Below are 53,326 nucleotides of genomic sequence, written 5' to 3'. Positions count from 1 at the left end.
TTAAGAATCAATCCGAAGAAATCAACTTAACTGCTTCGCTCGACTTGCATGTGTTAAGCACGCCGCCAGCGTTCATCCTGAGCCAGGATCAAACTCTCTGATAAAATGTTTGTTCCAAGTTCAAAATCAACATACTAGCTAATTTATCCCTTTTACTGTTTTAAGGATCTTTCGATCGTTTTGAATTACTTATTCAGAACTTTCGAGGATGTGTTTCACTGTTTAATTATCAAGGATCTTTGCCGTTCCGACTCGGATCAGCTCATTTATTTTATCACAGAACTTTTCGTTTGTCAAGAACTTTTTTAATTTATTTTTTTGAAGCTCTTTCGAACTTCTTTGCTGTTCTCTCGATCAGCAACTCGTTTATTTTATCAAACTTGTTTGCTTTTGTCAAGAACTTTTTTCAGGTTTTTTTGAAGCAGTTTTTCCAACCCGCGGCAGCCACCCGGCTCCGAACTAGGTTTTTCTGTTTCAAAGAAACTCATTCGCATCAGCTCTCGCTGACAGCTTAGTTATAATAACACCGCCAAAAGCAAAAGTCAACACCTTTTTTCGAATTTTCTTATTTTTAGAAAAATATAGTTAATTCTGCATATTTTGTATTTTATCTGACTATTTACAATCTATCCGAAACCGTCCAAAAGAAAAGGCGCCTTCCGGCGCCCTTTCCCTTTCAACTCTTATTTCTCACGTTTACGATAAACAACTGCTCCAACCACTGCTGCTGCAGAAACGCCGAGCAGGATCACCCACAGCATCACCTGTGTGCGGTCTCCCGTGTCCGGACTCTTTGTTGCTTTCTTCAGATAGAATACGGTATCCGCCTGCCCCTTGCTTGAAACGATCGAAATCGTATGCTTGCCTTCTGCCAGACTCTTTGTATACTCGGCCTTCAGCGTAACCTGCGTATTCTCTTTTCCAGCCGTCACATAATTCTTCGCATCAACCTCTTTCTGGTCGATGAGAACCTTTTTGAGATCCTTTGCTTCAAAATCTGCGGTGAAGGAAAGCTCCTTGCCCTGCATACCTGACTGATTGACTCCTTTGGTAATCTTCGGAAGATTCTGCGCAGTCATCGGTTTCTGTTTCAGGCCGGCAATCGCTTTTTCCAGCGCTGCCGCATAACCATCCACCGTCTTCTGCTCCGTGATATTCTTTCCGCGTACAATCGCTGCTTTTGCATCATTGACTGCTTTTACGCTCTCGTCCGTGTATTTCTTCAGATCGTTTGGAATCTTCTTCACTGCGGCATCTACTTTGCTGTAGTCCGCATCTTTATACGTAAGGCCGGCAATCGCTGCCTCGATCTTTTTTGCGTAACCGTCTACGCTCTCCTGCTCTGTGACCGGCCGCTCGGTTACGACGCTGTTCTTTGCATCTTCCAGTGCTTTTACAGACGCATCGGTATACAGACTGAGGTCCGCCGGAATCTTTTTGATGGCTTCCTCTACTTTGGAATAATCTGCTTTCCGAACCTGCAGTCCTGCCAGTGCATTTTCAATTGCTGCTGCCCAGCCGTCTACTTCTGCCTGATCCAGAATGGTTTTTCCGCTTTCTACGCTGTTGATCGCTGTCTGAAGCGGCTGAATACTTTCTTCCGTATAAATACTCAGATCATTCGAAACTTTGGCAAGAGCCGCGTCTACGGCGCTGTAGTCCGCCGGTTTCAGGGTCAGTCCGTCAAGAGCTGCTTTCAGGTTTTCTACAAACTGATCGACTTCCTCCTGTCTGCTGTCATCCAGATCCCATACAATGGCTTCTTTTGCCGCATTCAGTGCTTTTACACTCTTTTCGGTATAAATGGATAAGTCTTTCGGAATCTTTCCCAGGAGTTCTTCCACTCCCTGATAATCTGCCGGAACCGGTTTGCGTACCAGTGCTGCAATTGCATTCTCCAGTGCTTCCGCATAAGCAGCAACTGCCTGCTGCTCTTCTATCGTTTTGGTGCGGTCGATGGATGCGATGACTGCATTCAGTGCTTCCACGCTCTCTTCCGTATAGATAGAAAGATCTCCCGGAACTTTGGCAAGTACTGCATCAACTTCTGTGTAATCTGCGCCAAGAAGCGTCAGTGCGTTTACTGCTGTCTGAATGGCTGCCGCATAACCATTTACGGTTTCCTGTTCAGCTGATGGCAGGTTCTCTTTTACCGCATCTTTTGCTTTCTGAACAGCTGCCGCGCTTTCTTCTGTATACCGGCCCATGTCCTCCGGGATCAGCGCCAGCGCTTCTGTTACTTTGGTGTAATCTGCGGCTTTTACAATCACAGTGAATTCCTGTGTGAAGTCAACGCCGGTTTTCTTTCCGTCTTTGATTGTCGCCAGAAGTTTTACGGTTCCGGCATTCGTTACTTTCAGGTTTGTGCCGTCTAAAACAGCACCTGTCATTCCGGCATCCGTGATTTCCCATGTGATCTGTTTCTGATCTGCATTTTCTGGAACTGCTTTGCCCGTCAGTGCGGTGGTTCCCGGGATTTCTTTCGGTATGCCCTGGATTTCTGTTACAGCTGCGTACTCATAGGTTCTTATCTGGATTTCAATGGCATCTTTTGTTTCCGTTTCTGCGATCTTTGTTACAATCCAGCTTCCGTTCCAGCTGTCTGCCTTTTTAAGCAGATAATCTGCCGGAGCCTTTTTGGCCTTTTCCGTAAGATCCTTCAGATTCCAGGAAGCCGCCGCTGCGATCACAGCCTCTTTTTCTGTTTTTATTCTTTCTTTGTCATCTTTCTGATCTTTCTTTTCATCCGGATTTGTTTTTTCTGAAAGTATTCGGATTTCTCTGTTCTCTGCATCATTTTTAATCTCCGTATCTTTACCGAGAACGTCGCCTGCTTTCAGCGAAAGCTCTCCGAACTTCCACGTTTGGGCTTCCTCTTTTGCGAATGCCATGGTTGGGAACATCGTCACGATCAGAAGCATGGACAGTACAAACGAAAGCATTTTTTTCGTTTTCTTCATAACACAAATCCTCCTTTCCTTTTGATTGTTTTGCAGCCGCCAGGGGCCGCAGTTTCTCTTGTTACTTTCATTATACGTGTGTCAGAAAAAGAGTCAACGGGCCGTAAAAATTCGTAAGAATTCTTGTGCATTTCCGCTAAAATACTTTCAACGTTTTTTCACAATACTTCCATGAATTTTTACGGCCCGTCAGATTTTCTTAAGATATTCCTTTATTTGTGATGAAGCACATATTTCACATACGCAATTCTGCGGCTGTCCGGTGCCCAGGAGTTGACGTTGATACTGCCCTGGCCGCCGAAAAGATCCAGCAGTTTTTTCTTATTCTGTCCGTCATAATCCATCATTCCAAGCGATACATACATGTTCGGCAGATGCTCATTCGGTTCCAGCTCACCTTTAGCGAAGGTCAGGTAAATGACGTGTTTTCCATCCGGCGAAACGTGGCCGAACCAGTTGTTGGCATCGGAATCGGTCATCTGGATGAGACCGCTGCCGTCACGGTTCATCCGCCATACCTGCATCAGACCGCTTCTGGTGCTGTTGAACCAGATGTGCTTTCCGTCCGGTGAATACTCCGGACCGTCGTTGTAGCCTTTGCCGTCCGTCAGGCAGGTTTCCTCGCCGCCGTCTGATGGAATCGTACAGATCTCAATGCGCATGGTCTCCTCCTCCGGCTTTTTGCGGAAGGCACAGTACGCAAGCTCTTTTCCGTCCGGCGACCAGCCGTGCAGATAGCTGAGACCCGGTCCGGTGAGGTCTTTTGGTTCACCGCCTGTCATCGGGAGCACGTAGATGTGGGATTCATACGTTCCATCTGTGAGTTCCGGCGGCATGCAGCTTACCGCCAGCAGCTGGTTGTCTGGTGACGGAATGTGGTCATTGTTGCACTGCACGCAGAAACCGGTATCAACCTGCTCCACATGGTCTTTGTCGATCTCATAGCGGTAGATTTTTCCATCCGCATTATAAAGCAGGGTGTTTCCATCGTTCAGCCAGTTCGGTGCCTCGATGATTCCCGGAAACTCATGCAGCACGGTTTCTTCTCCGGTCTCCACATCCATCGTGCAGAGAATGCTGTCGGTGTTGTCTCTGTCCCCTGTCCATCCGGAGAGCATTTTTCCGGCGCGGCAGGTATCCTCCAGTGTTGCCGCATCCATATCCACAATCTGCAGTGCACCGTTTGCGCGGGCGAACTGGAAGCAGGCTTTCAGATCAACCATGCCTTTTCCAAGCGGCGCTTCCTGGCCGGTGATTTTCATATCTTTATAATGAACGGCTTTGACTCGGTCCGCATGCGCCCAGAGGAACTCTTCCGGGTCGACGCCGCCGCAGTACATCCAGCCGGCATCTACTTCTGCTCCGACTTTTTCACCGCAGGCTTCCAGTAGATATTCGTACGCTGTTTTTCCATTCACGCGGATACAGATATCTTCTTTTTCGTTGTGGATCAGAAGACCTGCTCCGGCTTTTTCCAGTTCTTCTGCCAGTTCGCGGTATCTTGCAGCGGTTTCGTCCAGAACATCTTTTGTCAGGCGTGCCGGGCTCTTTACGACAAACCAGGAAATGTGGTATTTCTGCGCCAGTTCTGTAAGAATGGCAAGTTCTCTTTCATAGTGGTATTCATCCAGGAAAATGTGGACCGCATGAACCTCAATGTGGTATTTTGCAAGCAGCGGCATTGCCTGCTCCAGATCCTCCGGGATCCAGAAACCGTAGTCCCTGGCATCAACACGGAATCCGAGACACGGCTCGATCTGGCGGTAGCCTGCCTCATAGATTTTCTTTAAAAATCCTTCGGGATCCTGTTTCCATTCTTTGGATACCCCATACATCTGTACACCAAAATACATATTTGTTTCCTCCTTCTCCAGATCCGCTGTTTCCCCATTTTCAGCGGATTTTCTTTTCCTCCATTTTACCACATTTCTTCTATTATAGATATGATTTTTCCTGTCAGTTATAAGAAACACGCTTTGCGTAAAAAAGGCGCCCCGTATGTGTTTTTTCCACATACGGAACGCCTTTTTCCGCCATTTTTTTCAGGGCCTGGTTATTCTTATACAAACTGGTTCGTTTTCTCATCGTACTCATAGTCGATGAGCGCCAGTTTTTCCCGCAGATCGGATTCCTCTGTCTGCATGGCCGCGCAGAATTCTGCGAGCGACGGGTAAAAATCTCTTAACTGCGTATTGACATAGCTCAGCAGCATTACGGGATCTTTCGGCATCATTCGTCTACTACCTCCACACCTGGTTTGATCATTGCTTTCAGGCCGCCGTTTTCCACATCCAGAAGGATCGTATCGCCCTCGCTGACCTGACCGCCAAGGATCAGTTTTGCGGTGCTGGTTTCTACCTCTTTCTGTACGAAACGTTTCAATGGACGGGCGCCGTAAACAGGGTCGTAGCCGCCCTCGATGACAAACTGTTTTGCAGCCGGGCTCAGTTCGACGGTAAGCTCCTGGTCTGCCAGACGTTTGTTCAGTCCTTTCAGCAACAGATCTACGATATGACCAATGTTGTCTTTTGTCAATGGTTTGAACATAATTGTTTCATCCAGACGGTTCAGGAACTCCGGACGGAAGTGTGCACGCAGATCCTGCATGACCAGGTTTCTCGCCTCTTCGGAGATGCTGCCGTCATCCTGAATGCCGTCCAGCAGATACTGGGATCCGATATTGGAGGTCATGATCAGGATCGTATTTTTAAAGTCTACGGTACGGCCCTGGGAGTCGGTGATACGGCCGTCATCGAGTACCTGCAGCAGAACGTTGAAGACGTCCGGATGCGCTTTCTCGATCTCATCGAACAGAACAACAGAATATGGTTTTCTGCGCACTGCCTCAGTCAGCTGGCCGCCCTCCTCGTAGCCTACATATCCCGGAGGCGCTCCGATCAGACGGGAGACGGAGTATTTCTCCATGTATTCACTCATATCGATTCGAACCATGTTGTTCTCATCATCAAACAGCTTTTCTGCCAACGTTTTCGCAAGCTCTGTTTTACCGACACCGGTAGGTCCAAGGAACAGGAACGAACCGATCGGTTTTGTCGGATCCTTGATTCCGGCTTTGGAACGGATAATCGCATCCGAAACCTTGGTGACTGCTTCATTCTGGCCGATAACTCTCGTGTGAAGTTCATCTTCCAGACCGAGGATCTTAGTTCTCTCGCCTTCGGTCAGTTTTGCAACCGGGATTCCGGTCCAGCGGGAGACAATTCTGGCAATCTCTTCATCCGTTACACTCTCGTGTACCAGGGAGAGATCTTCATTTTTAACTTTTTTCTCTTCTGCTTCCAGCATCTGCTGTAATTTCGGGAGTTCACCGTACTGCAGTTCAGCGGCGCGGTTCAGATCGTAATCATTCTTTGCTTTCTGGATCTGGCGGTTCATGTCCTCGATCTGCTCACGCAGTTTGGACAGTTTCTCAACGGAACTCTTTTCATTTTCCCACTGTGCCTTTGCAGAATTGAAGGTATCCTTTAACTCAGCCAGCTCTTTCTGCAGTGTTTCCAAACGCTCGCGGCTCAGATTGTCGGTCTCTTTTTTCAGTGCGGCTTCCTCGATCTGCATCTGCAGAATCTTACGGCGCTGCTCATCCAGCTCGGCCGGCATGGAATCCAGTTCTGTCTTGATCAGAGCGCATGCCTCGTCGACCAGGTCGATTGCTTTATCCGGCAGGAAACGGTCGCTGATGTAACGGTTCGAAAGGGTTGCGGCTGCAACGAGGGCACCGTCGGTGATTTTTACGCCGTGGTAAACTTCGTAGCGCTCTTTTAAGCCACGCAGGATGGAAATCGTATCCTCTACGGTCGGCTCATCAACCTGAACCGGCTGGAAACGGCGCTCCAGGGCGGCATCTTTTTCGATGTACTGGCGGTACTCATCCAGCGTTGTGGCACCGATGCAGTGCAGTTCGCCTCGTGCCAGCATAGGTTTCAGCATGTTTCCGGCATCCATCGCGCCGTCGGTCTTTCCGGCGCCGACGATCAGGTGCAGCTCATCGATGAACAGAATGATTTTTCCGTCGCTCTTTCTGACTTCCTCCAGAACGGCTTTCAGACGCTCCTCGAATTCGCCACGGTATTTTGCTCCGGCTACCAGGGCTCCCATATCGAGGGAGAAAATGGTTTTATCTTTCAGGCTCTCCGGTACATCGCCGTTGGCGATTCGCTGGGCCAGGCCTTCTACGACTGCGGTTTTACCAACACCAGGCTCACCGATCAGAACCGGATTGTTTTTTGTCTTACGGGACAGGATACGGACAACGTTCCGAATTTCGGTATCACGGCCGATAACCGGGTCCATTTTCTGGTTTCTGGCTTTTTCTACGATATCCTGGCCATATTTTTCCAGAGTGTCGTATGTTGCCTCCGGGTTGTCGGTGGTAACCCTCTGGTTTCCGCGCACGGTGCTTAATGCCTGCAGGAAACGTTCTCTTGTGATGCCGTACTCCTGAAACAGTTTTTTCATGGACGGGCTTGAGTTTTTCAGCATTGCCAGGAAGAGGTGTTCTACGGAAACATACTCGTCTCCCATGGCTTTCGCCTCATCCTCAGCATTTATCAATGCTTTATTCAGATACTGACCGATATACGGCTGACCGCCGGATACTTTGACGCGGTCGTTCAGCGCCGTCTCGACACGGTTCAGAAAATGATCTTTGTTGATTTCCATCTTTTCGATCATTTTCAGAATCAGGCTGTCGTCCTGATGCAGGAGGTTATACAACAGATGCTCCTGCTCTATTTCCTGGTTGCCGAAATCGTATGCGGTCTTTTCCAGGTCCTGTACAGCCTGCAGCGATTTTTGTGTGAATTTACTAATATTCATAATCGGCTTCCTCCTTATCTATTTGGGTGCTAACATTCGCTCCGAACAAAAAGAGCGTTGATGTGAATTTTCTTTTCTTTCTTTGTTCTAGTCGTACTATAACACTAGTTATTAGCACTGTCAAGAGGTGAGTGCTAATTTTTTTATTTTTCCCGACGCTCCTTTTCTCCCTCCCCCCCTAAAAGATTTTTATTCATCGCCGTACACAGCAATAAAATGAATCAGTGCCTCTGTTTCGGAACTGGCATACTTTTTGGCAGATGCTTCCAGCGGCTGTGATTGATATGCTTCAAACGAATCGCCCTCGTCGCGTCCAGATATGTAGCGATTATCATTTAGTTTCCACTTCCTCATTTCTTCAAAATAAGCAGTATTCGCCATTTCCGAATTCCAGTCCATTCGCTCCAGCAGATAATACTCCATTCCATGATAACATTCTTCGCAAATTCCCGTAAAAAATTCTTCTGCTGTCTGAGATGTTAAATGCTCTGGAGCATACCATATTTCGTTCTCTTCATTATTATATAATGCAACGCAATTCGATGATCCTGTCTCTTTCACATACAGCGGAATTCCGGGAATTCCAAGTCGTTCTGTTTCAAGCCGTACCATCTTCTGCGCTGCAATTGTTCTTTCTTCCAGTGTTTTTTGCCTCCATTCGCTCTCCTTTAAGCTCAGCAGAAATTCTTTATTTTCCTGAAAAATGTTCTCCTGATTCTGGACGAGATTATAGTCCTTTTTTCGTTCGTAAAGTTCTGCCACTCCGGACGGAGACTCAAGCTTCCAATATATCATCATACAAGTCGGTACCATACTCACGCATACTGAAACAAACAGAAATGCGTTTAAGTCACTTCTTTTTAATCTCCAGAATTTTTTCGGAGAATATTTTCGTTTTTTTCTATGTAAATCTCTTAAAACCGTAACAAGAAATATCCCATCCAGCACTGCAAGAAACAACACAATTTTCAGTGAATATTGGGCAAATAAAAACAGCATCAGTATGCTCGGCGGAAATGTATAGAATAAAACTTCATTTGCAGTTCCATCTGCGCAGTAGCTTCGAATGGGTGAGGCCAGCCACAAAATCAGGCACAGCGCATAGGCAAAAAGCATTGTCCCCGACGAAATATGGACGGAACATTCTGTAATATATACCTCAACCTGTTTCACATACATCACATACAAGATACAGATCGGATATAAAATCGAGCTTTTGCTCAACCAGTATGCCGCTGATTTTCTTTCCCGTCTTCTTTTCTGTTCCTCCATATCAGATCCCCCCTGATTTTTCTTTTGTTTTATTTGAAATACTTGTATGTTTATTTTAGCGTAATTTTTCGTTTTTGCCTATCCTTCGTTTTTCAGTTGAATCTTTCTGTAAAAACCAAAATTGCGAAACCCTGTTTTGGCAGGACTCCGCAATCTCTTTTTCCTATTTACTTTATGATACATGACGGGCAGCATATTTCATTTTCTGGTTTCCGGCGCATTTCTTAAAATACTGCCGGATCGCATCTTCGTTCATATCGTTTCCGATAAACACAGCCTGGCCGGCGTTTTTCTGTTCTGTGCCGGTGATGCTGTAGCGGTGATCGGCGACATCAAATTGGAGAAACTGGTCTCCGGCTGCGAACTGTCCTTTTGCACGGATGATATTTCCAAACGCTCCGCGAATGATCTGTTCCAGAAAACACCACAGGGTTTCCGGTGCCTCCATTCGGATATTTTCGAAGGAGAAGGTCTCCGGCATCTTTTCGCCGCTCTGCGTATCCTGTACTTCTTTCTCATACCGGCCGCCCAGCAGCAGGCTCTGGTAATCTTCCCGTGTCATCGTGGATGCATAATCCGTGATGATTTTTGCCTGCGGGTTAATTTCCTGCAGAAATTTCTGGATGCGCTGTTTTTCTTCCGCCTGGCATGCTTCTGTTTTGGAAACAATGATCGTATCCGCGCTTCGGATCTGATCCTGATACAGCTCGGGATATTCCGCCATATAGCGGCGGTAACTGTAAACATCCACAATAGTGACCGGCGAGAGAAGCTGAATTCTCTCGTACTCGATCTGACGCAGATTTTCTATAATCCGGGCGAGACTTCCGACGCCTGTCGGTTCTACGATCAGGTATTCCGGGTCTACCACATTGGCAATGGTCAGCACGGATGCTGCAAAATCCTTTTTCCCGATGCAGCAGATGCACTGCTCTGTCATTTCCCATACATTTTTCTGCGTTCCTTGCCGGTTCTGGCCAAGACGTGCGCCGTCGATTCCTGCGGCTCCATATTCATTTTCCAGTATGGCAAACCGCTGATCGACGTTCCTGGCCAGCCGTTTGATAAATGTTGTTTTTCCCGCGCCCAAAAAGCCGGATACGATCAATATTTTCATACGTTTCCTTTTTCAGTCAAATTTTCAAATCATCAGTCAGCCAATTTAACGACTGGTTTGATTAAATCCTTCGGTTTATCTCTCATGAGGAACAGTGCTTCTTCCAGATGATCCCATCCATCAAACACATGTGTGGACAGCGGGCTGACATCCAGCTTGCCTGCCGAAACAAGAGCTCCCAGTTTTTCCATGCGGAGTCTTCCGCCAGGCATCAGGCCTCCGTTAATCTGTTTGTGACCCATTCCAACGCCCCACTCTACACGCGGAATATCAATGTTGTCACCGGATCCAAGATAGTTTACATTTCCGATCTTTCCGCCCGGTTTCAGGCATTTTACTGCTTCTGCAAAGGTTTCTACACCACCGCCGGCGATGACTACTTTATCAACACCTTTTCCATCTGTCATATCAAGTACCTGCTGGAAAATCGGTCCGTTCTTGTAGCTGACAAAATCCGTTGCGCCGTATTTTTTTGCCGCTTCTACGCAGACCGGTCTCGTTCCGACAGCAATGATTCTCGATGCGCCGCGCATATTCGTTCCGGCTACCGACATCAGACCAACTGGTCCGATTCCGATGACAAGAACTGTATCACCAAACTGTACATCGGCAAGCTCTACGCCGTGGAATCCGGTCGGCACCATATCGGAAAGCATGCACGCGTCGACAACATTGATGTTTTTCGGAAGCAGCGCAAGGTTTCCATCGGCATCATTTACATGAAAGAATTCAGAAAAGACACCATCTTTGAAGTTGGAGAATTTCCAGCCTGCCAGCATTCCGCCGGAGTGCATGGAATAACCAGCCTGTGCTTCCAGAGAATTCCAGTCCGGAGTGATGGCCGGCACAAGAACCCGGTCTCCCGGTTTGAAATCTTTTACGAGCTCTCCGACTTCCACAACCTCTGCACAGCACTCATGGCCCAGAATCATGTTATGACGGTCACCGATGGCCCCTTCCCATAAAGTGTGGACATCTGATGTGCAGATGGCAACTGCCAGTGGACGGCAAATGGCATCCATCGGCCCGCATTTCGGGCGTTCTTTCTCGATCCATCCGGATTCACCGATTTTCAGCATTGCATAACCTTTCATATCTTTTGCTCTCCTTTCAGATTGTTAATGATTTATCGATTCCTATGATTCGAATATATCACTAATAGGTTACTAATTCAACAGAAAAGTCACGGAATATCGTAGAATATTCCGTGACTTTTTTATAGCTTTTGCACAATAGATTACTTATAGATACTTTTTATCAAATTCTGTACCGACCGCATTCCCATACCGAAACGGCTACAGCCGGCTTTCTGCATTTCCTGTATAGTTTCCAGACTGCGGATTCCACCGGCGGCCTTGATCTGAATGCGACCGGTGGCTTCACGGCTCATGATTCGAACCTGCTCCACGGTGGAAGGACAGCCGGGATACCATCCGGTGCTCGTCTTTACATAATCCGCACGGCCTTCCACACACAGATCCACTGCCTGGCAGATTTCCTGCTCCGTCAGCTGCGGTGCCTCGATGATCACCTTAAAAATCGCCGAAGGCACCTGCTCCCGGATGGCCAGAAGTTCTTCTTTTACATAAGAAAATTCGTGGCTTCTGAATGCCGTAAGATTCATCACCATGTCGATTTCCCGGCAGCCAGCCTCCCACAGTTCTTTTGCCTGCCGCTTCTTCTGTCCGGTCGTATCTCCGCCGCCCGGAAAGCTTACCACGCCTCCCGCATGGATTTCTCTGGTGTCCTGCAGCCGTTCTGCCACATGGGCGCTGAACGCCGGCAAGGTAAACACAGCAGCCAGACGATATTTCTTTGCCAGCTCCACCATCGCATCAATTTCATCCATTGTATGAAATGCCTGTACACAGCTGATATCAATCTGCCGCATCAGTTTCTTCTGTTCTTCTGTCTCATCGCTCATTTACTCCGTCCTTTTCCCGAAATCTCCACCTCGTACTTGCTTCCGATGATCCGCACGTGGTCAATGCTCACCGGCCGGTTCTGCCAGTAGGTGACTCTGTACACCACAAGAAGCGCATCCTTCGGCTCCGTTTTCAGAACCTGGGCTTCCATAAAGGTCGCGGATTTCGCTGAAATTCTGTCTCGTGTCTCATCAATCTGCAAGCCGAATTTCTCCTCCAGAAACTGATACAGCGCTACAAACTGATTCTCATACGCCTCGATGCCAGGGACTTTCGCATATTCGATATAATTTTCCATCAGCGTAACAGGCTCTTCATCCGCAAGCTGCAGCCGCTGAATCCTCGCCACGCTGGTTCCCTCCGGAATTTCCAGTTCATCGGCGAGCTGTTTGTCCGCCGAAATGATGTCGATCATCATATCTGACGTCGTTACCCGATATCCTTTTTTCATCAGGGATTCCGTGACCGATGTGACCTTGTTATAATTCTGAATTGCCTTATGATTCAGCACCCTCGTTCCAGAACCCTGGCGAACCTCAACCAGTCCCTCCTGCACCAGCATCTTTACTGCATTCCGTACCGTAGTACGGCTGACCTGATAGATTTTCTCCAGTTCACACTCCTTCGGCAGAAATCCCCCGACAGGATATGTTCCCTTATTGATCTCGTTTTTCAGTCTGCTGTAAACCTTCACATAAGCCGGTGCATTTTTCATCTTCTTCCCCTCCCGTGAAATATCAATATCCGCTTTTTGATCCTTTTTGCAGTATACCATATTTTGACGGCACAATCGAGTCCCAAAGAAGAGTTCCTGTTTTCTGCTTTGTCACCGACACATACTCTACCAGACGCACAGAAAAAAGGCAGACGCATGTCATTTCTTTATGACTCACATCTGCTCTGCATGAATCTTCTTTTTTCTGCTGTCTGCGAAATACTTCCATTCTCCAGAAGCAAATCTCTCTTTCTGCGGTGTAAATTTTTGTTACAAATTTTTTATTGTTCTTTTCTATTTTTTCGTATCAAACCGCGTCACCGCCATGTGCACCACGTACGGCACCAAGATGACCGGGATTGCCAGGTATGCCAGGATGCTGTACGCCTTCTGGATCAGCGTCAGCAGACCAAACTGTGCGATAAGGAAGTCCGCGATGCAGCAGACAAGCGCGGCAAGGATCTGGGTGCGGCTGATTTTGCCTGCGGTTTCTGTTCTGCTGCTTCGTTCAGCGAGACCGGCGTGGATTCGTTTGACCATGGCGGCAACCATGTTGACGGCTGTGGATACGGCACCGAGGATGATCAGTACGGAAATCAGCGGTGTCATGAATTTACTGTCGACGCCCTGCTGAACCATAAATAATGTCGGGACGCTCTGCTGGATCATTTCCGGGTTCTGGTATACGGTCATGATTCCGAGGACGACCATGATCATCAGAAGGGCATTTAATACGGCACCGACTGCCATGCTCTTTCCGGCATCCTGCGGTTTTTCGAAGGATTTGGCATGCTGGACGAAGACTGCGACATTGGCAAGCTGGAAGGTTCCGTAGAGGAATGCGGCGTACAGGCTTTGCCGAATGGGAGGTCTGCGGTTTTCATGGCGTTTACAGTATCGCCGATCTTTCCGGCTCCGGCGATGATGTTCGGGACGTAGACGATCAGCAGACCGGCAATAATGCAGATGGACAGCACTGACGCTACTTTCCGCACCAGATCCGTTCCGAATACCGAACGACGAAAATAATTTTCCAGTTTCATAACGATTCTCCCTTCTTCCTAACAAGCAAAAGGGCATACTGACCTTCTGTTGGTCAATACGCCCTTGTATCTCCGATGTGCTTTAGTATATCACAGTTTTAACGCGAATGCACTCAATTTTAAGCAAAACGCAAAAGATCCCGGGATTTTTCTCTCCCGGGATCTGAAAATTCTTACTATGTAATTCTTTTTTAAACCACACGTCTTACCGCAAGAATCGTGGTATACGCTGCGTTGCTGCTGATCTTGATACCGTCGCGCTCATTGCTTGCGTGTACGATTGCACCGCCGCCGATGTAGATGGCTACGTGGCCGCTGTAGCAGATAATATCGCCCGGCTGAGCCTCTGCATAAGATACACCGCGTCCTACACCACGCAGTTCACTGGAGGAATGCGGAAGGTCGTATCCGAAGTGTGCGTAAACGCTCATGATAAAACCAGAGCAGTCAGCTCCGTTGGTAAGGCTTGTGCCGCCCCATACGTACGGGTTGCCGATGAACTGGGTTGCATAGGATACGATGGCGCTTCCTGTTGCACTTCCGGTGCTGCTGGAGCTGCTGGAATCATCCGAGCTGCTGGTATCGCTGGACGAAGAATCATCGTAAGAGCTTCCTCCGTTAGACGGTGTTGTTGTCGTGGTGGAGCTTCCTGTGCTGGACGGTGTGTTGTCTGCCGTTGTTGTATTATTTGCAGCACTGCTTGCGGCTGCTTCTGCTGCTGCCTGTCTTGCTGCTTCTGCCTGGCGGGCTGCCTCGGCTGCTTCTGCTGCCTGACGGGCCTCTTCGGCTTTTCTTGCTGCCTCTTCGGCTGCAATCTCCTCCTGGATCTGCTGGATCTTTGCGTTCTGCTCTGCCAGTACTGCGTTGTACTGTGCAGCCATGTCGTTCAGGTCTGCGATCTGGTTTTCGTAGTCATCGGAAACGGCTTTTTTCTGCTCAAGCATTGCCTCAAGGGACTGCTGCTGTGCTTCCTGCTCTGCCTCACTAGCTTCGAGATCTGCTTTTTCATCTGCAAGCTGATTGCTGTAGTCTGTTACCTGCTGTACAAGATCCATGTACTCCTGCAGGCACTCTCTGTCGTATTTGTATAATTTCTGGGTGTACTCAGCCTGGTTGAGAATGCTGCTTAAATCTTTTCCCTCCAGAAGAAGTGCTGCCCAGCCGTTGTCTCCGCCGCTCTCATAGAGGAACTGGATTCGTTTTTTCATCAGCTCGTACTGCTCGTCCTCTTCAGCCTGGGACTGTGCCAGTTTTTCCTGTGTTGTTTCAATTTCTGTCTGTTTCTCTGCAATTTCATTTTTCAGATTTTCCACGGATGCCATGGTTACGACAAGCTGTGCGTCCAGGTCATCAATCTCGCCGGTAATCTGATTCTTTTTGGTTTCCAGATCGTCGATTTCTGCTTTTGCGTTGTCAAGCTGTGCGCTGGTCTCGGCCTGTGCTGCCTGCTGCTGCTGTAACTGCTCCTGTTTGGAGGCGCTTACTGTCATTACCTGAGCTGCACTTACGATCACTGCTAAACTTAAGGCAAGAAATTTTTTTCTCATTCTTTCACTCCCAAATTGATTCGTTGTATGTAGGATTTCTGTTTCCAGTTTTACCTGTTTCTTAGAAATTCAATTATTCTGTAACAATTTTGAAATATTTTTCCCAATTCTTTTACATAATATCACAATTCACAAATGGATGCAAGGAAAAATATCCCGACTTTTTGTAAACAATTCGTGAACAGTAACGATACATGTTATTTTACCTTCTGTACACTCACACAACTCAATTTGTATTGATCCGGCGAGGAAAGCGCATCGCCGTCAGGGATTGAAAAGTCCTCTGCGGAGAATTTCGCACAGAGTGCCCGGTACTGATCCTCTGTAAAGGACGGCACCGCATCCTGATTCCATTCCAGACTGATTTCCTGATCGGTCACGCCGCGCGTTACAATTTTCCCGCCTTCAAAATCCTTTTGTTTCATTTCTTTTAACGCATTGTAAACTGCAGTTCCATAATCCAGACGTACTTTCAGCACGGCATTGGCGTACTCCTCCACGCCGCCGTTTGCGATCAGTGCTCCGCCTGCCGCAGATGCTGCTACGCCAAGTACATTCTGATACGATGCACCGTCCGAGAAGAGAATCTGTCCGCCCTCACCGTACCAGCTTTTGATTTTTTCCAAATACGACGGTGATACGCTGCTGCTTTTCCGATACGTATAATCCAGCGTGATGCTGTTTTCTCCAAGTCCCAGATCCGCAGCGGCCGCCTCTGCACCGAGTGCATAACCTGTCCCGTACTTTGTTCCGTTCTCTTCGTTTTTCTGTCCGATATAGCCCAGGTGCGTGTAGCCGGCCTGTACTGCCGCATAGCCTGCCAGGTAGCCGGCCTCTGATGCATCAATTTCCAGGCTTTCTGTATTTCCGCGGAGACGGCTGCGGCCGCTCTCACTGACCGGTTCTGCCTCCAGCAGCAGAAAACGGACATCCTTCCAGTCGCGCTGTGCATCGTAAACGGCGCGGCTCATGCTCGTTCCGGCACAGACGATAACGGATGCTCCCTTCTGCGCCGCCTCTTTGATGGTGTTTTCATAGTCCTCTGTTGTCCGTCCTGCCGGAACACTTGCTTCATATTTCAGACCGCTCTCGTCTCCATACTGCGCAAGACCGTTCCATGCTGACTGATACACGGCATCGGAAGCTACCTCACTGCCGTCGGTTACCAGCACCAGATCCACTGGTTCCGTCTTTTCTTTTCCGCAGCCGCCCAGCAGCAGCAACGACACTACGCCAAGACAGAGCGCCCATTTCCAGCTCTTTCGCATGTTTACTCCCCTTGTATTTTTATTTTCCAGATTTTTTCTTTTGTATTTCTGATCTGCGTCTTTCACGCACCTTCTAGTATAGACAATTCCAGCGCAAAAAGAAAGAGAGAATACACGAACTACAAAGTTTTTTTGTATTCTCTCTTATTTTTTATAGAAGATATTTTACTGGAACAGATCGTTCAGGATTTCTGCCGGTTTCTTCCTGCGGTAGCCTTCACTGTCACTTAAGATACTGCTGCTCCAGGTGAAATGATTCACACCGGTCAGATAGGACCGGTCAAGAACTTTTACACCATACCGCTCATACGCAACCGGATAATACATTTTCATGTATTCATTTGCCAGCTCAATAGCTTCACTGTTAATGCTTCCTGTCGAAGAAACGGTTCCACCAAGCTGAATATACGGCGGTGTCGCATGAATGACAACCACGCTGCCGTCCGAGCACTGGCCAATGACAATCCAGACATGACCGCTCTTGCTGACCACATCACCCGGCGTAAATTTCTGGGATGTATCGCCTGTCACGCAGGTTCCCCAGCCTTTTCTTGCAAAGTAGGCCGGCATTCCAGTGGAGGTTGTCGTTGCATACTCTTTCGTCACCTGATGTGCGGTCCATCCGACATAGCCGGAACAGTCAAGACCTTTTCCGTACTCATACAGATGATCGGAATAGTTGTAGGTGGAATTCTGTGTATTGAAGAATTGTTTCCACTGCGCATTGACGCCGTAACTCTCTGCCTCTGCGTCTGTGTGGCCGCCTCCCCAGATATACAGGGTGTTTCCAAGCGGAAGCAGTGCATTTTTCAGAAAGTTCCGTACGGTGCGGACACCGATCTGCGCGGACGGTTCAAATCCGTCCGGACTCTGTACCAGCTTGCCGTCCTCATCGAACACATACGTTTTTCCGTCGATCACCTGTTTTCCGGTTATCATGCCGCCCCAGTTTCGGAAATAGTATGTATTTCCGCCAATCGACTGCCAGCCGATTGCCATTTTCGAGTCAGATCCAAGGTAATAGAGGTTATTATCATAGGTAATAAACGCATTCTTGTACATGCCGCCCCAGCTTCTCGGATAATAATAGTTATAATCCCAGTATACCCAGCCGCTTGTCGCCATAACGCCGTTTTTGTCTACATAATAATAGTTTCCGTCGTACTGAAACAGCTCGTCATCTCTTCTGGTTCCATTGGCATTGATCCAGTAATGCGTTCCGTCCAGAAGCAGCCAGCCCGTATGGCTTGTGCCGTCCTCATCGAAATAATACGTTTTTCCGCCGTTCTGCACCCAGCCGGTGGCAAATGTTCCATCTGAATTGGCATAGTATGTTTTACCGCCGATGGTAAATGTCTGATCATGGTACAGACCGCCCCAGCTCTGGAATGCGTATTTTGTTCCGCCGATGGTATGAATTCCGGTGTACATGCCGCCCCAGCTTCGGAAATAGTAGCGGTTTTTGTCGTAGGTGATCCATTCAGACGATGCCATCGTACCGTCTTCTTTCATCCAGTACCAGTTGTTGTCATATTTCACCCAGCCGGTCTGAAGCGACGTATCCTTGTTGATCCAGTAATACGTTCCGTTGGTCAGATACCAGCCCTCTTTTGTAATCTGCTCGCCGTCTTCCAGAAAATAGTATTTCTTTCCATTGATATCGCAGACACCTGTATAGAAGGTTCCGTCATCCTTTGCCCAGTATTTCTTTCCCTGCCAGGTAAAAGATTCGTTATGGTAAACGCCGCCCCAGCTGTGGAAATAATATCTTGCTCCGTCAACCTCTTTCATTCCGGTGTACATCACACCGTCACCATCAAAATAGTATCGGTTGTTGTCATACGTGATCCATTCAGATGCAGCACGTGTGCCGTCCGCTTTCAGCCAGTACCATTTGCCTTCCAGCTTCAGCCAGCCGGTCTGAACAGAACCATCCTGATTGATCCAGTAAGTCTGATCTCCCAGCTGAACCCAGCCGGTCTGGCTGGCATGATAGATCGATCCGTCATTCTGCGCTATGTAGGTTTTCCCTTTTACGGTAAAGAAGGTGTTTCGATATACACCACCCCAGCTCTGGAAATAATACTCGTTTCCTCCGATGCTCTGGAAACCGTTTTTATAAATGCCGCCCCAGCTCCGGAAGTAATACAGATTGTTGTTGATTTCTTTCCAGCCGGATGTCATCATGACACCATTATCATCAAACCAGTACCAGTTATCATCGTACAGCAGCCAGCCGGTCTGCAGGACGCCGTCTTCTCTTACCCAATAATATGATGTGCCTTTTTTCAGCCAGCCTTTTTGTGTGATCTGCGCTCCCGTAGTATCATCAAATGCGCAGAGATCACCATGTCCATTCATTGTTCTGACTATTCCACGGGCAACGATACCATTTTCCTGTACATAATACATTTTTCCGCTGATGCTGAGATACACATTTCTCTGAATGCCGCCCCAGCTCTGGAAATAATAAAGGTTTCCATCTACTTCCTGAAAACCATTTTTATAGATTGCTCCGTCTCCCTTGGCATAATAAAGATTATTATCGTATGTGAACCAGCTGTTTTCTGCCATGCGGCCGTTCCGGTCCGGATCCAGCCAGTACCAGTTTCCATTCCGGTAAAGCCATCCTGTTTTCAGCTGTCCGTTCTCATAAAAATACCAGCCGCTGTCGCCTGCCTTAACCCAGCCATTCTGACTGGCCCGCACAGCAGCACCGCTGTCCTGTGAAGCCTGTGTCTGCGTTTCACTCTGTATCCCGCTCTGCTGATCCTCTGTCTCCACAGACTGGTCCATCACCGTGCTGCTCCCCACAGCACTCGCGGAAACAGTCGTCGGATGTACGCTGAGCATCAGCACCATAAAAAGTGTACCGCCCAGAAGACTTCTCAATTTTTTCTTCGATGTCATTGGCAAGTAACTCCCTTACTATATTATATCTGCTTTTCTCTCCATGTTATCATTAGAAATTATATTATCTTTTGTAATATTTTGCAATAAAAACGTAAAAAAAGAGACATTCACGAAGGAATGTCTCTTTTTTTCTGTGTTTTATTTCACGCTTTATTCTGTCTTTTCAAGACAATATCCTGTGTTATTAGAACAATCCTGTAATCTTTCCAGTAGCGTCTACATCGATACGCTCTGCTGCCGGAACTTTCGGCAGACCTGGCATGGTCATGATGTCACCGGTCAGGGCTACGATGAAGCCTGCACCAGCGGAGATTTTCAGGTTACGTACGGTAACTTCGAATCCGGTCGGTGCGCCGAGTTTGGTCTGATCATCGGTCAGGCTGTACTGGGTTTTTGCCATACAGATCGGGCAGTTGCCAAATCCGAGAGCCTCTAACTGTTTTGCCTGTTTCTGTGCATTTGCGGTCAGGACAACTCTGCTTCCGCCGTAGATCTTCTGAACGATGGCGTTCAGTTTCTCTTCGATGGAGCCTTCCAGATCGTATGCATAGGTGAAATCGTTCGGCTGCTCGCAAAGACGGACAACTTCTTCTGCCAGGGCTACGCCGCCCTCGCCGCCTTTTGCCCATACCTCGGACAGAACAACGTTGACACCGAGCTCTTTGCATTTCTCCTCAACCAGCTTCAGCTCTGCTTCGGTATCGGTCGGGAATGCGTTGATAGCAACGACACATGGCAGTTTGTATACGTTTGTGATGTTGCTTACGTGTTTCAGAAGGTTCGGCATACCTTTCTCCAGAGCTTCCAGGTTCTCGCCGTTCAGTTCTGCTTTCGGAACGCCGCCGTTGTATTTCAGGGCACGAACAGTTGCTACGACTACAACTGCATTCGGTTTCAGGCCTGCCATACGGCATTTGATGTCGAGGAATTTCTCAGCACCAAGGTCAGCACCGAAGCCTGCCTCTGTGATAGTGTAATCTGCTAATTTCAGGCACATTTTGGTTGCTGTTACAGAGTTGCAGCCGTGTGCGATGTTTGCGAATGGTCCGCCGTGAACGATAGCCGGAGTTCCTTCCAGAGTCTGTACCAGGTTTGGTTTCAGGGCATCTTTTAAGAGTGCTGCCATAGCGCCTTCTGCGTGCAGGTCACCTGCGGTTACCGGTTTCTGCTCGGATACTTTTCCGTAGGTATATCCGATGATGATCTTGGAAAGTCTTTCTTTCAGATCTGTGATGTCGCTTGCCAGACACAGAACTGCCATAACCTCAGATGCTACGGTGATGTCATAGCCGTCTTCTCTCGGCATTCCGTTTGTTCTTCCGCCAAGGCCGTCTACAACGCTTCGAAGCTGACGGTCATTCATATCTACGCATCGTTTCCAGGTGATCTTTCTCGGATCGATATTCAGAGCGTTTCCCTGGAAAATGTGGTTGTCGATCATAGCTGCCAGCAGGTTGTTTGCTGCACCGATTGCATGGAAGTCACCGGTGAAGTGAAGGTTGATATCTTCCATTGGAACAACCTGTGCGTATCCGCCGCCTGCTGCTCCGCCTTTTACACCGAAGACCGGTCCAAGAGATGGCTCGCGAAGTGCAACCATTGCTTTTTTACCGATTCTGGAAAGTCCGTCTACCAGACCTACAGAAGTTGTTGTTTTTCCTTCTCCTGCCGGTGTCGGGTTGATGGCTGTAACGAGGATCAGTTTTCCATCCTCCGCATTGGTGTCTTTTAACAGGTTGTAATCAATTTTTGCTTTGTACTTTCCGTACTGCTCCAGATATTTGTCATCAATCCCTGCTTTTTCTGCGATCGCTGTGATCGGCTGCATGGTACATTCCTGTGCAATTTCAATGTCTGATTTGTAACCCATTGTTTTAAAATCCCCTTTCTTTTTTCCGCTTTGTCCGCCGATTGATAGCCATATTTTACCATGTTTTGTAAGATGATTCAATTGATAATTATTTATTTCACAATCTTTATACGTTTTGTACCAAAAAATGCAGAAAATTCCGCCAAAAGGCGGAGCGGCACAATTCTGCATTAAAAAAGAAGGATTCCCGGCTTTTTGCTGCCGAAAATCCTTCTCTTTTTTATTTTTTAAGAATACTGCGACTCATCCACCTCAAACGGTTCGTCGCACGGTCCTTCGAGGAGGCGGTAGCTGCCCTGTGTGGAGAAGTAATACCATTTTCCGTCGATCAGTTTCCATCCTTTTACGGCGTAGCCGTTTGCGTCAATGTAGTATCTCTGCTCGGTGTCGTTTGCATAGCGGTGCGGGTTCAGGGAAACCCATTCGCTTTTGGCCCATCGGTCTTCGTCTTCGATATAGAACTTCCAGCCCTCATCGGTTTTGGTCCAAATGGAGGTTACCTGCTCTTCCATTTTTTCGAAGAATTTGGATTTCTGGGAGAGATCATCATTGAGCTGGTCGAAAGTCAGCTTCTCTGCAAGCGTCTGTTCACCTGAAAACAGGTTCGTTCCAAGACCGAGGCGGTCACCCTCAATGGTAGCTCCGAGACTTGCGATGGTGGTCGGGAACATGTCCATGGTGGTGAAACTTCTGTTTTTCTCCTGCTGCGGCTGGATCGGAGAGTTGATGATCACGTTGTATACGGTTCTGGTGTAGTCCGGATCAATGTTCTCACAGAAATCGGAATCCATCGTCAGATGGTCGCCAGAAATTACGATCGTTGTGTTCTCGTAGAAATCCTGCTGCTGAATCCAGGAAACGAACTCGGTGACCTGCTTGCTGGAGCAGTGCAGAACCATTCCGTACTGGTTGTCACCGTCGTTTTCTTCATCGCAGAGCTCACACGGATAGCCATCCTCAAAATGGGTGTCTGCGGTCAGCATGGTGAAGTTGAACGGCTCTCCCTCTGCTGCGATTTCGGTCAGACGGTCTTTGGCAAAGGAAAAGAGTTTTTCATCCTCATAGCCCCACCATTCGTAATATCCTTCCGGGATCAGGTCTTTTTCCATAGCCCAGTTGTAATCGTCTACTTCGTAGTCGCCGTGCTCTTTAAAGTACTCTTCCCGGCCGCCGAACTGTCCGATTGAACCGATGAAGAAATACTGCTTGTAGCCTTCATCCGCCAGGACATCACCCAGGGTATTGATTTCCGGGAAGAAGCTGGCCTGATATGCCATCTCATTTCGCTGGATTCCGATGCTGAGAGGCAGACCGGAGGTCTGTGCGAAAATTCCGGCAATGGTCCAGGTTGCGTTTACGGTAGGCTGGCCGCCGCCGAGCAGCTCCGAATTGGAAAAACTGATGTTGTCTGCGGCAAGCTGGGTCAGCTCCGGGATATAGTTTTTATCGAATGCTCCGCCGGAAGCTTTGTCTGCGTAAGTGCTCTCCATGGATTCCAGATAGAGATAGATCAGATTTCGTTTCTGTTCCGGGAACGTGATATTCACGCGGTCCGGATCTACGTAGTTGTCTTCTACCACGGTATTGTACGTGCTCTGATTTTTCAGATAATCTTTTACGTCCAGTGCTGCCCACACGTCATTGATGGAATAGACGATGCTGGCGGCTCCTGCCGCGATACAGATCATCCCGAACGCCACATGGGCTTTGCGTTTTTCCCGAAGAAAAATGCTGACCAGAATCAGAAGGATGAGTGCTGCCGCTGCGATCAGCGCACTTGAGCAGATATAACTCATCAGAAGATCATGGCTGGTTCCGGCAATCGGGGCCTTTAACTGGTAAACAAGCTCTTCCATGCTCAGATTCGGCCATGTTTTCCGCATCCAGCGCTCGGACGTAAACAGCAGCACGCCAAGCGTTCCGATCACCACTGCAAACACAGCCAGCAGAATGCGCCCTGCTTTTTTCGTTTTTTTCTGTTTCTTGTGTTTCATCTTCCTACCTCCAAAAAGCATTACAGCTTACAAAATCTTAACTTTTCTTTACAATCGCCTTACGTATTATAGCAAAGACCGTTTTAAAAAGATAGAAAATTTTTATAAAATTTTTGCACAAAAAGTGCAGCCAAAAACATATTTTTTGCATGACACATAAAAACCCGCCCGGCACCGCAAATCTCTTCGCGGCCCAAGCGGGTTTTTCATCTCTATTCCGGGAAAGCCTTATCAGCTTGCCTTGTTCTTTCTCTGTTTGATGACCTTCAGTCGTGTGAACTCCTCGCGCTCCTTCTCCTCCAGTGCGTCCGCGATATCCTTGGACAGCTGGGTGTAATGCGGAATCGTGATGTTCTTCAGCGCGTTGGCACGCTTCTGTGTTTTCTTGATTGCCGCAGCAAGGCGGTACGCCGAGTTCTCTATCATGGAAAGGTTTAAGGTCAGGTCTTTTACTTTTTCAAAGGCCTGTCTTGCCTGATCCAGGGACTCCTTCGTGCTGTAGTAAGCATAAGTCGGGGCCTGTCCGGACGGATCAGCCTCTACCAGCGGAATTTCCACGCCCATGATACTCCTTGTCTTGATCCGGATAGATTCCTCCACCGGAACGGTATAGGACACGGTCTGTACGTTGGTGATACCGATCTCCATGTTCGCAATCTGCAGCGCCGCATATGCTTCGCGGAACGTCACATCAATCTGACGCTGAATATCCTTTGCCTCATCGATCAGGCCCATGAGCTCGCGGATCAGAATATTCCGCTTCTTGTCCATCAGCTCGTAACCCATGTGGGCAAGTTTCAGAGAGTTCTTTGCAAGAATCAGGTTTCCCTTGGTAGGAAAGGTATTCGGGTCCATTCCGATCTCACTCCTCTCGCTTACTCATTCATGGCATCGGCTTCTGCCTTTGCTTTTGCTACTGCATCAATGGTGGTCGGATGATAATACTGATCCAGAACCTTGGTGTTGACACGGTCGAGCTCTTCTCTCGGAAGCAGTCCAAGAAGCTCCCATGCCTTGTTCAGCGTATCTTCCATGGAACGGTTTTCATCCATTCCCTGGCCGATGAATTCATGCTCGAATTCATTACCGAATACCAGGTACTGTTTATCGATCGGAGAAAGCTCATCCTCACCGATAACGGATGCCAGGGAACGCGCATCTCCTACCTTTGCATAGCAGGAGAACAGCTGGTTCGCTACGTCCTGATGATCGGCTCTTGTGTAGCCCTCACCGATACCATCCTTCATCAGACGGGAAAGACTCGGCAGTACGCTGATTGGCGGGTAAATAGACTGGCCGTGAAGCTGACGGTCCAGTACGATCTGACCCTCGGTGATGTAACCGGTCAGGTCAGGGATCGGGTGCGTGATATCATCGTTTGGCATGGTCAGGATCGGAATCTGTGTTACGGATCCCTCTACGCCCTGTACGATTCCGGCGCGCTCATACAGCGTAGCCAGCTCACTGTACAGATATCCAGGATAACCTTTACGGGAAGGAATCTCTCCACGTGAGGAGGAAACCTCACGCATAGCCTCGCAGAAGGATGTGATATCGGTCAGGATAACCAGGATATGCATGCCTTTCTCGAATGCAAGGTACTCGGCAGCTGTCAGTGCTACCTTCGGAGTGATCAGACGCTCTACAACCGGGTCATTTGCCAGGTTCAGGAACATAACAACATGGTCAGATACACCGCTTTCCTCAAAGGTCCGGCGGAAGAACTCTGCTACGTCGTATTTAACACCCATAGCGGCAAATACGATTGCAAACTTCTCATCAGAATCTCCAAGGGATGCCTGCTGTACGATCTGTGCTGCCAGCTGGTCGTGCGGAAGTCCGTTTCCGGAGAAGATTGGCAGCTTCTGGCCACGAATCAGGGTAGTCAGACCGTCGATTGCAGAAATACCGGTATGGATATAGTTTCTTGGGTATTTACGGGTAACCGGGTTCAGCGGCAGGCCGTTGACGTTTCTTCTTACCTCTGCGTCAATTGGTCCCATGCGGTCGATCGGTTTTCCGATACCGTCGAAGGTACGTCCAAGGATTTCTTCGGAAAGTCCGATCTCCATCGGATGTCCGGTCAGACGGGTATGGGTATTGGTAAGAGACATGCTCGAAGTTCCCTCAAATACCTGAATAACGGCTTTGTCTTCGTATACAGCAACGATACGTCCCAGTTTTTTCTCATTGCCGTCTACGGTAAATTCTACGATTTCCTCGTAGGAAGCATTTTTTACACCTTCCAGAACAACCAGAGGGCCATTGACCTCACTAAGGCCTAAATATTCAATTGCCATGATGAATTCCCTCCTTAACCATTCTTCTCGAGTACCTTATCGTAGAAGGTGTCGATATCTTTTTTGTATGTGTCAAACAGATCCAGACGGTCATTCGGTACATCGTATTTAATAGAAACGACGCGGTCGAAGATCTTGTCCTCTTTCAGTACGGACATTGGCATGCCCATCGTCACGAGCGCTTTGGATTTCTTGTACAGATAAAGAATAACTTCCATCATCTTGTACTGTTTTTCCAAGGATACGCAGGTGTCATCCGGATGGAATGCGTTCTGCTGCAGGAAGCCCAGTCGAATAACTCTGGCGATTTCCAGGGTCAGCTTCTGGTCATCCGGAAGAACATCGCTACCGATCAGTTTTACAATTTCCATCAGGGAGCTCTCGGAGTTCAGGATTCCCATTAACTGGTTCCGCATATCTACAAAGTTTTTGTTTACGTGATCTTTGTACCACGGCGACAGATCCTGCAGGTATTCACTGTAGCTGGTCAGCCAGTGGATCGCCGGGAAATGACGGGCGTAAGCCAGAGATTTGTCCAGTCCCCAGAAGCAGCGGACGAAACGTTTGGTGTTCATGGTAACAGGCTCGGAGAAGTCACCACCCTGCGGAGATACAGCTCCGATGATGGATACGCTTCCCTCTGCTCCGCAAAGGGTCTGCATCATGCCGGCACGCTCATAGAAAGCGGACAGACGGGATGCCAGATATGCCGGGAAACCTTCCTCGGCAGGCATTTCCTCCAGACGGCCGGACAGCTCACGGAGTGCCTCTGCCCAACGGGATGTGGAGTCTGCCATGATTGCTACATCATAGCCCATATCGCGGTAATACTCAGCCAGTGTCAGTCCGGAATACAGAGATGCCTCACGGGCTGCAACAGGCATGTTGGATGTGTTGGCGATCAGGGTGGTACGGTCCATCAGCGGATTGCCGCTCTTCGGGTCGATCAGTTCCTGGAACTCCTCCAGAACCTGTGTCATCTCGTTTCCACGCTCTCCACATCCGATATAGATGATGATATCGGCATCAGACCATTTTGCGATCTGGTGCTGGGTCATGGTTTTTCCGGTACCGAATCCGCCAGGGATGGCTGCTGTGCCGCCTTTTGCGATCGGGAACATCGTATCCAGGATACGCTGTCCTGTGATCAGCGGAACGGATGCCGGATATCTTTTCAGGGTTGGACGCGGTACACGGATCGGCCATTTCTGTGCCAGTGTGATCTCTTTTTCGGTGCCGTCTTCCAGTTTCAGTTTTACAATCGGGTCAAGGATGGTGTACTTTCCGTCTTTGGCAGCCCAGATAACCGTGCCGTTGACATCCGGCGGAACCATCGATTTGTGTACGATGGAACGGGTCTCCTGTGTTTCTGCAATGATTGCGCCGCCCATCAGCTCTTCGCCTTCCGAAACAGTTACATGGACATCCCATTTTTTCTCTGTATCCAGAGAATCTACGGTAAGACCGCGGCTGATGTATTTACCGGACTGCTTTGCAATCTCGGACAGCGGACGCTCAATACCGTCAAAAATGTTGTTCAGGATTCCAGGTCCCAGTGTAACAGAGAGGGCATCTCCGGATGCGGTAACTGTTTCGCCTGGTTTCAGTCCTGTGGTTTCCTCGAAAACCTGTACTGTAGTGGTATCCTTTGTCAGGGCAATAACCTCGCCGACCAGACGTTCTTTACCAACGTAAACCATCTCGGACATTTTAAATCCGGTGTTTCCTTTCAGATATACGACCGGACCGTTGATTCCATAGATAACTCCGGTTTTATTCATGCTCTACACCTCCGTGAAAGATGAAATTCTCCCGCTCTTCGTTCAGAAGGGTCTCGAAGGAATTATCGATCAGAATATTTTTCTCCGGAATGACCGCGCGCACGCCGCCAAGGAACGGCATGGCCGAAATGGTAAGGGTTACGGAGAGTTTCTGCTCCAGGGAAGCCTTATGAGCTTCGTCTGACGGATCCAGATATAAGGTCAGTTTGTCATTTCCGGCAAACGTAACGGCTTCGCGGATTTTGCGCTCCAGATACTCCTCATAGGATGGATCCTTTTTATAAGCGGTAAGTTTTTCACGAACTTCTTTAAACAGTTTTTCTTTTAATTCCAGATTTTTACGGGACAGCTTCCGTCTGATATGAAGCTGATCCGCTGACAGTGTCTTGTTGACATCACGTTTTGCTTTCTCGGTCTCGGCAGCAACTTCTTCTTCTGCCTGACGTCTTGCGGTTGCTTTATGCTCCTCGAAGATCTTATCCAGAGCTTTCTGGTGATCGCCGATCACACGTTCTGCTTCACGGTTTGCACTGTCCAGGGAATGATTATAAAAATTCTGAAGTTTTTCCTCAGTAGTCAATGTGTGTCACCTCCAGGGCATTCTTACAGTTTTAATCCAATAGATTCATTTACAAAGGAAGTGATAAAGTCCGGCGCTCTTCCGGTACCGTGACGGTCCGGAATTTCAATGAGCAGCGGAAGCTTATGGTTGAGGCGGACATCCTCCAGAATGTCCGGGAATTCCTTCCCGAACTTTTCTGTAAGGAGAATAATTCCGATCTCTTTGTCTGCCAGTGTTTTCTGCAGTGTATCATAAAGCTCCTCGCGCTCATGAACGACAACGCCTTCCACTCCGGCCAGGCGCATGCCCGTCTGAGTGTCTACGTTATCACTGATCAAGAACATTTTCATTTATGATTCCTCCAACTTAAGGTGAAGATCAATACCTTCCGGTTTTGGAATCAAAGTTTACCAAGAATCATGAAGGAGATGATCAGACCATACAGAGCGATACCTTCGGCCATAGCTACGAAGATCATGGATTTACCAAAGATGCTGCCGTCTTCGCTGATTGCTCCAAGAGCTGCGCTTGCGGAAGATGCAACGGCGATACCGGAACCAATACCGGAAAGACCTGTAACAAGAGCTGCACCGATGTAACCAAGACCGGTTGCAAGACCAGCGCCTGCTTCTGTTGCAGCAGATGCAGTTGTTGCGCCTGCGAAGGAAACAACGGTTGCGATCAGCAGAAGGCCGAAGAAGCCGCTTACATTGGCTGCCAGAGATTTTTTGTAACGATTTTTGTTGTGCTCACCTTTGAAGTAATAAGTCATAGGAACAACGATGGTTAATACCATTGCGATTGCAGTAAGTACCTGTACAAGTGCTGAGTTCATAATAGTTTTCCTCCTGAAGTTAATTCATTAAATTTACTCTTTGCTGCGATCCGGAGCCATTTTCACTTTTTCCCGATACAGCTTCCCGCCATATTCGCTTCCATTTTGCATGGCTCTGAATCCTCTTTTATTTCTCGCCTTTTTTCAAAAACGGAACAAACGGTTTTCCGTCTCCTTCATAGAACCGGCTGAACATCTCGTAATACTCCAGACGCAGTACCTGGATCGCTACCAGCAGTGCCTCAAGGCAGGCAACGAAGACATTTCCGAGAACAATAACCGGCCAGCTGATGCTGCCGCCGCCTGTTGCTCCGCCGAGCATCAGGACAACCTCCATCATAGCCGCATGGCTGACTGCATATGCGCCGACACGGACAAAGGAAATTGTGTTGGAGAAGTAGCTCAAAAGCACATCGAAGAGTTCGAAGAATGCCTGTACAAAGAACATTCCCTTTCCGGTCTCCGGAAATGCATTGCCCTTCTTCTCTACCATACGCTCCAGTGGCTCTTTTAAGAAAATCGCAAGAAGCGGAATACCGAACATGACTACCATCACGCCGACAGCCGGAGCTTTATGGCCGCTGAACAGGAGAACGAGTGTAACGGCAAGGGCTCCGTAGAAAATGAAGCCTGCCAGGGAGTTCTGGCTGAACAGAAGCTCGCCGAGCTTATGGTTTCTTGCTGCATTGATCATATGCAGAACCATTCCTGTCAGAATCATGAACATACCAAATGCAACCGCTGCGACAAATACGGTGTTCATCGAACCGATGAACGGAAGCGTTGTCATCGCTTCCTTCGGATGCAGCCAGAGGGCCGGTATGACATTCTCAAATCCGAAGAAGCTGCCGAACAAGAATCCGAAGATCACAGAGAATACCGCGCAGGTACTCATGATCGCTGCCAGATCCATCTTCTTGTAGTGGTACAGCAGTGCGCCGCCAATCAGCAGACACAGTCCCTGTCCTACATCGGCAAACATGATTCCGAAAATAAATGCATAGGTAAGTCCTACGATAATCGTAGGGTCAATTTCATTGTAATTTGGCAGTCCGTACATCTTCACGTACATCTCAAACGGACGGAAGATTTTCGGGTTTTTCAGCTTTGTCGGCGGCTGACGCAGAACGTTGTTTGCATCATCCTCGATAAAGCAGAAGAGATTTGTGTCGTTTTCGATGTCCTTCTGGAAGGAATCGGCATCTTTTTCCGACATCCAGCCGCACAGAATATAGAAGGTTTCCTTCTTGGATTTCGTGCAGGCTGCCAGGCGACGGACATCAAAGTTGCCGGAGAGCTGCTCTAACTGCTCTTTTGCTGCAACCAGATCCTCTGCGGAATCCGAAAGGCATTTTGCCAGTTTCCGTGAGCACTCGCTGAGTGCATCGTCTGTCTTTTTGATTTCTGCCTGAAGTGCTGCGTAAGCATCCTCCGGCGTTCCGCTGTACTCGTCCGGAACGTAGATTCTTTCGAAGTGCAGGGATGAGAATACGGCATCCACTTTCGTGACCTGATCTCTTGGGCAGAAGTAAATGCCCCATACATACTGCTCATCGGAATGGCAGCGGTAGAATACCGTATCGCTGTTCTCATAGCAGTAGCTCTCAAATTTGTTGTAATACTCTTTTGTGATCTTTCCGAATCTGAATTTAATAAAGTGGAAATCCAGAATGGAGGAAAGATTGCAGTGCAGATCCTGGAACGGCTCGATTTTCTGTGCTTTTTCCATCAAGTCTTTCTTTTTTGCTTCCAGTTCTGTACGCTCCTGGTTCAACTGGCCAAGGGTGTGATCCAAACCATGGACACAGTTGATGGCATCTTCCAGGGAAAGTCTTTTCGTGGTGGTACGCTTCTCTTCCGGCAGAAGTGCTGTAAAATCTTCCGCCTGTTTTAAGGTCTCTTTGTATGGGTTGATCTGGATATACGGTGTGATATTCTGCATCGTAGACAGCTCCGTCAGAGCGTTTTCCAGATGTATCTCATATTTTGAGAGATAAGTGTTGACCACACGGTCAATGTCGGCTTTCGGCCCGGTGATGCTCAAAAATTTCATCTTGACAATCAATGAGTACACCTCCCCGTGTATTAAGTTTTTGCGATATGCTGCATTGCCTCGTCAGCGCTGATACGGTAACGTACGCACTCGAGTGCAATAATAAGCCGGTTTACCTCGTGCTCTTTGTGATAGAGGTATGAGTATATTGTGGCAACGGAATAAGGATCCTGTCTGGATTCACTGGAAAGTATGTGCTTCATAATGGCTGCATACATGGATTCCAGCGTATCGACCTTGAAGGAATCATACCGTTTCGCATAATAGGTTTGTTCCAGCAGCTGGGAAAATGCACTCATATTCTCGGCTTCTACCAGTGCCTTTACCACATCCTTTTTCAGCCGGTGATGAACCGGAATCAGCAGGGCGTAGATTTGTGCGCTGGTCATGTGATAATAGCGTTTGGAACGGTAGATCCACTGAAGGTTCAGCATGTCAAACTTGCTTCCCCATGCAGCGGTCAGCTCTTCCAGATCCCGCTTTGTCACTACTTTTGATCTGTCTTTCCACATCTGTGCAAAGTAATACAGATCCAGGGTCATCTCATAGTCGAACAGGGTCGGACGCTCGATATCCGCGAGCTGCGACAACGGGGCATAATATTCTGTCCCTTTCAGGTTCGCAATCAGTTCTTCGATCGTCCTGGAGGACGCCAGAAGATTGATGTCCAGCTGGGAATGCTTGTTAAAGAACTCGTCGAATATGGACAGGTTCAATACCACATCACGGTGATCAAATACCGTGTTCAGGCATTCTTTGATAACGGACACTTCGTATCGTTTAAAGTAGAGCGCAAGGAACTTTCTCTGCTCCACATTTGCAAAACGGTACAGCTTGGAAAAATCCCGGTATACCGTCAGGCGCAGCATTTTCTCGATCTGACCTCGGTGAAGGTCAGCTTCGTTGTAGCCCTCAAACAGATCCTCATAGCCTTTATGCTGCTTGAGGTAAGAAACTGCCTGCGGTACACTCTCCAATTCCACGATTTCCCGAAAATTCTGGTCGTTTAAAAGATGGCTCTGCATGGCTCTTATCTTTGTGGTAAGGCCGCTGTAGGATAATAGACCGCTCATCGTTTCACTTCCTTATAATGTTTTCGTAAATCTGCGTGGACAGTGTTCCGTGATTCTGTTCGTAATAAGCGTCCAGTGAAGATAGAAGTTCGGCGGCAGAGTCCCGCTGCTTTTTCTGATCCGCATCTGTAGTAGAATGAAGTTTTGTTGTGATCTCTTCAATCCGCTTTGCCGTTTCCGCTTCCAGATCTGCATCGAATTTTGCAATCCGCTCTTCCTGCTGCTCATCCTGGAGCTTCTTCTGATTCTCGGCAGCCTGCATAATCTTGGTAGCAGCCGTTTCGATCTCTGCAAGTTTGTTAATTACAGATTCCATAGCATCGCTTTCCCTCCTTATTTATTTAAAAGACAACAAAGACGAGGAAAACTCCCCGCATCTTTGCTGTTAGTATTCTACACCTTTTTTTCCAAAGTTGACATATTGAAATCGTAAAAAAAAGTGGAATTTCGATCGACTTTTTGATTAAAAATAGACAATGGGTCATATTTTTTCTTCCAATCTCAATAGCCAAAAGATGGTCCCTCATATGATTTCGATATGGTTCCAATCCGATTGTCATATTGCTGATAAGAAATGCTATGTGCAGGTTGATATTGTATATAGTATTTTGAAAACTTTGAAAATTTGAAAACGGGATTTTTCTGTTTTGCTTTTCCGGGAGCTATGATATACTAGATATGATTGGCTTTTATTCTAATATTTATCACTTAAGAAAGGAATTTTACGCATATGCGCCTTAGAAATATCAGAGGATCAAAAGATGTGATTGCTTCCTGTCCGTTCGTTGTGCAGGAACCGGAGAGCTGCCGGGGACGGTGGGCTGAGGTTTTCGGAAATGAAAATCCGATTCATATTGAGGTTGGAATGGGAAAAGGACGCTTCCTGATGGATATGGCGGTTCTGCATCCGGAGATCAACTACATTGGCATTGAGATGTACGACAGCGTACTGCTCCGCGCGGTACAGAAACGTGAAAAATTAGAAACAGAACTTAAAAACCTGTTTTTCATCCGCATGGATGCGCGCCAGCTTCCGGAAGTATTCGCAGAAGGCGAAGTGGACCGCATTTACCTCAACTTCTCCGATCCGTGGCCGAAAGACCGCCATGCGAAACGGAGACTGACATCGCATGAGTTTCTTGCACGGTACGAGAAGATTTTAAAGAAGGACGGAACACTGGAATTCAAAACCGATAATAAAGATCTGTTTGACTACTCTCTTGAAGAGATGAAAAATGCAGAGAGATGGGAACTCACTGCATTCACATACGATCTGCACCACGATGTGGTTCTCTCAGAAGGAAATGTAATGACGGAATATGAGGAGAAGTTTTCCTCAATCGGAAACCCGATCTGTAAGATGGAGGCACGGTTTCTGTAAAAAACATTTCTGCATGTAAGGGGGATTTGAAAACGAAAAGAAAAGTTCTGGCGGCACCAGTGCGACAGTGGCCATGGTAACGAAAGATGCGGACGGCACCTGGAACGAGGATCTTTGTACAAGCGGCTATGTCGGATACGGCGGTGTAGGCGAAACTACCGAGTGGAACCGCAAAACACCGCGCGGACAGTTCAGCTTTACGTATGCCTTCGGCATTCTCCCGAATCCCGGAACGGAACTTTCCTATACCCAGGTGGATGATACGTATTACTGGGTCGATGATGTAAATTCCAGATACTACAATCAGTTCGTCACGACGAAGACAACGCCGAAAGCCTGGAATTTCCCGGCGGATGCATTTCTGTTCCGGAAGACCAGATGATTACGATTCTGAAAAATGTTCAGCCGGGCTGCCAGATTATTATTGATTCGGCGAGCGAGCTGAAGAACTATTGACATTTTTTACTTGGAATGCAAAACCGACAGTGAAAAGATCTATTTTTTTAAGATCTCTCCGCTGTCGTTTTTTTTGTGCGTAAAACAAGAAAAACACCGTCCCCGCAGCTCTCAGGTCTGCAAAAACAGTGCTTTCGATGCGCCTTCAGGGACTCGAACCCTGGACAAATAGATTAAGAGTCTACTGCTCTACCAACTGAGCTAAAGGCGCTTACTTTTGTTTTTCTGTGTTTCATTGAATGATCCACTCGCTGAACACAAATAAGATTATAAAGGATTCTGCCGAAAAAAGCAACCTTTTTTTCACAGTTTCTTTACTTTTGTTAAAAACAGCGAAAACAGGTCTTATAATTCTATTAAATTTCACAATTTTTTCGTATATTTCCGTTTGTTTCGACGACGGCTCCAATGGCAGCCGAACCTACTTCCGTTTCTTATCTTTCTTTTTCAAAAGCTTCTCCAGCTCCTGCATGGATTTCTGGATTTTATAAAGACAGCCGCTGCCGGCATATTTATTCTGATAGCAGAAATCCTGGAGTTTCTGCTGAAGGAAACATGATTTTCTGATCAAACTTCTTCTCCGCTTTCCGGCGTACCGGACACGGGCACCGGAAAAGTTCTTTTTCTTCTATATTATACAGGGAATGTCAACATTGACCAGAAAATAGCTTGTTTTAGCCATTGTTTTCCCATTTTCTTTCCGCTATAATACAGCAAAAACTACTATTTATACTTTGGGGGAATTTTTATGAAAACACGAATGAATTTTAAGGATGAATTTTACCAGAAACTAAAACTCCTCGTCCTTCCGATTGCGATCCAGAATTTTATGCTGGCTCTCGTCAGCGCAACGGATGCGATCATGCTGGGCTGGATTGATCAGACTTCGTTGTCTGCTGTTTCACTGGCCGGACAGGTGCAGTTTGTTTTGAGCCTTTTTATCTCAGGCATCGCGGCGGGCGCCGGTATTATGGCAGCGCAGTACTGGGGGAAACAGGATGCCGCTTCGATCGAAAAAGTGATTCCGATCGCACTTCGCACCAACCTGCTGTTCTCCGGCCTGTTTACCATCCTTGCCGGTTTCTGTCCCGAAATGCTGATGCGCATCTTTACAAATGATGCGGCCCTGGTTGCAAGCGGAAGCCAGTATTTACGCGCTGTTGCACTCTCCTACGTACTCTGCGGTATTTCGCAGGTCTATCTAATCCTGCTGAAAAACACCGGTCATGCAGCAGTCAGCTCCCGTATCAGTTCCACTGCGGTTGTACTGAACATCATTTTAAATGCCATCCTCATCTACGGTCTTTGCGGTGCTCCGGCACTTGGGATCCGCGGAGCAGCTTATGCAACGGTAGCTGCCCGCGTTGTGGAACTGATCTGGGCTTATCTCGAGACAAAGAAACCGGAGCGTGTACGGATTCTCTGGAACCGCCTCTTCTCTTCCGCAGGGAAAATACTTTCAGAAGACTTCTGGCGCTACACGCTTCCCGTGCTTGCGGCCTCCCTCGTCTGGGGAATTGCCTACGTTCTGTACTCCGTTATCATGGGACATATGGGAAGCGATGCCGTTGCGGCAAACTCCATCACCTCGATTGCCAAGAGCCTTCTCTCCTGCCTGATCCGCGGTGTGAGCGGTGGTGCCGGGGTTCTGATCGGAAATCTGCTCGGCGCGAACGAGCTGGAAAAAGCCCGCGAGTATGGAGGACGTTTAAGCCATCTCTCCATTGCCATCGGCATTGTGACCGGCGGCCTGCTGATGCTCATTTCCCCAGCCATCGTTCATTTTGCCCCACTTTCCGATATCGCAGCCGAGTACCTGCAGTACATGCTTCTCTTCTGCGGTCTGAACCTGATGGCACAATCGGTCAACACCACCGTTCTCGACGGTATCTTTTGTGCCGGAGGCGATGCGAAATTTGATATGCAGGGAAACATCGGCGCTATGTGGTGCTTTTCTGTACCGCTTGGCTTCCTTGCCGCATTCTGGCTGAAGCTTCCGGTTATGGTGGTTTACTGCATTGTAAATCTCGATGAAATTGTAAAGCTTCCTGCCGTTTATCATCATTATAAAAAGTACATCTGGGTTCGCAATATTACCCGCGATGTCGAAGATTAATTCTCACATCATCTGCAGTCCCTGCCGCCGGCAGCTTCCACCGGATGCAATACCCAAAAAGCCTCTGAGGAAAGTCACATTCACACCGGACTTTTCTCAGAGGCTTTTGATTATTCCATTGATTGTTCCATTGACTATTTCATGGACGATTACATGGATTTTCTTTCCGCAATTTCTGCCATCTTCGCCTCGTTCAGACGGGTGTCGCCATGGACACGGCTGTAGGAAAGATAGCCGTTCATACGGTCAATCTTCGTCAGGTTCTTGGAACCGCAGACCGGGCAGACATCCATGTCGAGTTCCTGGTGGCCGCAGTCATCGCAGTAAGCCAGGGACAGGTTGACGCCCTCGTAGTAGCCGAGCTCCATTGCACGCTCGATCAGGGTCTTGATCGCACCTTTGTTGTAGCCGACCGGGTAGCGCACATACTGGATTTTTCCGCCGTTGCAGAGCTCCCAGAAACGTCCCTCGAGATCCTGTTTCTGGATCGGGGTGATGTCCTCGGTTACGTGGCAGTGGAAACTGTTGCTCACATACGGGCGGTCCGAAACGTTGCGGACGATGCCGTACTGTTTGCGGAACTGCTCTATCTGCAGGCCGCACAGGGATTCTGCCGGTGTGCCGTAGATCGCATAGAGGATGCCGTCCTCTTTCTTAAACTCGGCAACCTTGTCGTTGATATATTTCAGCGTGTCGAGTGCGAACTGTCCGTCCTCAACAAGAGATTTTCCGTTGTACAGCTCCTGCAGCTCGTTCAGCGCCGTGATACCGAACGATGCGGTCATCGGCTTTAACAGCGGGCGGATCTTGTCGGACGGTTTTAAGTGGCCGCCGTAGAAACCTCCCTCGCAGTAAGCCAGCGGGTTCGTGGATGCACGCATCTCGCCGAGGTAATCGTAGGTCCGTTTGTGCAGATCGCGGATCATCTCGAGGTAGAAGTCGAGCACTTCATGGAAATCGCGGTTCTCGGAACGGGATTTTGCCAGGATCATCGGAAGATGAAGGGAAACGGCTCCGATGTTGAAACGTCCGACAAAGACCGGTTTGTCGTTCTCATCTGCCGGCTCCATGCCTCCGCGCTCGTACCACGGGCTAAGGAAAGCACGGCATCCCATCGGGCTGATGACTCTCTTGTATTTCTTGTACATCTCGGCGATGTAGCCCTCGCCGCTCATCGACAGCCAGTCCGGATACATGGTTTTAGAGGAACAGTCAAGTCCTGCCTCAAAGACATCTTCTGCGATGCCGCCCTCTCCGTGAATTGCCTTGTCATATAAGAAGACAATTTTCGGGAAGAGCACCGGCTTTTTGTGGCCCTTCTTGCCCTGTCCGTTTTTGTGGACCTCGAGAAGGGAGATGGAAATCATCTTCTCGAACATGCTCGTTCCAAGGCCGAGGGTCACGGTAACGAACGGATAATCACCGCGGGAAGATCCAACAGTGTTCAGCTTATACTCAATTCCCTGCCATCCCTGATCACACTCTCTTCTTACTTTGTCGATCGCATACTCGATGGCTTTCTCCTGTGCACCCTCCCAGGATGCGTCGGTATATTTCAGGAACTCTTTTACGTAGTAATCGTAGCTCTTCTGTGCGTACGGAGCAAGGATCTTGTCCACCTCCGGCACAGTAAAGCCGCCGTACTGCTGTGCAGCGGTGCTGAGGACGATATCGCCCATGACATCAAATGCAGTGTCGAGTGTCTTCGGCTCGTTGTACCAGACATTTCCCATCTCGAAGCCGCCTTTTAAAACGTTTCCGACATCGAACAGACAGCAGTTCATGGTATCGAGACGTGCGGACTGGTCGTGGATGTAGATGTAGCCGTCCTTACAGGCCTGCAGCTCGTTGCGGTTCATGAAGAACTTGCGGTACAGCTCTTTGTTCAGCTCGTTGAAAATCAGGCTTCGCTTCGTTGCAACGAGGGCGCTGTCGGTGTTGGCATTGCTCTTGTCGCCGATGTAGCGGATGGACTGGCTCTTCGTGTAGACCTCGTCCATCATATGGATAAAATCAGTTTTGTAATTGCGGTAATCGCGGTAGCTTTTTGCCACAGCCGGGTTTACTTTTTCGAGTGCTCCCTCCACGATATTGTGCATATCGCTGATCGGAATTTCGGTCTTTCCAAGGGAATATACGTGCTCGGTTGCGAACTTACAGATAAAGTCAATCTCCTGCTGTGAGAAGGTATACAGGATTCTCTGTGCGGATTTATTTACGGCACGGACGATCTTCTGCGCGTCGAATTCTTCTTTGGTGCCGTCCTTTTTGATAATATAAACCATTGTGGTGTCCTCCAAATCAAACACTATATCTTGTGTGTCCCCCACCCTTTTCTTGTAGCGGGTACCACATATTGTAGCATGTTTCTTTTAAAAAGAAAAGGCATTTCCTGTAAGTTTTTATTTTCAGAATATTGCATACTGCTCTTTCGTGCAGACAGAAATCTGCATTTTTCAAATTCGTTCTGCAAGCGTTCCTTCAAAAACGGTCTCGGCCGGGCCGGTCAGAAGGACCTTATTTTTCGTCCGGTCCCATGTAACGAAAAGCCTGCCGCCGCGCAGTTCTACGGCAGTTTCTCCCTCCGAAACACAGCCGGAAACCATCGCCGCGACGGCTGCCGCACACGCTCCCGTTCCGCAGGACAGCGTTTCACCGCTCCCACGTTCCCAGACTCTCATTTTTATTGTGTGTTGATCTAAAATCTGGATAAACTCTGTATTGATACGGTCCGGGAAGCAGGAAAGGTGTTCAAAAGCGGAACCGGTCTTTGCAATGGATATTTTTTCCACATCTTCCACCGGAATCACCGCATGCGGATTTCCCATCGAAAGGCAGGTCATCGTATAATTTTCCCCGCACACGGTAATTTTATGCTCCAGCACATATTCCCCCAGAGAAACAACGGGGATCTGTGCGGCGCGGAATTCCGGCGTTCCCATCTCCACTGTCACCTGACAGATCTCATTCAGATTCTCCCCCGTCTGCAGATGAATCACACGGTTTCCGCTGCCGGTTTCGATAGTCAGCGTCGTTTTTCTCGTCAGCCCATGCTCGTACACGTATTTTCCCACACAGCGGATGCCGTTGCCGCACATCGCGCCCTTCGAGCCGTCGGCGTTGTACATTTCCATCGAAAAATCTGCTGTTTTGGATGCCCCGATCAGAATCAGCCCGTCCGCGCCGATGCCGAAATGGCGGTCACTTACCGCTTTTGCCAGCCGTCCCGGACTCTCCACCCGCTCCTCCATGGCATTTACATAGATATAATCATTTCCGCAGCCCTGCATTTTTGTAAAACGCATACACAGCCTCCTCCCAGACTTCTGCCCTTTCCAGTTCCTTACTAAATATGTATTCCGTACCGCGCTTTTGAAAAACCATTTTTCTCAAATCCGCTTCAGACATTGGAAAACGAAGCGGAATGTGATAGAATAGGGGGAACTGATATCGTTACTTACATGAAGCAACTTTCAAATATTTTTAACCATTTATTATGAGGAGGTTTTGATGAAAAAATACCGTTGGGTTTTAACAGCAGTATTTGCCGCTTTCCTCGTGGGAACGAGCGGCTGCGGAAAGAAAACAGAAACGATTCCGATCACAACCATCAGTCAGAGTACCGACGATGACGACCCCGAAGACAATCTGGCGGCCTCCGGCGATTCCGATGAGATTCCGGAATACGATGTGGATCTCTCGAAGAACCTGAACAGTTTTCAGCTTGCCATCTGGGGCGATACATACGAAATTCCGGAATCCTACGCGGATTTTACAGCGCTTGGCTGGGTCTACAGCGGCGACGACACGAAGGAAATCCAGCCGGAATCCTTCTCAGAGGGCGAAAGTTTTGAAAAGGACGGAAACCAGATTACCGTCGATATTGCCAATCCGGATACCACGGCAAAGCCAGTGGCGGAATGCCTGATCGGAGGCATTCACATCGACACCTCGACCGCTGAGGGCCAGAATATCTATGTCGGCCTGCCGAACGGCGTCACCCTGCAGCAGTCGCTGATGGAGGATGTGGAAAGCATCTACGGTGCGCCAAAGGACCGTTATGAGGCCGATACCTCTGTGCAGTTCACGTATGAGTACGGGCTGTACCAGACGATCACGCTCGGCTTCGATAACGAAACGGGAATTCTGTATTCCCTCGATATGCAGAACTTTACGACCACGGCTGATGCAGAAGCGCTCGATGGTGTCAGCGATGCCACAACACCGGAAGTGGAGGCCTACCAGGCACCGGAAGCCGACAGCAGTAAAATCAACGACTGGACCGTCCGCTTTGACGATGTACTCTATCATCTTCCCGTTCCGGTCAGTGAACTTCTGGACCACGACTGGACCGTCAATACGAAAGAGTCCGATACGGCCGTTTTAAACGGAAAATACGGCTACGTCACGCTGGAAAAGGGCGGTCAGAAACTTTACTGCACCGTACATAATTACGGCGCGGAGGCGACGACAGTGCGCAACTGTTTCGTTACTTCGCTGTACGGCGATCTCGATACGACAAAGATTCCGATTTCAATCACAAACGGCATCACGCTCGGCACTTCCGAGAGCGATTTTCTGGCGAAGGCAGGGGATGCCAAATCAGAAAAAACGGAAAAAGAGGATAGTAACCTGACACTCTACACATTCTATAGTGATGACGAAAAGCTGGACTACACGGAAATCGGCATCGACAACGATCTGAAGCTGGTACGCAGCATCAAGGTGGTTCACAACCAGCCGGAAGCGCCGGAAGAAGAAGCCAAAAAAACTTCCGCGGAAGATTCATCTTCCGTTTCCGACAGTCAGGAACCGTCCGAAACACCGGCTCCGTAACGATACTTTCAAAAAAATGGCTGCATGGCAGCTTACTACAGACGAAAACGAGGATTTTTATGGAAAACTTATACGACGTTATCATCATCGGCTCCGGCCCGGCGGGTCTTTCTGCCGCGATTTATGCGAAACGCGCAAAGCTCTCCTCTCTTACGATTGAGGCAAACTTTGCAAGCGGCGGCCAGGTGCTGAATACCTATGAAGTAGACAACTATCCCGGCCTTCCGGGCATCAGCGGCATGGATCTCGGAAGCACGCTGCGCGCACACGCTGAAAAAATGGGCGCGGAATTTTCCCGCGAGCGTGTGAAGGAGCTTGTTCTTGACGAAGAGATCAAGATTGTCCGCACGAGAAAAAATGAGTATCATGCCAAAACGGTCATTCTTGCAACCGGTGCGGAGCACCGCGCGTTAAATGTACCTGGTGAAAAGGAGCTCTCCGGCATGGGCGTCTCTTACTGTGCAACGTGTGACGGCGCATTTTTCAAAGACAAAACCGTTGCCGTTATCGGCGGCGGCGATGTCGCCGTGGAGGATGCGATTTTCCTTGCCAGAACGTGCAAAAAGGTTTACGTGATCCACCGCCGCGATGAACTGCGGGCAGCCGGTGTTCTCCAGGATGCACTGCTGGCACTGCCGAATGTGGAAATGGTGTGGGATACGGTTGTGGATTCCATCGAGGGAAACGAGATGGTGTCCGGCGTGAAGGTAACGAACAAAAAGGCAGGGGAAGCCGGTGAGATCGCGGTGGACGGCGTGTTTATTGCCGTCGGCATCGTTCCGGTCTCCGCACTGATCGCAGGCACCGTAGAAACCGATGAGGCTGGCTACATCAAAGCCGGCGAGGACGGTGTGACGAGCGTGCCGGGCGTGTTCGCCGCAGGCGATGTCCGCACGAAGCAGCTCCGTCAGATCATCACAGCAGCCGCCGACGGCGCGAACTGTGTGACTTCGGTAGAGAAATATCTGATCAGCCACTGATGGCTTCTTTCAAATAGAATACAGCAAAAGCAGGCATTCTTCGTATTGTACGGAGAACTGCCTGCTTTTTTTGTTTTCCCGTATTTTCTGAAATCTGAAAAACCTTTCATGTCAGTCGTGCAAAACTTTAAAACCTCTTTTTGTCGAAATTGCACAAAGAAACCGGGGTTTTTCCACACGGGCCAATTTTATAAACATCTCGTCCACAAGTTATCCACATAGTTAACCACCGAAAACATGCCTAAAAACAAGTTATACACCGAGTTATCCACATTATCCACAAAAAACGGTGTGGAAAGCATGTGTTTAAATCTTGCGAAATCAGAACGCGTGTTTTGGTTATAACAGAGAAAACCGTTATTTCGCCAAAAGATTTTACAAAGCACTTGACTTTTTAAGTGTCAATCTCTGTTTGTTTTTGGCTTGAATTGTGTGAATTTTTCGTACAATTTAATATTACATTTTTCGTGTTCTTTTGCTGTTTTTACAATGGCTGCAAAAAGAAAATCTCCTGTTCGGAAAACAATTGTTTCGTTCCCAGACAGGAGATTTTGATTGGATTTTTCTTTGTTTTACTCTGCCAGCTTTCCAGGCCGCTTTGCTTCTGCCCTCAGCTCTTCGATCCGGCGGTTGCACATGCCCACCGGGACGCCGGTGTCGATGACACGTTCACAGCTCTTCATCAGCTCGCAGGCACGGGCAAATGCCTCGTCGCTGATCTCCTGGAACGGTACTTCGGTTACCGTCTCCATCGCCAGAATGCGGGCGAGCTGGTAATCGATATCGTTCGTATACAGGACGCCTGCCGCAAACGGAACATTTTCCTTCTGCAGTTTCCGGAACACCGGGATTCCCGTTCCGCCGCCTGCGAGGACAAAGACGCGCGGTGTTCCCTCCGGCCGTGGCAGCTCGATGCTTCCGAAGCACGGGTCAAACGAACCATTGTCAATCTCGTACAGTTCGCGGATGATATCCTCGCGGAAAATTGTCTCCGGTGCGCCGAAATGGGAAATAGCATCGCCCTTGACGCAGATGATCTTATCTGAAATTTTCTGTGCCAGATCGATCTCATGCAGCGACATGATGACGGTGATGCCCTTCTCCTTTGCCATGCGGCGCAGAATCGCGAGCAGTTCCAGCTTGTGGCGGATATCGAGGAAAGAAGTCGGCTCGTCGAGGATGATGACCTCCGGCTCCTGACAGATCGCACGCGCAAGAAGCACTCTCTGGCGCTGGCCGTCGCTGATAGCGTTGAAATCGCGGCCGCCGAGCTCTTCGGCATGAACGGCGCGCATCGCCTTCTCGACCTTCTCCTCATCCTCGCGGGTCAGCATGCCGAGCCGTCCGGTGTACGGATAGCGGCCCGTTGCCACGATATCGTGGCAGGTCATCAGCTCCGGCTTCATGCGCTCCGTCAGCACAACGGCCATCTTCGTGGACAACTCGCGGAACGAAAGCTCATGCAGGTTTTTCCCGTCAAACTCCACATTTCCACCGACCAGCTTTAACTGGCGGGTGATACTTTTCAGAATCGTTGATTTACCGGAACCGTTCGGTCCGATCAGCGTAACGATCTCGCCTTTTTCGATGCCGATGCAGATATCTTTGATCAGCGGCTTCTTATCATAGCCGACCGTCAGGTGGTCCAGATGAAAATAATATTCATTCATATTCTCTTACCCCCTTTTCCGGCGCAGCATCATGAAAATAACGACCGGCGCACCAAAGATCGATGTGACCGTACTGATGGACAGCTCCAGCGGTGCAAACGCCATACGCGCGATCAGGTCGCACATCATACAGAAGACGGCTCCGCCGAGGAACGTTCCCGGGATTACGACGAGCGGACGCGATGTGCCGAGGCTCTGTTTAACGAGGAACGGGACGGCAATGCCGACAAACGAAATCGGACCGGCAAATGCGGTGACGCATGCGGAGAGAATACTCGAAAGCAGAATCAGCGCGATGCGGAATACTTTGATGTTGACACCCATGCTCTGCGCATACGCCTCACCGAGCTGGTATGCACCGATCGGTTTTGCCATCAGGAACGTGATGACAAAGGTGATGCCGATCACAGCCGCAGAGATCGCTACGTTGCTCCAGCTCATGCCGGAGAAGCTTCCCTGTGACCAGCCGTGGAGGTTGACGATATCGGAATCCTCCGCGAAAGTGACAACAAAATCCGTGACCGCCGAGCAGATGTAACCGATCATAATACCGCCGACGAGAAGTCCTGCCATATTTTTGATCCGTCGGGACATCAGCAGAATGAAGCCGACGGAGAGAAGGGATCCTAAGAATGCTGCAACAATCATCGTGTAAGATGTGATATTGCGCGCCCACTCCAGATAAAAGATCATGGTCAGCGCCACGACCATTTTGGCTCCCGAGGAAATTCCAAGAACAAACGGACCGGCAATCGGGTTTTCAAAGAAAGTCTGTAAAAGGAAGCCCGACAGGGACAGAGCACCGCCCAGGATTGCCGCCATCAGAATACGCGGAAGGCGGATTTTCCAGATAATATTGTACTCTTTCCCCTCTCCGGTCCGCCGCAGCAGAATCCGGAAAATTTCCGGAATCGAAATATTTACGTTTCCGGAATTGATATTCAACACGGTGATGGCGGCGAACGCCAGAATCAGCACCAGGAACACAGCGGCATACCGCGAACGGCGCCGGAAGTTTTCCATATGGAAACTGTTCTCTTTTCCTGTCATATTTTTTTTCTCTGACATACGTTCCTCCATCAGGATAATTTTCTTAAGAATACCATCTGATCCGGATCGCCGCCCGTTACCAGAAGGTTAATGTCGTTGGTAAACTGTGCAATTTTATCGGTTGCCTGATACATCGATTTCTCGGTTGTCCAGACATTGCCCTCTTTGACTGCTTTGTAATCGGCAAACATAGAATCCTTTGCCAGCAGGTCGTCCAGGGTTTTGACGGTGGAATCGATGCTTGCGTTGTAGATCAGGTAGTCCGCATCTTCGGCCGTATCGTAGAACTGCTCCATCGTGATCGGCACGGATGTTTTTCCGCTGTCGTCCTGGAGATCACGGAAGGCGTTGCGCGCACCGCCAAGCTCGATCATGTTGGAAATATAGTCCTCCGGGTTCCGCACAACGGCAGCTCCGCTCGTATTAATATAGAAGAAAGCGACCGTTTTTTCGGTATTCTGGAAATCCTTCAGATTTTCCACAACACTTGCCTGACTTGCAAAGAAGTCGGCTGCCTCCTCCTCTTTGTCCAGCATGGCACCGTAGAGTTTGATCCATTCGGTTCTGCCAAGAGGCTGGGATTCGTAGCTGGAACGGTCGATGAAGACCGGAATATCGAGCATCTCGATCATCTCCTGTACCTCGGGGAATGGAGGATCATCGTGGATTCAATGGCCAGATCACAGTTCTCACTGACCAGAAGTTCGTAATCCGGCTCACTGTATTTTCCGGCGAAGATCATCGTTCCGGCATTCATCGCGTCAACGGCATCCTGTACGTACCAGTTGTCTGCGGTTTCACCGGAGAGACGAATCGTATCGAGGGAGTCGATGGCATCGAACAACGCCATCGGAGAGGTTGCTGCCATGTAGATGCGTTCCAGCGGCTGATGGATTACAATTACGTCGGAATCGAGGTCATCCGGCGCCTCTTTTCCGTCCGGGACGAGCAGATACTGCGCGCCGTCTTTGACATCGATCAGTTTATAGCCGTCTGTGCAGTAGTATACGTTAAAGCACTCGGCGTAATTCAGGACCATCTTGCTCTCGATGGTGATTCCGGTGATGTCCGGTGCGTCGCTGACATCGTCTGTCGTTGCGAAACCATCGGCGGATGCGGTATCACTCCCGGAGGTGCTGCTCGCAGCAGTGGCTTCGGAGGTGCTTTCACTTTCAGCCGTACTTTCCGAGACGGATGTGCTCTCCGTCTGGCTTTCGGAAACGTCTGCTGCGGATGCTGTGGATGTGCTGCTCTCAGAAACTGCTGAAATTCCCGACGCGGACGATGTGCTGCTTCCCGTTGATGCGGTGCTGCCGCAGGCCGTCAGTGACATCGCTGCTGCAAGAAAAAATGCAGCCCATTTTTTCAGCTTTCTTTCGTTTTTTCCTGTCATTTGATATTCCTTTCTTAAAGAAAAAGCCGCTGCCATACGGCAGCAGCCCTTTCTCATTTTTTGCTGCAAATTATTGTACTTATTTATTCTCTTCTGCCTTTACCATCTGCTGGAACAGCTCGTTTGCCTGATCCTCGCATCCGAAGATCACGCCGTAGACTTTCAGCCACTCTGCTTTCGCAAGATCGGTCTTCTCGTCTGCGGAACGGTCAACCAGCATCGGAATGGTCAGGGTTGCCAGACGCTCTGCGGTGTCGGACAGACGCTCATTTTCCTCTTTCAGAAGTTCTTCCGGAGTCTTGCCTTCGTCGGCTTTCTCATCCGTTGTCTTATCGTCTTTATCGTCCTTCTGATCCTCAGCTTTGGTATCTGCGGTCTCGTCGGCTGCATCAGCATCTTCCTCATCTTTTGCATTTCCCGGAAGGAACTCAGACGGAAGAATTGCAAAGTCGATTTCGTCTTTTACCAGAGCTTTGTAGTCCAGATCATCGAATGCTCCATCGAAGGAGATTTTTTTGTCTTCCATTGCTTTTGCAATGTTTTCGATCTGGCAGTCTTTCTGCTCCATGCCGACTGCTTTGATGCTCTCTGCTGCGTCTAACTGCTCATCGAGAAGTTTCAGGGCATCCTCAGATGCTACGTATGTTTTCTCAACCGGAAGCTGGATCACGATCATATCTTTGTCCAGTCCTGCCGGAATCTCAACATCTTTCGGAACGATCAGATATTTGACAACATTGCCTTCGTACAGCTCTTTTGTCTTTTCGGTCAGATCTTTCGCTTTCTCAGTGCTGGTCTTTTTGGAATCGGATGCTGCTGCCGCTTCTTCCTCGTCGGTTGCTGCTGCGGTATCCTCTGCTGCTGCGGTATCGGTATCTTCTGCTTTCTTGTCGTCCTCGGTCTGTTTCTCCGGATCACGCTCGGTATCTTTTGTCATATCGATCTCCAGCAGGGTGATGCCTTCGTCGTAATGATACATCTTGAAGTACTCTGCGTAAGCAAGTTTTGTCTCTGCTTTGTATTCCAGTCCCATGATCTCTGGAGCGGTGGTATCCAGCTTGGAGTTATCGGTGCTGATCGTGGAGGTTGTTCCGTCTGCTTTTACAAATCCTGTGCTGGAAGAAGTGCTGCCGCCCTTCTTTGCTGCTGCCAGGGAGATGAAGATGTTGTAGGAAATCTCATGGGCAACGGACATTCTGGTGGTCATACCGATGATGGTATTGTTCTTGTTCAGCTCAACCGGAATGGTGAAGATGCTGCTTCCGCCGCTGACATTTGCCATGTATTTATTTCCGTTTGCTTTTACATATCCGTAGTACGGACTGCTGAATGCGATCGTTGCATAAGCCTGTCCGTTCGTTACAGTAATCTTGCTGCAGGAGATGGTTACCTTTCCGGATCCGCCGGAGAAGGAGAATCCGTCTGGTGTGTAAACGCCGTCTGCCAGTGTGGTTGCACTGTCTACTTTGGATGTGCCACCGCTTAAGTCAGACTCATATTTGGATTCCTGCTCCGGTTTGGTATCGGCCGGTTTCTGGGTCGGTGCCGGAGTCGGGGTGCTGGTGGGTTTTACAACCGGTGTCTCAGATGGAGATACGGTTGGGGTATTGGTCGGAACGAGGGTTGGTTTCGGAGTATCGCCCTTGTTGTCATCCGACGGAAGGTCTCCGGTCTTTTTCAGGCTGGAAGATGCAATCGTGATGGCTCTGTCGTACCATTTGCCGCTCTTTACTGCATGAGCTGCTACAGCAAATTCCTGATCAAGTGCCTCTACCGGGATTTCAAACTGCATTCCGGTTTTGGTTTCACCGTCTAAGGTGTAGTCCACTTTTCCGGTGGAAGCGATCCATGCGCCGCTCTCTGCTGCCGCATCTTTTCCGGTTCCCATATACAGATAATCATAGCCGCTTCCGCTTAAGGTGATAACTGCTGTCATTTTTCCGTTTTTCGCGGTCAGTTTTACGCCGACTACCTTGAACATTGCTGCATTAGTTGTTGCCTCTGCACTGTAAATACCATCTGCTACTTTATTGGTCTCATCTGCCGGAAGATCTGCGGTCTTTTTCAGACTGGAAGATGCAATAGTAATGGTTCTTGCATACCATTTATCCCGTTTTGCAGAATGGGAAGAAACAACAAGTGCCTGATCGAGTGCTGCTACCGGAATATCATACTGCATTCCTGTTTTCGTCTCGCCGTCTGCTGTTGTGTAATCAACGGTGCCGACGCCTGCAATCCATGCACTCTTGTCTGTGGCAGCTGCCTCTTCCGGTGTTCCCATGTACAGATAATCGTAGGCAACACCACTTAACGTGATGCGTGCTTTCATGTCGCCGTCTTTTACGGTCAGCTCTACGCCGACTACTTTGAACATAGCTGCGCCGGTCTCCGCGGTTCCGCTGTAGATACCGTTTTCTACTTTCGCCGGTTCCGGAGTTGGAGTTGCGGTTGGAACCGGAGTCTCACTCGGAGTCGGGGTTGCAGTCGGGACCGGAGTCTCGGTCGGCTCCGGTATCGGAGTTACTTCCGGTGTTTTGCTTCCCGGAACTGCAAGATAAAGCTGCTGTTTGGTGTACCAGGTTCCGTCTTTCTTTCCAAGAACGATCGGAACGGTTGTGCCGGCTTTGTCCGCATCTACTTCAAATGTAAAGGAATAACCGCCGTTTGCTTCCTGCATTCCCTGGATAGCCGGTGTTTTTGCAAGGTCATCGTTCTTTCCAAGATACAGTTTATCAAATGATACGTTGTTTGTTTTCAGTGTAAGAACGAGTTTATCGCCCTTGTTGATCATTGTTGCCTCGGAGATGACGAACATTTTGAATACGCTGCCGTCCTCTTTGGTAACCGGTGCTTCTACACTGGCTGGCTTATTCGAGGAATCCTCACCTGGATTTTCGCTTGGAGTCTCGGTTGGTTCCGGTGTTACCGTCGGGATTGCATCGGTGCTGTGGATCGTAACGGTTTTATCAGCCCATGTTTTTTTCTTGGCTGAGCGAACGGCAACATCCATCTGTTTGTCAAGCTCTTCCACCGGAATTTCAAAACGATATCCGGTCTTTTCTGCACCAGTCTTCGTATCCGTATAGGTTTCGCTTCCTGTCGGAGCAATCCAGCTCTTTTCATCTGCTGCGGCAGCTTCTGCTGCTGTTCCCGTATACAGGTAATCATAGCCGGTTCCACTCAGCAGAATGGATGCTTTCAGTTTTCCATCTTTTACGATGAGTCTGGAAGAAATCACACGGAACATGCTTCCGGTTGCTTCTGCAGAAGTCTCATACTCACCATCTGCCGGTTTTGCTGCTTCCGCTGCTTTTGTTTCTTTCTCCTCGGCTGTATTGGATGCCTCATTTTTGGTTGTTTCTTTTACTTCCGTTTTCGGCTGTTCTGCCGCCGGACTGGTATTCTCTTTTACAACATCTTTGGTTTCTTCTTTTGCCGGTGTTTCTTTTTCAGCATCTTGGGAAGTCTCATCTGCTGCTTCCGGCTCTTTTTCTGTGGTATCGGCAGTCTCTTCACCGTCTTTTGCAGTGTCCTCTGCAGTATCTTCCGAAGCATCCTCATCTGCGGATGGTGTCTCGGTCTCGTCAGATCCTGCCGGTGTCTGATCCTCTGCAGGCGCGGCCGGTGTTTCCGTCGGCTCTTCTGCCGGAGTCTCTGCAGTGCTTTCACTGCTCTCGGTTTCTGCCGGTGTTGTTTCCGGTTCTGCCGTCTCTGCTGTTTCTTCGCTCTGCGGCGCTTCCTCTGCGGCTGCGCTGCTTTCTGTCTGTGCTGCTTTTTCCTGCGTATCTGCTAATACGCTGGCAGTCGGGCTCATGATCATGGACGCCGACAGCAGCAGTGCCAGAAATTTGCTTGAATTTCCTTTCATAACTTCTCCTTTTCTTCGGATCTCCTTCGCGCATCTGCTCCGGATTCCGTCTGACTTTTTCAGGCAGCTGGGCGGTGCCTGTCCCCGTCAATGATGTCTCCCTGCAAGTAATCTTGTTTTTGAGGACACATTTTTTCTGCGAAAAGACAAACAGACATCTGCTTTTTCTGCAAAAGAGTTTCTCCACCGGAGCTCTTTTTCGGACGCATGGCGACAAAAAAGCAGATGTCCGATTTTACTTCGTACATCTTTCCATGAATATATGCTTTCATCGGAAGCGATTCACTAACCTTTCCAGCAGGTTCCTGACTCGCAGATCTTCACGGCAGCCGCGCCTTCTCATGCGTTTCGCACAATGGCATTTCTGCAGCTAACACTCCCTGCTTACAGTGACCGGATCGCTCAGGATTTCCACCTGATTCTCTTTTACCTTCGCGGATTCTTTTTCAAATCCGTTCTGCACTGAAAAGTCCCTTATTTCATTCGTTACTGATTATAGCAAAGCCGTTTTGGAAAGTCAAATGAAAGGCCACGGAAAAAGCGCATAAAATCAGCATTTTTTACATACTTTATGATAACTGTCCGCACCGGAGCCTATTCTATGAAACCAGCTTCTCTGCACCGCCGCATCCTGTTCCCTCTGCTTCTGTGCGGCGGACTTCTTTTCGCCCTGCTGTTCTGGTATTTTTCCCCGTTCTTTTCCCCTGGTGAGAACCGCCGGTTTTCCGCGTATGTGGAGGAACGGTTCCACTCCGAGGTAACCTCTTCTGCCATCACGCTCCACTATACCCTCGCTGATCCGGCTTCCCGCGGAATTGCCCCCGGCACCGCCTCGTTCGGCACGGTTTCCATCCCTGACCGCACCTCGTATGATGCCCTGCTGCAGAGTGTGGAAACAACGCTCACATCCTTTCATCGCAACCGCCTCTCCGCGGAAAATCAGATCACGCTCGATCTTCTGCTCTACGAGCTGGACTGCGAGAAAATGCCGGGCAGCACCAGCCTTCTTGCGGAACCGCTCGGTCCGTCGCTTGGGATTCAGGCACAGCTTCCCATTCTGCTCGCGGAGTACCCGTTCCGCACACAGCAGGATATCGCCGACTACCTCCATCTTCTGCAGGATCTCCCGCGCTATTTCTCCGACCTCATCGCACTCGAGCAGGAAAAATCCCGGCAGGGCGTGTTTCAGAATGACCTTGCGGTCGATGGCATTATCCGCCAGTGCAGTGCTTTTCTCGCCGACGCGGATACACCGGAAAGCCATCTGCTCCACACCGTTTTTCAGAATAAACTGCAGGCGTCTTCACTGTTTTCTGAGGCGGAAAGGAATCTCTGTCTGCAGACGCATGAAAAACTCCTTACCTCCTGTGTTTTTCCCGCCTACCGCTCTCTTTCCGATGCGCTTTCTTCACTCCGCGGCAAGGGAACGCAGAACGCCGGCGGTCTTTCCCGGCAGGAAGGCGGACTTTCCTACTATGCGTATCTTCTCCGCAGCCGCGTCGGTGTTGACGCTTCACCGGAGGAGCTGACCCGCCTTTTAACACAGCAGCTTGCGGACCAGTGTGCCGAAATGCAGATCATTCTCGATCAGAATCCGTCGCTCTCCCTCTCAGAGCAGGCGCTCGTGCTGCCGTTCTCCACGCCGGAGGAAATGCTTGCCGATCTGCAGAATGCCGTTTCTGAAGATTTTCCCGTTCTTTCGGGTATCGCATACGAAGTAAAGACCGTGGATGACTCTCTCAAGGATTTTTTAAGCCCCGCCTTTTATCTCACACCGCCCGCCGATGTCAATTCACCCAACTCCATTTACCTGAATCCCGCGGATGAGATGACCGGCATCGAGCTGTATTCCACACTTGCCCACGAGGGCTTTCCCGGCCATCTGTACCAGACCGTCTCGTTCTCGCGCTCCGACCCGCTTCTGATCCGCCGTCTCTACGCGCCGTCGGGTTATGTGGAAGGATGGGCAACTTACGTTGAATCATATGCCTGCCGCTACGCCGCACGTAATCTCGATGCAAACACGCAGGCGCTCTGCCGTCTCTGGTATCTGAACCGCTCGGTGCATCTTACCCTCTGCTCGCTGCTGGATCTCGGAATCCACAGCCAGGGATGGCTCCTCTCGGATGCGTCAGCCTTTCTGGCGCAGTTCGGAATCACGGATGCGTCGGCCGCTGCCTCTTTATATCAGTATATTCTCGAGACACCGGCGAACTATCTGAAATACTGTGTCGGATCACTCTCGTTTTCACAGCTCCTCTCGGAAGTGCAGGAACAGGAAGGTGACTCATTCTCATTGATCGGTTTCCATGAAAAACTGCTCCGTCTCGGGCCTCTGCCGTTTCCGCTCGTAGAAAAATATCTGTAAACGGTTCGCCCTGCTGAAAAAAAGATCCCACAAACTTTCTTCTATAAATAATAGAAAGTTCTGTGAGATCTTTTTCATTTTCAAAATTCTTTAACCTAAATTGTAAAGAGATGGATCTGTCGGCCGCTGCGGATCAATAACAGAGGCAGAATCAAACAGATCGCTTGTTCTGTCCTCGCCGCCTCCGTAGAGGTTCTGGTACAGACGGTATCCATCCAGGTTTCTTCGTCCCATACGCAGGTAATTGTCTCTTACCTGAACGAAATACTGGGAGGAATCTACGTTGCAGTAGATGTTGAAGCCCTGACTCTTTAAGTAAGCAAACTTCTCATTGTCCATCGTGTAATCGTGCCAGTCGGAAAGATCCTGTCCATGTGCAAAGATGATGATATCGCTTCCGCCGATGAGCGGTGCAACATACGTCAGCCATTTCTCGGTATCCGCCTGGATCGTCTCGATCGGTTTGTCGCCGACACGGATATGGCCCCAGGTATGGCTTGCGAATGTCCAGCCGTCTGCTTTGATCGCATCGGCTACTTTTTTCGCCTCCTCGCACTCTTTATCCCAGTCGAAATCCGGGTGTGCATCAAGCCATGCTACCTGATCATCCGTCAGATCTTCTCTCGTCTTGTAATCACCGTCGGTGCGGTATCCGAGGATTCCATCGTAGCCGGTCAGTGCTACGGTTCCGCGCGCATTGTGGTATACGGCATCCGGATGCGCTTCGATAAACTGATCCATCAGCGGGATGCAGTCGTAAGCACCGGTCACAACAGTTCCGTCATCCTGAATGTATTCGCAGGTCGGTTTTCCGTCGTCGCCGACTACCATCTTGCTGGCAATGCCGCGTCCGTCGTAAGAGTGGTAATAGGAAAGGTCATCCAGAGAAAGAACGAATGCTTTCTTGCCCTCCGGCAGGTAAATGTCCCCTTCCTCGTAATGAACGGTTCCGTCATCATCTACGGTCTTTTTCACGAGATCGTTGATCGAAACCATGACATATCCTCTGTCGTACATCTGCTGGGTGATCGCGTTGAACTCATCCACGGTGGTCATCCACTGGCAGAAGCCTGCGGTCTGTGCGTTGTCCTGATAGAACGCTTTCTGCGGATCGACTACAAGAGAATGATAGAAAATGTGGGTT

40 protein-coding genes, 1 tRNA gene, 1 rRNA gene and 1 riboswitch (1 of these 43 only partly in view) are annotated in these 53,326 nt (G+C 49.0%); of the genes, 6 read left to right on the top strand and 36 right to left on the bottom strand.

Annotated features, from left to right (window positions below; genetic code table 11):
- From DXA93_RS03265 to DXA93_RS03135, 26 genes are all read right to left on the bottom strand, one after another.
- Positions 1-104, bottom strand: a 16S ribosomal RNA gene (locus DXA93_RS03265); the annotation flags it as partial.
- Positions 105-683: 579 nt separating this feature from the next.
- A complete protein-coding gene (locus DXA93_RS03260; RefSeq protein ID WP_119207729.1) occupies positions 684-2,960 on the bottom strand; it encodes a hypothetical protein in 2,277 nt (758 codons plus the stop codon).
- Positions 2,961-3,172: 212 nt separating this feature from the next.
- Entirely contained in the window at positions 3,173-4,813 is a 1,641-nt protein-coding gene (locus tag DXA93_RS03255; RefSeq protein ID WP_158583257.1) for a TIM barrel protein, read from the bottom strand.
- A 206-nt stretch (positions 4,814-5,019) separates the two neighbouring features.
- Complete coding sequence (locus tag DXA93_RS03250; protein ID WP_022461670.1) at positions 5,020-5,193, bottom strand: DUF4250 domain-containing protein; 174 nt, start codon at positions 5,191-5,193, stop codon at positions 5,020-5,022.
- Positions 5,190-7,796 (bottom strand): ATP-dependent chaperone ClpB, encoded by a 2,607-nt coding sequence (gene clpB / locus DXA93_RS03245; RefSeq protein WP_119207727.1) that lies wholly within the window; start codon positions 7,794-7,796, stop codon positions 5,190-5,192. The genes DXA93_RS03250 and clpB overlap by 4 nt, the downstream gene beginning before the upstream one ends.
- Before the next feature lie 189 nt (positions 7,797-7,985).
- Positions 7,986-9,068 carry a hypothetical protein gene (locus DXA93_RS03240; protein WP_119207726.1) on the bottom strand — a complete coding sequence of 361 codons (1,083 nt, stop codon included), beginning with the start codon at positions 9,066-9,068 and terminating at the stop codon, positions 7,986-7,988.
- A 172-nt stretch (positions 9,069-9,240) separates the two neighbouring features.
- Positions 9,241-10,185, bottom strand: coding sequence for a CobW family GTP-binding protein (locus tag DXA93_RS03235; protein WP_055267686.1), 945 nt, complete (start codon positions 10,183-10,185; stop codon positions 9,241-9,243).
- Between the two features lie 32 nt (positions 10,186-10,217).
- Entirely contained in the window at positions 10,218-11,279 is a 1,062-nt protein-coding gene (locus DXA93_RS03230) for an NAD(P)-dependent alcohol dehydrogenase (protein WP_022461674.1), read from the bottom strand.
- A gap of 143 nt (positions 11,280-11,422) precedes the next feature.
- Positions 11,423-12,109: a deoxyribose-phosphate aldolase gene (gene deoC, locus DXA93_RS03225; protein ID WP_119207725.1), complete on the bottom strand. Its 687-nt coding sequence runs from the start codon at positions 12,107-12,109 to the stop codon at positions 11,423-11,425.
- Positions 12,106-12,825: a GntR family transcriptional regulator gene (locus tag DXA93_RS03220; RefSeq protein ID WP_119207724.1), complete on the bottom strand. Its 720-nt coding sequence runs from the start codon at positions 12,823-12,825 to the stop codon at positions 12,106-12,108. The genes deoC and DXA93_RS03220 overlap by 4 nt, the downstream gene beginning before the upstream one ends.
- 294 nt (positions 12,826-13,119) lie before the next feature.
- On the bottom strand, positions 13,120-13,575 hold the full coding sequence (locus tag DXA93_RS03210; protein WP_119207722.1) for a hypothetical protein: 456 nt from the start codon (positions 13,573-13,575) through the stop codon (positions 13,120-13,122).
- Positions 13,554-13,868 (bottom strand): hypothetical protein, encoded by a 315-nt coding sequence (locus tag DXA93_RS03205; protein WP_119207721.1) that lies wholly within the window; start codon positions 13,866-13,868, stop codon positions 13,554-13,556. The genes DXA93_RS03210 and DXA93_RS03205 overlap by 22 nt, the downstream gene beginning before the upstream one ends.
- A 191-nt stretch (positions 13,869-14,059) precedes the next feature.
- The gene (locus tag DXA93_RS03200) at positions 14,060-15,415 is read right to left on the bottom strand and encodes a C40 family peptidase (RefSeq protein ID WP_119207720.1); all 1,356 of its coding nucleotides are present in this window, start codon (positions 15,413-15,415) and stop codon (positions 14,060-14,062) included.
- Positions 15,416-15,612: 197 nt separating this feature from the next.
- Positions 15,613-16,683 carry a BMP family ABC transporter substrate-binding protein gene (locus DXA93_RS03195; RefSeq protein WP_147399502.1) on the bottom strand — a complete coding sequence of 357 codons (1,071 nt, stop codon included), beginning with the start codon at positions 16,681-16,683 and terminating at the stop codon, positions 15,613-15,615.
- Between the two features lie 165 nt (positions 16,684-16,848).
- Positions 16,849-19,593 (bottom strand): hypothetical protein, encoded by a 2,745-nt coding sequence (locus tag DXA93_RS03190; RefSeq protein WP_118720205.1) that lies wholly within the window; start codon positions 19,591-19,593, stop codon positions 16,849-16,851.
- A gap of 187 nt (positions 19,594-19,780) precedes the next feature.
- Complete coding sequence (locus tag DXA93_RS03185; protein WP_022461681.1) at positions 19,781-21,466, bottom strand: formate--tetrahydrofolate ligase; 1,686 nt, start codon at positions 21,464-21,466, stop codon at positions 19,781-19,783.
- Positions 21,467-21,693: 227 nt separating this feature from the next.
- Positions 21,694-23,460 carry a sulfatase-like hydrolase/transferase gene (locus tag DXA93_RS03180; RefSeq protein WP_119207718.1) on the bottom strand — a complete coding sequence of 589 codons (1,767 nt, stop codon included), beginning with the start codon at positions 23,458-23,460 and terminating at the stop codon, positions 21,694-21,696.
- Positions 23,461-23,691: 231 nt separating this feature from the next.
- Positions 23,692-24,315 carry a V-type ATP synthase subunit D gene (locus DXA93_RS03175; protein WP_022461683.1) on the bottom strand — a complete coding sequence of 208 codons (624 nt, stop codon included), beginning with the start codon at positions 24,313-24,315 and terminating at the stop codon, positions 23,692-23,694.
- A gap of 20 nt (positions 24,316-24,335) precedes the next feature.
- The gene (locus tag DXA93_RS03170; protein ID WP_022461684.1) at positions 24,336-25,760 is read right to left on the bottom strand and encodes a V-type ATP synthase subunit B; all 1,425 of its coding nucleotides are present in this window, start codon (positions 25,758-25,760) and stop codon (positions 24,336-24,338) included.
- Between the two features lie 14 nt (positions 25,761-25,774).
- On the bottom strand, positions 25,775-27,541 hold the full coding sequence (locus DXA93_RS03165; protein ID WP_022461685.1) for a V-type ATP synthase subunit A: 1,767 nt from the start codon (positions 27,539-27,541) through the stop codon (positions 25,775-25,777).
- Positions 27,534-28,121 carry a V-type ATP synthase subunit E gene (locus DXA93_RS03160; protein ID WP_055220230.1) on the bottom strand — a complete coding sequence of 196 codons (588 nt, stop codon included), beginning with the start codon at positions 28,119-28,121 and terminating at the stop codon, positions 27,534-27,536. Before DXA93_RS03160 ends, DXA93_RS03165 begins: the two co-directional genes overlap by 8 nt.
- A 23-nt stretch (positions 28,122-28,144) precedes the next feature.
- Complete coding sequence (locus tag DXA93_RS03155; RefSeq protein ID WP_055220228.1) at positions 28,145-28,453, bottom strand: V-type ATP synthase subunit F; 309 nt, start codon at positions 28,451-28,453, stop codon at positions 28,145-28,147.
- A gap of 50 nt (positions 28,454-28,503) precedes the next feature.
- Complete coding sequence (locus tag DXA93_RS03150; protein WP_119207717.1) at positions 28,504-28,938, bottom strand: ATP synthase subunit C; 435 nt, start codon at positions 28,936-28,938, stop codon at positions 28,504-28,506.
- Positions 28,939-29,065: 127 nt separating this feature from the next.
- Positions 29,066-31,012, bottom strand: coding sequence for a V-type ATP synthase subunit I (locus tag DXA93_RS03145; protein WP_319638368.1), 1,947 nt, complete (start codon positions 31,010-31,012; stop codon positions 29,066-29,068).
- 11 nt (positions 31,013-31,023) lie between these two features.
- Positions 31,024-32,064 carry a V0D/AC39 family V-type ATPase subunit gene (locus DXA93_RS03140; protein ID WP_022461690.1) on the bottom strand — a complete coding sequence of 347 codons (1,041 nt, stop codon included), beginning with the start codon at positions 32,062-32,064 and terminating at the stop codon, positions 31,024-31,026.
- A 4-nt stretch (positions 32,065-32,068) separates the two neighbouring features.
- Entirely contained in the window at positions 32,069-32,380 is a 312-nt protein-coding gene (locus tag DXA93_RS03135; protein ID WP_022461691.1) for a hypothetical protein, read from the bottom strand.
- A gap of 414 nt (positions 32,381-32,794) precedes the next feature.
- On the opposite strand from DXA93_RS03135, the gene trmB reads away from it, so the two are divergent.
- On the top strand, positions 32,795-33,445 hold the full coding sequence (gene trmB, locus DXA93_RS03130) for a tRNA (guanosine(46)-N7)-methyltransferase TrmB (protein WP_119207716.1): 651 nt from the start codon (positions 32,795-32,797) through the stop codon (positions 33,443-33,445).
- Positions 33,446-33,518: 73 nt separating this feature from the next.
- Entirely contained in the window at positions 33,519-33,827 is a 309-nt protein-coding gene (locus DXA93_RS03125; RefSeq protein ID WP_119207715.1) for a hypothetical protein, read from the top strand.
- Positions 33,828-34,039: 212 nt separating this feature from the next.
- Here the strand turns inward: DXA93_RS03125 and DXA93_RS03120 are convergent.
- Together DXA93_RS03120 and DXA93_RS17715 are read right to left on the bottom strand one after the other, a co-directional pair.
- A tRNA-Lys gene (locus tag DXA93_RS03120) sits at positions 34,040-34,112 on the bottom strand.
- A gap of 210 nt (positions 34,113-34,322) precedes the next feature.
- On the bottom strand, positions 34,323-34,472 hold the full coding sequence (locus tag DXA93_RS17715; protein WP_158555013.1) for a hypothetical protein: 150 nt from the start codon (positions 34,470-34,472) through the stop codon (positions 34,323-34,325).
- Between the two features lie 177 nt (positions 34,473-34,649).
- Between DXA93_RS17715 and DXA93_RS03115 the strand changes: the two genes are divergently transcribed.
- The gene (locus tag DXA93_RS03115; RefSeq protein WP_119207714.1) at positions 34,650-36,017 is read left to right on the top strand and encodes an MATE family efflux transporter; all 1,368 of its coding nucleotides are present in this window, start codon (positions 34,650-34,652) and stop codon (positions 36,015-36,017) included.
- 149 nt (positions 36,018-36,166) lie between these two features.
- On the opposite strand, the gene nrdD is transcribed toward DXA93_RS03115, so the two are convergent.
- Both nrdD and dapF read right to left on the bottom strand, forming a co-directional pair.
- Positions 36,167-38,302 carry an anaerobic ribonucleoside-triphosphate reductase gene (nrdD, locus tag DXA93_RS03110; RefSeq protein WP_022461695.1) on the bottom strand — a complete coding sequence of 712 codons (2,136 nt, stop codon included), beginning with the start codon at positions 38,300-38,302 and terminating at the stop codon, positions 36,167-36,169.
- A gap of 171 nt (positions 38,303-38,473) precedes the next feature.
- Positions 38,474-39,322 carry a diaminopimelate epimerase gene (gene dapF / locus DXA93_RS03105; RefSeq protein WP_119207713.1) on the bottom strand — a complete coding sequence of 283 codons (849 nt, stop codon included), beginning with the start codon at positions 39,320-39,322 and terminating at the stop codon, positions 38,474-38,476.
- Positions 39,323-39,527: 205 nt separating this feature from the next.
- Between dapF and DXA93_RS03100 the strand changes: the two genes are divergently transcribed.
- A complete protein-coding gene (locus tag DXA93_RS03100; RefSeq protein ID WP_055228539.1) occupies positions 39,528-40,853 on the top strand; it encodes a hypothetical protein in 1,326 nt (441 codons plus the stop codon).
- A gap of 59 nt (positions 40,854-40,912) precedes the next feature.
- Positions 40,913-41,833, top strand: coding sequence for a thioredoxin-disulfide reductase (gene trxB / locus DXA93_RS03095; protein ID WP_055228540.1), 921 nt, complete (start codon positions 40,913-40,915; stop codon positions 41,831-41,833).
- Positions 41,834-42,405: 572 nt separating this feature from the next.
- On the opposite strand, the gene DXA93_RS03090 is transcribed toward trxB, so the two are convergent.
- The 5 genes from DXA93_RS03090 to DXA93_RS03075 form a co-directional block, all read right to left on the bottom strand.
- The gene (locus tag DXA93_RS03090; protein WP_119207712.1) at positions 42,406-43,503 is read right to left on the bottom strand and encodes an ABC transporter ATP-binding protein; all 1,098 of its coding nucleotides are present in this window, start codon (positions 43,501-43,503) and stop codon (positions 42,406-42,408) included.
- A gap of 6 nt (positions 43,504-43,509) precedes the next feature.
- Positions 43,510-44,571, bottom strand: coding sequence for a FecCD family ABC transporter permease (locus DXA93_RS03085; protein ID WP_226906339.1), 1,062 nt, complete (start codon positions 44,569-44,571; stop codon positions 43,510-43,512).
- Positions 44,572-44,582: 11 nt separating this feature from the next.
- The gene (locus tag DXA93_RS18235; RefSeq protein ID WP_243109138.1) at positions 44,583-45,176 is read right to left on the bottom strand and encodes an ABC transporter substrate-binding protein; all 594 of its coding nucleotides are present in this window, start codon (positions 45,174-45,176) and stop codon (positions 44,583-44,585) included.
- 5 nt (positions 45,177-45,181) lie between these two features.
- Positions 45,182-45,946, bottom strand: a complete 765-nt coding sequence (locus DXA93_RS18230; RefSeq protein ID WP_243109137.1) for an ABC transporter substrate-binding protein — start codon at positions 45,944-45,946, stop codon at positions 45,182-45,184.
- Positions 45,947-46,025: 79 nt separating this feature from the next.
- Complete coding sequence (locus DXA93_RS03075) at positions 46,026-49,814, bottom strand: hypothetical protein (protein WP_119207711.1); 3,789 nt, start codon at positions 49,812-49,814, stop codon at positions 46,026-46,028.
- 279 nt (positions 49,815-50,093) lie between these two features.
- Positions 50,094-50,296, bottom strand: a riboswitch (cobalamin riboswitch).
- A gap of 119 nt (positions 50,297-50,415) precedes the next feature.
- Here DXA93_RS03075 and DXA93_RS03065 point away from each other — a divergent pair.
- Positions 50,416-52,182 (top strand): DUF885 domain-containing protein, encoded by a 1,767-nt coding sequence (locus DXA93_RS03065; protein ID WP_158583256.1) that lies wholly within the window; start codon positions 50,416-50,418, stop codon positions 52,180-52,182.
- 90 nt (positions 52,183-52,272) lie between these two features.
- Here DXA93_RS03065 and DXA93_RS03060 read toward each other — a convergent pair whose 3' ends face one another.
- Positions 52,273-53,326, bottom strand: partial view of a polysaccharide deacetylase gene (locus DXA93_RS03060; RefSeq protein WP_119199201.1) — the 3' portion only. 293 nt of this gene lie beyond the right edge of the window; only the last 1,054 of its 1,347 coding nucleotides appear in the window; its start codon lies beyond the right edge, outside the window; its stop codon occupies positions 52,273-52,275.

The organism is Blautia sp. OF09-25XD, assembly GCF_003482095.1.
Taxonomy (GTDB): domain Bacteria; phylum Bacillota; class Clostridia; order Lachnospirales; family Lachnospiraceae; genus Fusicatenibacter; species Fusicatenibacter saccharivorans.
This window is presented reverse-complemented; position numbering and strand designations above follow the sequence as displayed.

Excerpts from the sequence above, each read along its gene's own strand:
- DXA93_RS03205 (WP_119207721.1), bottom strand. The coding sequence starts at position 13,868 with ATGAAACTGGAAAATTATTTTCGTCGTTCGGTATTCGGAACGGATCTG.
- DXA93_RS03085 (WP_226906339.1), bottom strand. The coding sequence starts at position 44,571 with ATGTCAGAGAAAAAAAATATGACAGGAAAAGAGAACAGTTTCCATATG.
- DXA93_RS03180 (WP_119207718.1), bottom strand. The coding sequence starts at position 23,460 with ATGAAACACAAGAAACAGAAAAAAACGAAAAAAGCAGGGCGCATTCTG.
- DXA93_RS03250 (WP_022461670.1), bottom strand. The coding sequence starts at position 5,193 with ATGATGCCGAAAGATCCCGTAATGCTGCTGAGCTATGTCAATACGCAG.
- DXA93_RS03190 (WP_118720205.1), bottom strand. The coding sequence starts at position 19,593 with ATGACATCGAAGAAAAAATTGAGAAGTCTTCTGGGCGGTACACTTTTT.
- DXA93_RS03090 (WP_119207712.1), bottom strand. The coding sequence starts at position 43,503 with ATGAATGAATATTATTTTCATCTGGACCACCTGACGGTCGGCTATGAT.
- DXA93_RS03150 (WP_119207717.1), bottom strand. The coding sequence starts at position 28,938 with ATGAACTCAGCACTTGTACAGGTACTTACTGCAATCGCAATGGTATTA.
- DXA93_RS03175 (WP_022461683.1), bottom strand. The coding sequence starts at position 24,315 with ATGGACCCGAATACCTTTCCTACCAAGGGAAACCTGATTCTTGCAAAG.
- DXA93_RS03165 (WP_022461685.1), bottom strand. The coding sequence starts at position 27,541 with ATGAATAAAACCGGAGTTATCTATGGAATCAACGGTCCGGTCGTATAT.
- DXA93_RS03185 (WP_022461681.1), bottom strand. The coding sequence starts at position 21,466 with ATGGGTTACAAATCAGACATTGAAATTGCACAGGAATGTACCATGCAG.
- nrdD (WP_022461695.1), bottom strand. The coding sequence starts at position 38,302 with ATGGTTTATATTATCAAAAAGGACGGCACCAAAGAAGAATTCGACGCG.
- DXA93_RS03075 (WP_119207711.1), bottom strand. The coding sequence starts at position 49,814 with ATGAAAGGAAATTCAAGCAAATTTCTGGCACTGCTGCTGTCGGCGTCC.
- DXA93_RS03065 (WP_158583256.1), top strand. The coding sequence starts at position 50,416 with ATGAAACCAGCTTCTCTGCACCGCCGCATCCTGTTCCCTCTGCTTCTG.
- DXA93_RS03200 (WP_119207720.1), bottom strand. The coding sequence starts at position 15,415 with ATGAGAAAAAAATTTCTTGCCTTAAGTTTAGCAGTGATCGTAAGTGCA.
- DXA93_RS18235 (WP_243109138.1), bottom strand. The coding sequence starts at position 45,176 with ATGCTCGATATTCCGGTCTTCATCGACCGTTCCAGCTACGAATCCCAG.
- DXA93_RS03210 (WP_119207722.1), bottom strand. The coding sequence starts at position 13,575 with ATGGCAGTCGGTGCCGTATTAAATGCCCTTCTGATGATCATGGTCGTC.
- DXA93_RS03170 (WP_022461684.1), bottom strand. The coding sequence starts at position 25,760 with ATGGCAATTGAATATTTAGGCCTTAGTGAGGTCAATGGCCCTCTGGTT.
- trxB (WP_055228540.1), top strand. The coding sequence starts at position 40,913 with ATGGAAAACTTATACGACGTTATCATCATCGGCTCCGGCCCGGCGGGT.
- deoC (WP_119207725.1), bottom strand. The coding sequence starts at position 12,109 with ATGAGCGATGAGACAGAAGAACAGAAGAAACTGATGCGGCAGATTGAT.
- DXA93_RS03255 (WP_158583257.1), bottom strand. The coding sequence starts at position 4,813 with ATGTATTTTGGTGTACAGATGTATGGGGTATCCAAAGAATGGAAACAG.
- DXA93_RS03155 (WP_055220228.1), bottom strand. The coding sequence starts at position 28,453 with ATGAAAATGTTCTTGATCAGTGATAACGTAGACACTCAGACGGGCATG.
- DXA93_RS03140 (WP_022461690.1), bottom strand. The coding sequence starts at position 32,064 with ATGAGCGGTCTATTATCCTACAGCGGCCTTACCACAAAGATAAGAGCC.
- DXA93_RS03240 (WP_119207726.1), bottom strand. The coding sequence starts at position 9,068 with ATGGAGGAACAGAAAAGAAGACGGGAAAGAAAATCAGCGGCATACTGG.
- DXA93_RS03115 (WP_119207714.1), top strand. The coding sequence starts at position 34,650 with ATGAAAACACGAATGAATTTTAAGGATGAATTTTACCAGAAACTAAAA.
- DXA93_RS18230 (WP_243109137.1), bottom strand. The coding sequence starts at position 45,946 with ATGACAGGAAAAAACGAAAGAAAGCTGAAAAAATGGGCTGCATTTTTT.
- trmB (WP_119207716.1), top strand. The coding sequence starts at position 32,795 with ATGCGCCTTAGAAATATCAGAGGATCAAAAGATGTGATTGCTTCCTGT.
- DXA93_RS03260 (WP_119207729.1), bottom strand. The coding sequence starts at position 2,960 with ATGAAGAAAACGAAAAAAATGCTTTCGTTTGTACTGTCCATGCTTCTG.
- clpB (WP_119207727.1), bottom strand. The coding sequence starts at position 7,796 with ATGAATATTAGTAAATTCACACAAAAATCGCTGCAGGCTGTACAGGAC.
- DXA93_RS03195 (WP_147399502.1), bottom strand. The coding sequence starts at position 16,683 with ATGCGAAAGAGCTGGAAATGGGCGCTCTGTCTTGGCGTAGTGTCGTTG.
- DXA93_RS03100 (WP_055228539.1), top strand. The coding sequence starts at position 39,528 with ATGAAAAAATACCGTTGGGTTTTAACAGCAGTATTTGCCGCTTTCCTC.
- DXA93_RS03230 (WP_022461674.1), bottom strand. The coding sequence starts at position 11,279 with ATGAAAGGTTATGCAATGCTGAAAATCGGTGAATCCGGATGGATCGAG.
- DXA93_RS03125 (WP_119207715.1), top strand. The coding sequence starts at position 33,519 with ATGGTAACGAAAGATGCGGACGGCACCTGGAACGAGGATCTTTGTACA.
- DXA93_RS03135 (WP_022461691.1), bottom strand. The coding sequence starts at position 32,380 with ATGGAATCTGTAATTAACAAACTTGCAGAGATCGAAACGGCTGCTACC.
- DXA93_RS03235 (WP_055267686.1), bottom strand. The coding sequence starts at position 10,185 with ATGAAAATATTGATCGTATCCGGCTTTTTGGGCGCGGGAAAAACAACA.
- DXA93_RS03220 (WP_119207724.1), bottom strand. The coding sequence starts at position 12,825 with ATGAAAAATGCACCGGCTTATGTGAAGGTTTACAGCAGACTGAAAAAC.
- dapF (WP_119207713.1), bottom strand. The coding sequence starts at position 39,322 with ATGCGTTTTACAAAAATGCAGGGCTGCGGAAATGATTATATCTATGTA.